The 48,831-nt window shown below is 60.6% G+C and carries 39 protein-coding genes and 1 tRNA gene; 25 read left to right on the top strand and 15 right to left on the bottom strand.

What is annotated here, in order from left to right; all coding sequences use genetic code 11:
• Window positions 1–82: 82 nt before the first annotated feature.
• The 6 genes from B0W55_RS15160 to B0W55_RS15135 form a co-directional block, all read right to left on the bottom strand.
• Entirely contained in the window at window positions 83–907 is an 825-nt protein-coding gene (locus tag B0W55_RS15160; protein ID WP_077046786.1) for an ABC transporter permease, read from the bottom strand.
• 12 nt (window positions 908–919) lie between these two features.
• Complete coding sequence (locus B0W55_RS15155) at window positions 920–2,167, bottom strand: ABC transporter permease (RefSeq protein WP_077046785.1); 1,248 nt, start codon at window positions 2,165–2,167, stop codon at window positions 920–922.
• Between the two features lie 194 nt (window positions 2,168–2,361).
• Window positions 2,362–3,405 (bottom strand): ABC transporter substrate-binding protein, encoded by a 1,044-nt coding sequence (locus B0W55_RS15150; protein ID WP_077046784.1) that lies wholly within the window; start codon window positions 3,403–3,405, stop codon window positions 2,362–2,364.
• A gap of 44 nt (window positions 3,406–3,449) precedes the next feature.
• Window positions 3,450–4,574: an ABC transporter ATP-binding protein gene (locus tag B0W55_RS15145; protein WP_077046783.1), complete on the bottom strand. Its 1,125-nt coding sequence runs from the start codon at window positions 4,572–4,574 to the stop codon at window positions 3,450–3,452.
• 326 nt (window positions 4,575–4,900) lie between these two features.
• Complete coding sequence (locus B0W55_RS15140; protein WP_077046782.1) at window positions 4,901–5,530, bottom strand: response regulator transcription factor; 630 nt, start codon at window positions 5,528–5,530, stop codon at window positions 4,901–4,903.
• Between the two features lie 141 nt (window positions 5,531–5,671).
• Window positions 5,672–8,068: a PAS domain S-box protein gene (locus B0W55_RS15135; protein WP_077046781.1), complete on the bottom strand. Its 2,397-nt coding sequence runs from the start codon at window positions 8,066–8,068 to the stop codon at window positions 5,672–5,674.
• A 73-nt stretch (window positions 8,069–8,141) separates the two neighbouring features.
• On the opposite strand from B0W55_RS15135, the gene B0W55_RS15130 reads away from it, so the two are divergent.
• Window positions 8,142–9,134 carry an alpha/beta hydrolase family protein gene (locus tag B0W55_RS15130; protein ID WP_077046780.1) on the top strand — a complete coding sequence of 331 codons (993 nt, stop codon included), beginning with the start codon at window positions 8,142–8,144 and terminating at the stop codon, window positions 9,132–9,134.
• 123 nt (window positions 9,135–9,257) lie between these two features.
• Here B0W55_RS15130 and B0W55_RS15125 read toward each other — a convergent pair whose 3' ends face one another.
• Genes B0W55_RS15125 through B0W55_RS15115 form a run of 3 tightly spaced genes read right to left on the bottom strand, consistent with a single transcriptional unit; the run spans window position 9,258 to window position 11,714 of the window.
• Window positions 9,258–10,025, bottom strand: a complete 768-nt coding sequence (locus tag B0W55_RS15125) for a TerB family tellurite resistance protein (RefSeq protein ID WP_077046779.1) — start codon at window positions 10,023–10,025, stop codon at window positions 9,258–9,260.
• A gap of 1 nt (window position 10,026) precedes the next feature.
• Window positions 10,027–10,698 carry an N-acetylmuramate alpha-1-phosphate uridylyltransferase MurU gene (gene murU, locus B0W55_RS15120; RefSeq protein ID WP_077046778.1) on the bottom strand — a complete coding sequence of 224 codons (672 nt, stop codon included), beginning with the start codon at window positions 10,696–10,698 and terminating at the stop codon, window positions 10,027–10,029.
• Window positions 10,695–11,714, bottom strand: coding sequence for an aminoglycoside phosphotransferase family protein (locus B0W55_RS15115; protein WP_077046777.1), 1,020 nt, complete (start codon window positions 11,712–11,714; stop codon window positions 10,695–10,697). Before B0W55_RS15115 ends, murU begins: the two co-directional genes overlap by 4 nt.
• A 130-nt stretch (window positions 11,715–11,844) precedes the next feature.
• Between B0W55_RS15115 and B0W55_RS15110 the strand changes: the two genes are divergently transcribed.
• The 11 genes from B0W55_RS15110 (at window position 11,845) to B0W55_RS15060 (ending at window position 25,949) form a co-directional block, all read left to right on the top strand.
• Window positions 11,845–14,643, top strand: a complete 2,799-nt coding sequence (locus tag B0W55_RS15110) for an LPS-assembly protein LptD (protein WP_077046776.1) — start codon at window positions 11,845–11,847, stop codon at window positions 14,641–14,643.
• Window positions 14,618–15,940 carry a peptidylprolyl isomerase SurA gene (surA, locus tag B0W55_RS15105; RefSeq protein WP_175645513.1) on the top strand — a complete coding sequence of 441 codons (1,323 nt, stop codon included), beginning with the start codon at window positions 14,618–14,620 and terminating at the stop codon, window positions 15,938–15,940. The genes B0W55_RS15110 and surA overlap by 26 nt, the downstream gene beginning before the upstream one ends.
• Window positions 15,937–16,926: a 4-hydroxythreonine-4-phosphate dehydrogenase PdxA gene (gene pdxA, locus B0W55_RS15100; RefSeq protein WP_077046774.1), complete on the top strand. Its 990-nt coding sequence runs from the start codon at window positions 15,937–15,939 to the stop codon at window positions 16,924–16,926. Before surA ends, pdxA begins: the two co-directional genes overlap by 4 nt.
• Entirely contained in the window at window positions 16,923–17,732 is an 810-nt protein-coding gene (gene rsmA / locus B0W55_RS15095; RefSeq protein ID WP_077046773.1) for a 16S rRNA (adenine(1518)-N(6)/adenine(1519)-N(6))-dimethyltransferase RsmA, read from the top strand. The genes pdxA and rsmA overlap by 4 nt, the downstream gene beginning before the upstream one ends.
• A 123-nt stretch (window positions 17,733–17,855) precedes the next feature.
• On the top strand, window positions 17,856–18,236 hold the full coding sequence (gene apaG, locus B0W55_RS15090; protein WP_077046772.1) for a Co2+/Mg2+ efflux protein ApaG: 381 nt from the start codon (window positions 17,856–17,858) through the stop codon (window positions 18,234–18,236).
• Window positions 18,236–19,120, top strand: a complete 885-nt coding sequence (locus B0W55_RS15085; RefSeq protein ID WP_077046771.1) for a symmetrical bis(5'-nucleosyl)-tetraphosphatase — start codon at window positions 18,236–18,238, stop codon at window positions 19,118–19,120. The genes apaG and B0W55_RS15085 overlap by 1 nt, the downstream gene beginning before the upstream one ends.
• Before the next feature lie 33 nt (window positions 19,121–19,153).
• Window positions 19,154–19,483, top strand: coding sequence for a thiosulfate sulfurtransferase GlpE (gene glpE / locus B0W55_RS15080; protein WP_077046770.1), 330 nt, complete (start codon window positions 19,154–19,156; stop codon window positions 19,481–19,483).
• A 297-nt stretch (window positions 19,484–19,780) separates the two neighbouring features.
• Window positions 19,781–21,703 carry a PrkA family serine protein kinase gene (locus B0W55_RS15075; RefSeq protein WP_028621509.1) on the top strand — a complete coding sequence of 641 codons (1,923 nt, stop codon included), beginning with the start codon at window positions 19,781–19,783 and terminating at the stop codon, window positions 21,701–21,703.
• 122 nt (window positions 21,704–21,825) lie between these two features.
• Window positions 21,826–23,097, top strand: coding sequence for a YeaH/YhbH family protein (locus B0W55_RS15070; protein ID WP_008061553.1), 1,272 nt, complete (start codon window positions 21,826–21,828; stop codon window positions 23,095–23,097).
• Window positions 23,094–24,656, top strand: coding sequence for a SpoVR family protein (locus B0W55_RS15065; protein ID WP_077046769.1), 1,563 nt, complete (start codon window positions 23,094–23,096; stop codon window positions 24,654–24,656). Before B0W55_RS15070 ends, B0W55_RS15065 begins: the two co-directional genes overlap by 4 nt.
• Window positions 24,657–24,719: 63 nt before the next feature.
• On the top strand, window positions 24,720–25,949 hold the full coding sequence (locus B0W55_RS15060; RefSeq protein ID WP_077046768.1) for a multifunctional CCA addition/repair protein: 1,230 nt from the start codon (window positions 24,720–24,722) through the stop codon (window positions 25,947–25,949).
• 74 nt (window positions 25,950–26,023) lie between these two features.
• Here the strand turns inward: B0W55_RS15060 and folK are convergent, their stop codons facing one another.
• Both folK and folB read right to left on the bottom strand, forming a co-directional pair.
• The gene (gene folK / locus B0W55_RS15055) at window positions 26,024–26,551 is read right to left on the bottom strand and encodes a 2-amino-4-hydroxy-6-hydroxymethyldihydropteridine diphosphokinase (RefSeq protein ID WP_077046767.1); all 528 of its coding nucleotides are present in this window, start codon (window positions 26,549–26,551) and stop codon (window positions 26,024–26,026) included.
• A complete protein-coding gene (gene folB, locus B0W55_RS15050) occupies window positions 26,542–26,898 on the bottom strand; it encodes a dihydroneopterin aldolase (protein ID WP_077046766.1) in 357 nt (118 codons plus the stop codon). The genes folK and folB overlap by 10 nt, the downstream gene beginning before the upstream one ends.
• A gap of 74 nt (window positions 26,899–26,972) precedes the next feature.
• Between folB and plsY the strand changes: the two genes are divergently transcribed.
• A complete protein-coding gene (gene plsY, locus B0W55_RS15045; protein WP_077046765.1) occupies window positions 26,973–27,542 on the top strand; it encodes a glycerol-3-phosphate 1-O-acyltransferase PlsY in 570 nt (189 codons plus the stop codon).
• 22 nt (window positions 27,543–27,564) lie between these two features.
• Here the strand turns inward: plsY and tsaD are convergent, their stop codons facing one another.
• On the bottom strand, window positions 27,565–28,590 hold the full coding sequence (gene tsaD / locus B0W55_RS15040) for a tRNA (adenosine(37)-N6)-threonylcarbamoyltransferase complex transferase subunit TsaD (protein WP_077046764.1): 1,026 nt from the start codon (window positions 28,588–28,590) through the stop codon (window positions 27,565–27,567).
• 199 nt (window positions 28,591–28,789) lie between these two features.
• On the opposite strand from tsaD, the gene rpsU reads away from it, so the two are divergent.
• The 5 genes from rpsU to B0W55_RS15015 all read left to right on the top strand — a co-directional run bounded on the left by rpsU (window position 28,790) and on the right by B0W55_RS15015 (window position 37,331).
• Window positions 28,790–29,005: a 30S ribosomal protein S21 gene (gene rpsU, locus B0W55_RS15035; protein WP_002551877.1), complete on the top strand. Its 216-nt coding sequence runs from the start codon at window positions 28,790–28,792 to the stop codon at window positions 29,003–29,005.
• A 478-nt stretch (window positions 29,006–29,483) separates the two neighbouring features.
• The gene (gene dnaG, locus B0W55_RS15030) at window positions 29,484–31,454 is read left to right on the top strand and encodes a DNA primase (protein WP_077046763.1); all 1,971 of its coding nucleotides are present in this window, start codon (window positions 29,484–29,486) and stop codon (window positions 31,452–31,454) included.
• A 67-nt stretch (window positions 31,455–31,521) separates the two neighbouring features.
• A complete protein-coding gene (gene rpoD, locus B0W55_RS15025) occupies window positions 31,522–33,369 on the top strand; it encodes an RNA polymerase sigma factor RpoD (RefSeq protein ID WP_077046762.1) in 1,848 nt (615 codons plus the stop codon).
• A 123-nt stretch (window positions 33,370–33,492) separates the two neighbouring features.
• Window positions 33,493–37,239: a bifunctional diguanylate cyclase/phosphodiesterase gene (locus tag B0W55_RS15020; RefSeq protein WP_077046761.1), complete on the top strand. Its 3,747-nt coding sequence runs from the start codon at window positions 33,493–33,495 to the stop codon at window positions 37,237–37,239.
• Window positions 37,240–37,254: 15 nt separating this feature from the next.
• Window positions 37,255–37,331 (top strand) — tRNA-Ile (locus B0W55_RS15015).
• Window positions 37,332–37,375: 44 nt separating this feature from the next.
• Here the strand turns inward: B0W55_RS15015 and B0W55_RS15010 are convergent.
• Window positions 37,376–37,681 carry an XRE family transcriptional regulator gene (locus tag B0W55_RS15010; protein ID WP_077046787.1) on the bottom strand — a complete coding sequence of 102 codons (306 nt, stop codon included), beginning with the start codon at window positions 37,679–37,681 and terminating at the stop codon, window positions 37,376–37,378.
• A 566-nt stretch (window positions 37,682–38,247) separates the two neighbouring features.
• Here B0W55_RS15010 and B0W55_RS15005 point away from each other — a divergent pair.
• Window positions 38,248–38,544 (top strand): DUF3077 domain-containing protein, encoded by a 297-nt coding sequence (locus B0W55_RS15005; protein WP_077046760.1) that lies wholly within the window; start codon window positions 38,248–38,250, stop codon window positions 38,542–38,544.
• A 97-nt stretch (window positions 38,545–38,641) separates the two neighbouring features.
• Here B0W55_RS15005 and B0W55_RS15000 read toward each other — a convergent pair whose 3' ends face one another.
• Together B0W55_RS15000 and B0W55_RS14995 are read right to left on the bottom strand one after the other, a co-directional pair.
• Window positions 38,642–39,250 (bottom strand): peptidase M41, encoded by a 609-nt coding sequence (locus B0W55_RS15000; RefSeq protein WP_371807271.1) that lies wholly within the window; start codon window positions 39,248–39,250, stop codon window positions 38,642–38,644.
• Window positions 39,251–39,372: 122 nt separating this feature from the next.
• Window positions 39,373–41,727 carry a glucose/quinate/shikimate family membrane-bound PQQ-dependent dehydrogenase gene (locus B0W55_RS14995; protein WP_077046758.1) on the bottom strand — a complete coding sequence of 785 codons (2,355 nt, stop codon included), beginning with the start codon at window positions 41,725–41,727 and terminating at the stop codon, window positions 39,373–39,375.
• A 175-nt stretch (window positions 41,728–41,902) separates the two neighbouring features.
• On the opposite strand from B0W55_RS14995, the gene B0W55_RS14990 reads away from it, so the two are divergent.
• From B0W55_RS14990 to pqqB, 6 genes are all read left to right on the top strand, one after another.
• Window positions 41,903–42,364: an Lrp/AsnC family transcriptional regulator gene (locus B0W55_RS14990; protein ID WP_007980298.1), complete on the top strand. Its 462-nt coding sequence runs from the start codon at window positions 41,903–41,905 to the stop codon at window positions 42,362–42,364.
• 260 nt (window positions 42,365–42,624) lie between these two features.
• Window positions 42,625–44,307, top strand: a complete 1,683-nt coding sequence (locus B0W55_RS14985; RefSeq protein ID WP_077046757.1) for an NAD(P)/FAD-dependent oxidoreductase — start codon at window positions 42,625–42,627, stop codon at window positions 44,305–44,307.
• 12 nt (window positions 44,308–44,319) lie between these two features.
• On the top strand, window positions 44,320–45,114 hold the full coding sequence (locus B0W55_RS14980) for a carbon-nitrogen hydrolase family protein (RefSeq protein ID WP_077046756.1): 795 nt from the start codon (window positions 44,320–44,322) through the stop codon (window positions 45,112–45,114).
• A gap of 48 nt (window positions 45,115–45,162) precedes the next feature.
• On the top strand, window positions 45,163–47,604 hold the full coding sequence (pqqF, locus tag B0W55_RS14975) for a pyrroloquinoline quinone biosynthesis protein PqqF (protein ID WP_077046755.1): 2,442 nt from the start codon (window positions 45,163–45,165) through the stop codon (window positions 47,602–47,604).
• Window positions 47,605–47,736: 132 nt separating this feature from the next.
• The gene (pqqA, locus tag B0W55_RS14970; RefSeq protein ID WP_003444522.1) at window positions 47,737–47,811 is read left to right on the top strand and encodes a pyrroloquinoline quinone precursor peptide PqqA; all 75 of its coding nucleotides are present in this window, start codon (window positions 47,737–47,739) and stop codon (window positions 47,809–47,811) included.
• A 74-nt stretch (window positions 47,812–47,885) separates the two neighbouring features.
• Complete coding sequence (gene pqqB, locus B0W55_RS14965; protein ID WP_077046754.1) at window positions 47,886–48,797, top strand: pyrroloquinoline quinone biosynthesis protein PqqB; 912 nt, start codon at window positions 47,886–47,888, stop codon at window positions 48,795–48,797.
• The last annotated feature ends 34 nt before the right edge of the window (window positions 48,798–48,831 follow it).

The raw sequence follows: 48,831 nt of genomic DNA, 5'->3' as shown, positions 1-48,831 counted from the left end.
TGCGGTGGGACAGTCGAATACTTTTGACTGACCCACCGCTTTCGCGAGCAAGCCCGCTCCCACATTCGAACCGCGCTCAGTTTTAAACCTGGGCGGTACGCAATTTCTCACTGCGCCCACGCAACCATTCCAGGGTCAGCAGCAGGATCACCGAGAAGGCGATCAGCAGCGTCGCTGCGGCAGCAATGGTCGGGCTGAGGTTTTCGCGGATGCCGCTGAACATCTGCCGTGGCAGGGTCGCTTGCTCGGGACCGGCGAGGAACAGCGTCACCACCACTTCATCGAACGAGGTGGCGAACGCGAACAACGCGCCGGAAATCACTCCGGGAGCGATCAGCGGCAAAGTCACCCGTCGGAACGCGGTCAGCGGCGAAGCACCCAGGCTGGCGGCGGCGCGCACCAGGTTCTGATTAAACCCCTGCAAGGTGGCCGACACCGTGATGATCACGAACGGCACGCCCAGCACCGCGTGCACCACGATCAGCGAAAAGAAGCTGTTGCCCAGGCCCAACGGGGCGAAGAACAGGTAACTGGCCACACCGATGATCACCACCGGCACCACCATCGGCGAAATCACCAGCGCCATCACCAGCGCCTTGCCCGGGAAGTCGCCACGGGTCAGGCCGATGGCCGCCAGCGTGCCGAACACCATGGCCAACACCGTCGCCGCCGGAGCGACGATGATGCTGTTCTTCAGGGCCCGCATCCACTCCGCCGAGGCGAAGAAGTCGTGATACCACTGCAACGAGAAGCCCTGCAGCGGGTACACCAGGAAACTGCCGGAGTTGAACGACAGCGGGATGATCACCAGCACCGGCAGGATCAGGAACAACAGGATCAGGCCGCAGAGAATCCGCAAGCTGTAGAACCACACCCGCTCGACGGGCGACATATAAGGACTCAGCATTTCATTCTCCCCTTAGCTCAGGCGCAGGCGGCTGGCGCCCACCAGCCAGCTGTAAATCAGATAAAGCACCACGGTCGCCAGCAGCAGCAGGCCGCCAAGCGCGGTGGCCATGCCCCAGTTGATGCTGGTGTTGGTGTAGAACGCAACGAAGTAGCTGACCATCTGATCGTTCGGGCTGCCCAGCAAGGCCGGGGTGATGTAGTAGCCGATGGCAAGGATGAACACCAACAGGCAACCGGCGCCGACACCGGCATAGGTCTGCGGGAAGTACACCCGCCAGAAACTGGCGAACGGGTGGCAGCCCAGGGAGATCGCCGCACGCATGTAGGTCGGCGAGATGCCTTTCATCACGCTGTAGATCGGCAGGATCATGAACGGCAGCAGGATGTGCACCATGGAGATGTAGACACCGATGCGGTTGAACACCAGTTCCACCGGTTTATCGATGATGCCCATGGCCATCAGGCCGCTGTTGATCAGGCCCCCCGATTGCAACAGAACGATCCACGCCGCGACCCGCACCAGGATCGAAGTCCAGAACGGCAACAGCACCAGAATCATCAGCAGGTTGCTCTGCCGCGATGGCAGGTTCGCCAGCAGGTAAGCCAATGGGTAGGCCAGCACCAGGCAGATCACGGTGATGATCAGGCCCATCCAGAAGGTGCGGGCGAAGATGTCGAGGTAAATCGCCTGATCCGGCGTGGCCGGCGCCAGTTCACCGAGGTCATCGATGCGGTGATCGACCGCGGCCAGCAGGTAGTACGGGGTGATGCTGCTGGTGTTGCGGCGCACCGCTTGCCAGTAGGCCGGGTCGCCCCAACGCTCGTCGAGGCCTTCCAGCGCTTCTTTATAGGAGGTCGGTTCTGTGGCCAGCGGCAACGCCCGGGCAGTCTTGGTCAACAGGCTGCGGTAGCCGGCCAGTTCCATGTTCAGGCGCTTGGACAAATCACCCAGGGTCTGATTCTTGCGGGCTTCGGCGAGGTCTTCGGCAGCCGCTTTGTAAACCGGCTCGGCGGGCAGGCCTCGGCCGTCCCAACTGGCGATGGCCGAGACCGTGCGCGGCATGCCGCCGACCACTTCGGGGTTACCGACGCTTTTGTAGAGCAGCGCCACGATCGGCACCAGGAACACCAGCAGCAGAAACAGCACCAGCGGCGCGATCAGGGCCTGGGCCTTCCAGCGGTTGACCCGCTCGGCATGCTTGAGCCGCTGCTTCAAGGTGGGGTCAGTGCCCGCGTTCACGGGAACGGCGATAGCCATGGCGTACTCCGGAAATCTTTGATCAATCGATAATGTGGGAGCGAACTTGTGGCGAGCGAGCTTGCTCGCGCTGGGCTGCGAAGCGGCCCCAAAACTTTGCTGACAGCCTGAAATTTTGTGAGTGCTGCGCACTCAAGCGGGAGCAAGCTCCCTCGCCACAAAAGCCCGCCCTCACAAGAGGGCGAGCCCTCTGGTTATTTCGCAGCCCAGGCGTTGAAGCGCTGTTCCAGTTGCTCGCCGTTGTCAGCCCAGAAGCTGACGTCGATCTGCACCTGGTTGGCGATGTTTTCCGGGGTGGTCGGCATGTCTTTGAGGACATCCTTGGCCAGCAACGGTACAGCCTGAGTGTTGGCCGGGCCGTAGGCGATGTTTTCCGAGTAGGTCTTCTGCTGCTGCGGCTGCACCGAGAAGGCGATGAATTTCTTCGCCGCTTCAGCCCGCGCCTTGTCCAGGCCTTTTGGAATCGCCCAGGCGTCGAAGTCGTAGATGCCGCCGTTCCACACCACCTTCAGGTTGCTTTCTTTCTGCACGGCAGCGATGCGACCGTTGTAGGCCGAACTCATGACCACGTCACCGGAGGCCAGGTATTGCGGCGGTTGCGCGCCGGCTTCCCACCACTGGATGTTCGGCTTGAGTTCATCGAGCTTCTTGAACGCGCGGTCCTGACCGTCCTTGCCGGCCAGCACCTTGTAGACGTCTTTCGGCGCAACGCCGTCGGCCATCAGGGCGAATTCCAGGGTGTACTTGGCGCCTTTGCGCAGGCCGCGCTTGCCCGGGAATTGCTTGGTGTCCCAGAAATCCTTCCAGCTGGTCGGTGCGGTCTTGAGCTTGTCGGCGTTGTAGGCCAACACCGTCGACCAGACGAAGAAGCCTACGCCGCATGGCTGGATGGCGCCCTTGACGTAGTCTTCGGTCTTGCCGAACAGCGCAGGGTCCAGTTGCTCGAACATGTCTTCATCGCAACCGCGAGACAGCTCTGGCGACTCGACTTCCACCAGGTCCCAGGACACGCTCTTGGTGTCGACCATGGCCTTGACCTTGGCCATTTCACCGTTGTACTCGCCCGCCACGATCTTGCCATTGCCTGCCGCTTCCCAGGGTGCGTAGAAGGCTTTGACCTGCGCGGCCTTGTTCGCCCCGCCAAAGGACACCACGGTCAGGTCCGGGCCCGCTGCCATCGCGTGCGACGCGCCGATCATGCCCATGACCAGAGCTGTGAATTTCAGGGATTTCAACATTGATATTGTTCTCCACGTGCAGGGTTGGTGAAGCAGAAGGGCGATCAGTTCGCCTCTAGAAGTGGATCGAGCGCGCGAACGTGTTCGATCTGCCAGCCAAGCGGTACCACGTCACCGACGGCGAGCGCAGGATCGAGCTCGGCAATCGGTTGTTTCACGAAGAAGTCTGTCTTGCCACAGACTTCCAGGCGAACCCGGACGTGGTCGCCCAGATAGATGAATTCCGCCACCCTTCCCGAGAAGCGGTTGATGCACGACTCGCTCGAGCCATTGAGGCTCACGCGTTCCGGGCGAATGGACAGGGTCACTGGCTCGCCGGTGCGGCCGACGTTCACCGCCAGCGCTTCAACCTTTTCACCACGGGCCAGTTCAACCACGCAGCGATCGCCGGTCTGACTGTGCAGACGCCCGTTGAGGCGGTTGTTTTCGCCGATGAAGTTGGCGACGAAGGTGTTTTTCGGCTCTTCATAGAGTGTGCGCGGTGGCGCGATCTGCTGGATTTCGCCTTGGTGGAATACCGCCACCCGGTCGGACATGGTCAGGGCTTCGCCCTGGTCGTGGGTGACGTAGACCACCGTCACGCCCAGGCGCTGGTGCAGGTGTTTGATTTCCATCTGCATGTGTTCACGCAGTTGTTTGTCGAGTGCTCCGAGGGGTTCGTCCATCAGCACCAGCTGTGGCTCGAACACCAGTGCGCGGGCCAGCGCCACACGCTGCTGCTGACCACCGGACAGTTGCGCCGGGTAACGCTGGGCGAACGTATCGAGCTGCACCATGCTCAGGACTTTTTTGACTTTGTCGCTGACGTCGCTCTTGTTCAGCCCGCGCACGGTCAGCGGGAACGCCAGGTTCTCGGCGACGGTCATGTGCGGGAACAAGGCATAGTTCTGGAACACCATGCCGATGTCGCGCTTGTGCGGCGGGACGTTGTTGATGGCACGACCGGCCAGCAGGATCTCGCCCGCAGTCGGCGTTTCGAAGCCGGCGAGCATCATCAGGCTGGTGGTCTTACCCGAGCCGGACGGCCCGAGCAGGGTGAGGAATTCGCCTTTGCGAATGTCCAGGTTGAGGTCTTTGACGATCAGGTTCTCGCCGTCGTAGCTCTTCTGCACTCCACGAAAGCTGACCAGAACATCATTGGCCCCTGCGCTTGAATCGACCTGGCTCATACCCACACCTTTGTTGTGATGACTGCTGTGGACTAAGCCTAGTGGACGCCGGGGAGCGCGCAAATCGGGGTGCAGGAGAGAATCGCCTCAGCAGGTTGGAAGGCTGGGGGTAGGGATTGCCCTACAAGGATGGCGTGTATGGGCAAGTGCAGCGGCAAGCTGTCAGCAGCAAGCCTCAAGCAGGAGCGAAAGCGGTGGTGCCGCATGTCGCAAATGGACATGCCGCAGCGCGCCCCGCCTCTGTAGGCGCACAGCTTGCTGGCGATGGCGATTTCAAGGACGCCATCGCCGGCAAGCCGTGCTTCTACAAGAGCGGGGCGGTGAATTCAGAGAAGTTTGTGTTCCATCGCGTACTTCACCAACTCGGCCAGGGAGGTGATGTTGAGTTTCTGCATCAACCGCGCCTTGTGGGTGCTGATGGTCTTGCTGCTCAACGCCAGTTGCTGGGCGATGTCGTTGACGTTGGCGCCCTGGGCCAGGCGCTCGAACACGGAAAACTCGCGCTCCGAGAGCAACGAGTGCAGCGGCCGCGAATCCGTCAGGCCGACCTCGAACACCATGCGGTCCGCCAGGTCCGGGTCGATATAACGCCCCCCCGCCGCGACCCGGCGGATGGCCGTCAGCAATAGCGCCGGATCGCTGTCCTTGGTCGCGTAGCCAGCGGCGCCAACCTTCAAGGCCCGGGCCGCCATCTGCGCTTCATCGTGCATCGACAGCACCAGGATCACCGGTGGATTGTTCAGCGCGCGGATCCGTGGAATCGCTTCCAGACCGTTCACACCGGGCATGGAGATATCGAGCAACACCACTTCGCAGGGCACATTGCGCAACGTTTCGAGCAGTTGCTCACCATTGCTCGCCTCCCCCACCACCAGCAAATCCTTGGCCAGGCCGATCAGTTGCTTGATGCCTTCGCGGACGATGGTGTGGTCTTCGGCTACCAGTACACGGATCACGTTCTTCTCCAGATTCAAGCTCTATCGCGGGCAAGCCCGCTCCCACAGCGCAGGGGGAATATCAAAGACAGGTGCCCTGACCCAATTCCCTGTGGGAGCGGGCTTGCCCGCGAAGACATGGTCACTGACACCACAAGAGCATCAGACCCCATCCAACGGCACCCGCACAATCAGCGTCGTCCCCTCCTCCAACTCACTCTCGAGCGACAACTGCCCGCCCATGATCAGCACGCGCTCGCGCATGCCCACCAGCCCGAAGGAGGTCGGCCTGCCATCCGCGACGACAAATCCTACGCCATCATCGCTGACCGTCAGACACAACTCGTCACCTTCGAGTGCCAGTGTCAGTTCAACAGTATGCGCCTGGGCGTGGCGCATGACATTGGTCAATGCCTCCTGAAGGATGCGAAACAGGCCAGTCGCCTTGGCGTCGCTGAGCACCGGTAGATTATCCGGCACCTGCACCAGGCACGGAATCTGCGTGCGCGCCTCGAAACGACGGGCCTGCCATTCGATGGCCGAGGCGATGCCGGCATCGAGAATCGGCGGGCGCAGCGCCGTCGCCACATCACGCACCAACTGGAACAACTGGGCAATCAAGCGCTTCATGCTGTTCAAGCGTTCGTGCAGTCCGGGGTCGAGCTGCGCGTAGGCCAGTTCGCACATGGACGTTTCCAGCTTGAGCACGGTCAACATCTGACCCAATTCATCGTGAACTTCCCGGGCAATGCGTGCCTTTTCCTCTTCGCGCACGCTCTCCAGGTGCGCGGACAGTTCGCGCAGTTGCTCTCGAGAACTGGCCAGTTCCAGCTCGATGCGCTTGCTCTCGCTGATGTCCCAGACAATGCCATCCCAGACGTAGGCACCGTCCTCGAGTCGTCGAGTAATCGCCTTGATTTCCGCCCAGCGTTGTTCGCCATGACGAGTGAGAATTCGCCCTTGCCACGACCAGTCACTGTCGGTGTCCAGCGCATGGTCCTGGGTCTGGTGATAGCTGGCCTTGTCGTCGGGATGCACCAGGCTGCGCAGGCCTTTGTCGCGGTGAGCCAGGGTGGCGGGCGAGTACCCCACCAGGCTTTCACTGCCTTCGCTGATGTAGGCAAAATCGATCTGTCCGGTCACCGGCGCCCGCTCCAGACGAAAGACCAGGCCCGGCACGTTCGCTGCGATCCCCTGCAATCGCGCCTCACTTTCCTGTAGCGCCGCCAGGGCGCGGCGACGTTCGGTGACGTCGGTGAGGTAGACCACCAGGTACTCGCCATCGCGAAAGCGCAGAAAGCTCAGCGAGACATCCGCCGGCAAGACGCTGCCGTCGGCGCGCAGGCAATTGGTTTCGAAACTTTGCGGCGACTCGTCGCTGGCCCGGGCGCCTTTCCACAGGTTCAGCCAGCGATCCATGTGCAGGCCAGGTTCGAAGTCAATCAAGGGCCGGTCGAGGGTGCCGCCCGGCGGATAGCCCAGCATGGACTCGGCAGCGCGGTTGGCATAACGCACGTGACTGTCCCAGTTGACCCAAAGGATGCCGACGGTGCTCTGGTCGATGGAAAACTGGGTGAGCCGTAACGCCTCTTCACTGGCGGCACGCAAGGCAATGTCGTCCTGCGCCGCCGCCAGTCGTTGCTCCAGGCTGCGCTGCTGGCGGCGTTGCCAGAACACGATGGCCACGCTGCTCAGCGTCAGTACCAGCAACAGCAGGCAGAGGTTTTGCCAGAAACCGGGAGACTCAGTGAGCCTCGGATATTTGGGTTGCAGCCATTGGCTGTGCAGGGCTTCCAGATCCTTGGCCGGGATCGCCCGCAGTGCAGTTTCGACGATACCGGCCAGCTCCGGCTCGTCGCGCCGGGTGGCTACCCGCAACAGTTGCGGCAGGCCGATGTCGCCCACCACCACCAGGCCGGCGAATTCCGGCTCCATGGAAAGACGACCCAATTGCGCCTCGTCCACCACCGCATACCCGGCTTGCTGGCTCAACAACAGTTGCAGCGCCTGGCGTTCGATCGGCACGCCCTGCAGGTTCAAGTGAGGAAAGTTACTGCGCAGATAATCGGCCGTGGCGCTGGGCATGCGCACGGCGACGCGGGTCTGGCTGTCGAGTTTTTCCAGCTCCACCGCACCGGTGCTTTTCTGATCGCTGACCACCAGTTGCGGCACCCGCATGTACGGATCGGAAAACTGCCACAGACGCAGGCCGCCAGGGGTTTGCGTCAGCCCCGGGGCGATGTCGATTTCACCGGTACGCGCGGCGGCTTCAAGCTGTTCAAGGTCGGGAAAGTTGCGCCAGCTGAGCTCGACCTTGAGCGCCTTGGCCAGCCATTTCATCAATTCGACGTTGACCCCGGACAGGCGCTGCAAGCGGCGATCGTATTGCGCGTAGGGCGCCTGCAACACCAGCCCGACGCGCAACTCGCCCTGCTGCGCCAGCCATTGCTGCTGTTTGGGCGACAAGGCCGCAACGTGCGCCGGGGGCACGGCCGCCGCCCAGCCCATCAAGGGAAACCACAAGCAGCCGATAACCCACAGGCAGCGAAAACGCATCATCGAAATCTCACATCCTGACAAACACTGATCAACCCATTAGGCTGCCGGAATCACTTCTGGCCTGGAATATCCGATGCCCCCTGTCTACCGCCTGGCACTGCCAGCATTGTGCCTGTCGCTGATCCTTCCCTGCGCCTTTTCCGTGAGGGCTGCCGATCCGGCACCTGCGGCAACGGAAAAACCCGCCGAAGAAAAACCCGCCGAACGTCAGCCCTTGCCTGAGCGTAGTCAGGAGGAGGCGGCAGCACTGGGGCGCAAAGTCCCTGCCTCGGAGCAACAGCAACTGCAAGCGGGCAGCGACACCTTCCTGGCCTTGTGGAAACCGGCCAATACCGCCGACCCAAAGGGCGCGGTCATCATTGTCCCGGGCGCTGGCGAAACCGCTGACTGGCCGCAAGCCGTCGGACCGTTGCGGCGCAATTTGCCCGACGCACAGTGGAGCAGCCTGAGTATCACCTTGCCGGACCTGCAAAGCGATGCCATTGCGCCACGGGTTGCCGAAGTGCCGCCTGCACCCAAGACGCCGGACACCACGAGCAAGGACTCGACCACCGCAGCGCCCATCGAGCAAGTGGCGGGCGGTGAGGCTGAAGTGCCTGACAAACCCTTGACTGAAACCAGCGAAGAGCAGAGCAAGGCGGATGCCGAGCGGATCTTCACGCGCATCGACGCGGCCATCGCCTTTGCCGAACAGCAAAGTGCACGCAGCATTGTCGTAGTGGGGCATGGTACTGGCGCCTACTGGGCGGCGCGCTATCTGAGCGAGAAGCAGCCGCCACAGGTCGAACGATTCGTCATGGTCGCCGCGCAGACACCGACCCAGGCCAAGCCAGAACTGGATGAACTCGCACCGATGCTGAAACTGCCCACCGCAGACATTTTCTACAGGGACAAGCCGGTCGATCGCAACATGGCCCTGGCCCGGTTGCAGGCCAGCAAGCGCCTGAAGGCATCGGTCTTCAGCCAAGTGTCGCTCAAGGCGTTGCCGGGGGATGCCAAGGCGCAGCAAGAGCAATTGGTGCGCCGGGTGCGGGGTTGGTTGAATCCGCAGGGTGCGGCGGACTGAGGGACCGGGCCGCCCCCTTCGCGAGCAAGCCCGCTCCCATATTTGATCGGTGTACGACGCGGATCAAATGTGGGAGCGGGCTTGCTCGCGAAAGCGCCATGACGGACAAAACAATTGTTCCCTCTAACGAAAATCCCGCCGCTGACGAATCAACGCATAGGCGTTGTGCAATTCCCGGGTCTTCTCGGTGGCCTCGCGCACTTGCGATGCCGTCGCCCCGCTGCCCGCGATCTTGTCCGGATGGTGACGGCTGAGCAGCCGTCGGTAAGCACGCTTGATCTGCGCCGGTTCACTGGTGGCGGACACCCCCAGCAGGCGCATCGCGTCCTGATAAGTGACGGTGGCACTGACCTGCGCACGCCTGTGCGGCTCATAATCCGTCGCCAGCGCCTGCACCTGATGCGACGTCCAACCCAGCCACCTGCCCCATTGAGCGATCAACTCGCGCTCACTGCTGCCCGCCTTGCCATCGGCCCAGACCATACGCCAACAGGCACGCAACACCCCTTCGGCGGCATGGGGCTGGTTGCTCAGGCGACGCAGATAACCCCGCAGTGAATCGTTACCCGACTTGCCGCGATTGAACGCAGCAATCGCCCGACGCTGGGCGTGTTCGTTCATGTCCAGCGCTCGCATTTCCTGTCGCGCCTGCTGGATATGGCCGTCCACTACGCGACCGTCGCACTTGGCCAAACGCCCCAGTAACACAAACAGCAGTTCGTCGTTGCGCAGCGCCGCACGACCGCCAAGTTTTTCCAGCAGCTGCGCCCAGCTCTGCACATGCAGGCGTCGATCCAGCGCCTGCCCCAACAAGGCGCCAAGCATGGCCCCCGGAATGCTGGCAATGGCAAAGCCCGCTCCGGCTCCAATCAGAGTCCCTGGCCACAGCATGTCAGCGTCTCGCTTCGATCAAAACTTCAGCCTCGGCCAGGCGTTCGTGGGTGCCGACATCGACCCACTGCCCGTTCAAACGCTCGCCCGAGACCTGCCCGTTTGCCATCGCCGCACGCAACAGAGGCGCCAGTTTGAACGCCCCCGCTGAACAGCCTTCGAACAGTTGCGGATGCAGCACCGCAATGCCGCTGTAGGTCAGATTGGCGGTACCCGGCTGACCGTCGCGGACCCGTCCTTCTATCAGCTGAAAATCCCCGACCGGGTGATGAGCCGGGTTATCGGCCAGCACCAGATGCGCCAGGCCGGCAATGGGCTGATGCAGCATGCTGAAGTCGTAATCGGTCCAGATGTCGCCATTGACCACGACGAAGGCGTCATCGCCCAGCAGTGGCAATGCACGGAAAATCCCGCCGCCGGTTTCCAGCGGCTCGCCCTCCGGGGAGTACTGGATACTCACGCCGTAGCGCGAGCCATCGCCCAGATAGTCTTCGATCTGCTGCCCGAGCCAGGCATGGTTGATGACGATCTCGGTAAAACCGGCAGCGGCCAGCGCGTGCAGGTGATACTCGATCAGCGGCACCCCGCCTGCGCGAACCAGTGGCTTTGGTGTGGTCAGGGTCAGCGGGCGCATGCGCTCGCCTTTGCCTGCGGCCAGGATCATCGCCTTCATGCTTTGACTCCGGCACGCAGACTGGCCAGCAATACCTCCAGTTCCGCCAGTTCGGGACGTCGCGCGATCACTGCTTCTATATAAGCAAAGAAACGTGGCACATCCGCCAGGTAACGCGGTTTGCCATCGCGATGGCAAATGCGGGCGAAGATGCCGATCACCTTCAGGTGACGCTGCACGCCCATGAGGTCACTGGCACGCAGGAAGTCTTCGAAATCCGGCTGCACCGGAATGTTCAGCGCAGCGGCCTGCTGCCAGTAGCTTTGCAGCCAACCGCGTACACGCTCTTCGGGCCAACTGAGGAACGCATCCTTGAACAGACAGGTCACGTCATAGGTTACCGGACCGTATACCGCGTCCTGGAAATCCAGCACGCCGGGATTGGGCTCGCTGAGCATCAGGTTGCGCGGCATGTAGTCGCGGTGCACCAGCACCTTCGGCTGAGCCAGGGCGCTGTCGATCAGCAGGTCACTGACCTGTTGCCAGAGCACTTGCTGGGCCGCGTCGAATTCGATGCCCAGCTCGCGCTTCACGTACCACTGCGGGAACAACTCGAGTTCGCGACGCAGCAGCGCCACGTCATAACTGGGCAGTGGCGCAACCATCGGCAGTTGCTGAAAAGCCAGCAGCGCTTGCAGCGCATCGGCGAACAAATCGTCGGCGTTTTCGCTGTCGATCACGTCCAGATAGGTCTTGTTGCCCAAGTCATTGAGCAAAAGAAAACCGCGCTCGAGGTCCTCGGCATAAATTTTCGGCACATTTATTCCGGATTTCGCCAGCAAAAACGCGATATCCACGAAGGGTTTGCAGTTTTCCTCGGGTGGCGGCGCGTCCATCACGACGAAACTTCTGCCCCCTCCTTCCCAGCGAAAGTAACGCCGGAAACTCGCGTCACTGCTGGCTGCGGTCAATGTGGCCGGGGGTACGGCACCCCAACCCTGCTGCGCAAAAAGGTTCGCCAATTGCTCATCGAGCCAAACTTTCAGGTGTTGCAAACGTACATCTTGGTCAGGCATTGCAAGGGTCTCCGACGGCGCTAGCCGTCAAGCGGGTCATGCTTTATTATCCAGCATCTTTTTCAGACCATCGAGAGGCGTGCGGCCCACACCGCGGGCAGATGGCACGCAGGAAGCCCGGACTAATAAGATGGCATTGAAATCCCCCGCGTTTCGTAAAAAATTTCCGTTGTTGGTAACCGGCAGTCTGCTGGCCTTGCAACCCCTAGCCACTTCCTTCGTGGTCGCTGCGGAACAGTATGACTGCTCCGTGTCGGCTACGGGTGCCTGGGACTGTTCGCCAAAGACGCCGGCGGCTGCATTGCCTCCGCGTCCCGTGCATGACGGCAGCGCAGTCAGCGCCGCTGGCGAAGCGGCGGCACAGGACGGCACCACTGCAGACACCGGCCCCAAGCCAGTACTCGTGACCGAAGCCAAGGGCCGCGGCCTGAAGTCTCGTAGCGAAGACTACAGTCACCTCGACTGGGTTCCACGCGAACAGCTCACTGCCGCACAGCTTGCCGAAACCGGTCCTTACTGCTCTGGTTCCTATATCGAACCGATTCGTCCTGGCATGAATGACAAGACGAATAAAAGTGACGCGCCAACCTTTGTCGGCGCGAAAGCCTCGCGCTACAAGCAGGATGAGCAAGTCGCCAGCCTGGCCGGTGACGTGGTCTTGCGCCAGGGCAGCATGCAGGTCGAAGCCGACGAAGCCAACCTTTACCAGGCCGAGAGCCGTGGCGAACTGGCCGGCAACGTGCGCATCCGCGACAACGGCGCGCTGATCGTCGGCGACCACGCCGATGTGCAGCTCGATACCGGTGAAGCCAAGGTCGACAACGCCGAATACGTGATGCACAAATCCCGCATCCGCGGTAGCGCGCTGTACGCCAAACGTGCCGAGAACGCGATCATTCGCCTCAAGGACGGCACGTACACCACGTGCGAGCCGAACAGCAACGCCTGGCAGCTCAAGGGCAACAACATCACCTTGAACCCGGCCACCGGTTTCGGTACCGCGACCAACGTGACCCTGCGGGTCAAGGACATTCCGGTCCTGTACACGCCGTACATCTATTTCCCGATCGACGACCGTCGTCAATCCGGCTTCCTGCCGCCGACCATCGGCACCGGCAGCGATACCGGCTTCCTGCTCGTTACGCCTTACTATTTCAACCTGGCGCCGAACTACGACGCCACGTTGTATCCGCGCTATATGAGCGATCGCGGCCTGTTGATGGAAGGCGAGTTCCGCTACCTGACCAAGTCGAGCGAAGGTCAGTTCGGTGCCGCGTACCTGAACGACGAGAACGACGACCGCAAGCTGCAGAGCGACTACGATAAAACCCGCTACATGTACAACTGGCAGCACAAGGGTGGTCTCGATTCGCGCGTACTCACGCAGGTCGACTACACCAAGATCAGCGATCCTTATTACTTCCAGGATCTGCAGACTGACCAGATTGGCGTGAAGAGCGACGACTACGTGAACCAGCAGGGTTCCGTGACCTATCGTGGCGACAGTTACACCGCTCGTGTGAACGCCCAGGCTTATCAGCTGGCGACCGTGTCGAACATTACGCCGTATGACCGTTTGCCGCAGATCACCTTCAATGGCGCTCTTCCGGATCATCCGGGTGGTCTGAATTTCACTTATGACACTGAGCTTGTGCGGTTTGATCGCGACCTGAAAACCGGCAACTACAGCGATGAGGACGGCAATCTGTCTCCACGCCTGGATACCAACGTCCAGGGTCTAGCTCGTGCCAACGGTGATCGCCTGAACCTTGCACCAGCGATGAGCCTGCCGATGCAGGCGTCTTATGGCTACATCACTCCGAAGCTCAAGTATCAGTACACGCAGTACCAACTTGATCTGGACAGTATTGGTAAGAGCCAGGTCGCTGCGCAAACCGCCGAACAGAACCGCCTCAACGGCACCTTCGACAGCAACCAAAATCGCGGCGTGCCGATTGCCAGCGTCGACAGCGGGCTGTATTTCGACCGCAACACCCAATGGTTCGGCAAAAACTATCGCCAGACCCTTGAGCCGCGTCTGTTCTACCTCTACGTGCCAGAGAAGGACCAGGAAGACATTCCTGTATTCGATACCAGCGAATACACCTTCAACTACGCGTCTCTGTTCCGTGACAACCGCTTCTCCGGCTCCGACCGTGTCGGCGACGAGAACAAGCTGTCGCTGGGCGTCACCAGCCGCTGGATCGAAGACAATGGCTTCGAGCGTCAACGCGTCAGCGTCGGCCAGGCGTATTACTTCAAGGACCGCAAAGTCCAACTGCCAGGCATCGATGCTCGCACCCGCGAAGACTCGCAATCGAGCGTCTCGCCGTACGCACTGGAATACGAATACCGCTGGAACCGCGATTGGCGCACCACCGCCGATTACAACTGGGACCCGGACAGCCGCAGCCCTCGCTCGGGCAGCGCGATGTTCCACTACCAGCCTGAAGACAACCCGAACAAGGTCATCAACGCCGGTTATCGCTATCGCAATGACCAGGTTCGTTACGACCAGAACAGCGGTACATGGTCGGTGGGTGGCGGTGACTACGGCGTTCCGGGCCAGCCTGGCTACGTGAAGGACTACTACAAGATCGAACAGCACGACTTCTCGGTCATCTGGCCGGTCGTGCCGCAATGGAACGCCATCAGCCGCTGGCAGTATGACTACAACCGCAACCGTACCCTGGAAGCCTTCGGTGGCTTCGAATACGACAACTGCTGCTGGAAACTGCGCCTGATCAACCGTTACTGGGTTTCCTATGACGAATTCAGCCAGGAAGCACCGCAAAACGAAAAAGGCGACCATGGCGTCTTCCTCCAAATTGTTCTGAAGGGACTCGGCGGCCTCACCGGCTCCAAAGTAGAGAGTTTCCTCGACAAAGGCATTCAAGGTTATCGTGAACGTGAAGACCAAGCTTTCTGATTGTCTGCGCCCGCTGATGCTGGGCGCGCTGTTCCTGACGACTGCGGCCAGCGCCGCAGTACAGTCCATCGATAAAGTGGTGGCCATCGTCGACAACGACGTGGTCATGCAGAGTCAACTGGACCAACGGGTACATGAAGTTCAGCAAACCATCGCCAAACGCGGGCAGGCCGTACCGCCAGCCAGCGTGCTGGAACAGCAGGTGCTTGAGCGCCTGATCGTCGAAAACCTGCAACTGCAGATCGGCGAGCGCTCCGGTATCCGCATCACCGACGAAGAACTGAACCAGGCTGTCGGCACCATCGCCCAGCGCAACAACATGACAGTGGATCAATTCCGCGCCGCCCTGACTCACGATGGCCTGTCCTACGACGACGCCCGTGACCAGATTCGTCGCGAAATGGTCATCAGCCGTGTGCGTCAGCGCCGTGTGGCCGAACGCATCCAGGTGTCCGAGCAGGAAGTGAAGAACTTCCTGGCGTCCGACCTGGGCAAGATGCAGTTGTCCGAAGAGTTTCGCCTGTCCAACATCCTGATTCCTACGCCGGAAAGCGCCAACTCCGACGCGATTCAGGCGGCGGCGAAGCAGGCTGACGCGGTTTACCAGCAACTCAAGCAAGGTGCTGACTTCGGTCAGTTGGCCATCGCCAAATCCGCAAGCGAAACTGCGCTGGAAGGCGGCGACATGGGCTGGCGTAAAGCCGCGCAACTGCCACCTCCGTTCGATCGCCTGCTGAGCACCATGACTGTGGGCGACATCACCCAGCCAATGCGCACGCCTGGCGGCTTCATCATTCTGAAAATCACCGACAAGCGTGGCGGCGAAGCTCAGGTGCGTGACGAAGTGCATGTGCGCCACATCCTGGTCAAACCAAGCCCGATCCGTGACGAAGCGAAAACCAAGGCACTGGCCGAATCGCTCTACGCCCGCATCGAAGCCGGTGAAGACTTCGGCGACCTGGCAAAGAGCTTCTCGGAAGACCCGGGCTCAGCGCTTAACGGCGGTGATCTGAACTGGATCGACCCGAACGCACTGGTTCCGGAATTCCGCGAAGTGATGGCCAAGACCCCACAAGGCAAGCTGTCCAAGCCGTTCCAGACCCAATACGGCTGGCACGTCCTGGAAGTGCTTGGCCGTCGCGCCACCGACAGCACCAACCAGGCCCGCGAACAGCAAGCCATGACCGTACTGCGCAACCGCAAATACGACGAAGAGCTGCAAACCTGGCTGCGTCAGATCCGTGACGAAGCGTACGTAGAAATCAAACTCCCTGGCGCCGACCAGGCAGCGCAGTGAAACCCAAACGTTTCGCGCTGACACCCGGCGAACCGGCGGGCATAGGTCCAGACCTGTGCCTGCTGCTCGCCTCGCAAGCCCAGCCATACCCCCTGATTGCCATTACCAGCCGCGACCTGCTCATTGAGCGGGCCGCGCAACTGGGCGTGGCCGTCGACCTGCTGCCGGTCAACCCGGATAACTGGCCGGACGTACCCGCCCCTGCCAACAGCCTGTATGTCTGGGATACGCCACTGAACGCCAGGGTCGTTGCCGGGCAACTGGACAAGGCCAATGCGGCCTTCGTTCTGGAAACGCTGACCCGCGCCGGCCAGGGCTGCCTGGACGGGCATTTTGCCGGGATGATCACCGCCCCCGTGCACAAGGGCGTGATCAATGAGTCAGGAATCGCCTTTTCCGGACACACGGAGTTTCTGGCCGACCTGACCCATACCGCGCAGGTCGTGATGATGCTCGCCACCCGCGGTTTGCGCGTAGCACTGGTCACCACCCACCTGCCCCTGCGCGAGATTGCCGATGCGATCACGCCGCAGCGTCTGGAGCGGGTCACGCGAATCCTGCATACCGATCTGCAAGAAAAATTCGGCATTGCCCAGCCACGCATCCTGGTCTGCGGGCTCAACCCCCATGCCGGTGAAGGCGGACACCTGGGCCATGAAGAAATCGACATTATCGAACCTACATTAGAGCGCCTGCGCGGCGAAGGCATGGACCTGCGCGGTCCCTTGCCCGCCGACACGCTGTTTACCCCCAAATATCTGGAGCACTGCGACGCAGTGCTGGCGATGTACCACGACCAGGGCCTGCCTGTGCTGAAATACAAAGGCTTCGGCGCGGCAGTCAACGTGACCCTCGGCTTGCCGATCATCCGCACTTCGGTCGACCACGGCACCGCCCTGGACCTGGCCGGCAGTGGCAGGATCGACACCGGCAGCCTGCAAGTCGCCCTGGAAACCGCCTACCAGATGGCCGAGACCCGTTTATGACCGAGCAATACCAACACAAGGCGCGCAAACGCTTTGGCCAGAACTTCCTGCACGATGCCGGCGTTATCGATCGCATCCTGCGCTCCATCCATGCAAAAGCCGAAGACCGCCTGCTGGAAATCGGCCCGGGCCAGGGCGCACTCACCCAGGGCCTGCTCAGCAGCGGCGCCCAACTTGATGTGGTGGAGTTGGACAAGGACCTGATCCCGATCCTCAACCAGCAGTTTGCAGGCAAGAGCAACTTCAACCTGCATCAGGGCGATGCGCTGAAGTTCGATTTCAACAGCCTGAACGCCGCCCCTGGCAGCCTGCGGGTGGTGGGCAACCTGCCCTACAACATCTCTACACCGCTGATTTTCCACCTGCTGCACAACTCCCACCTGATTCGCGACATGCACTTCATGCTGCAAAAGGAAGTGGTCGAGCGTCTGGCGGCAGGCCCTGGTGGCGGTGATTGGGGCCGTTTGTCGATCATGGTTCAGTACCACTGCCGGGTCGAACATCTGTTCAACGTCGGCCCTGGCGCGTTCAACCCGCCGCCGAAAGTGGACTCGGCCATCGTGCGCCTGGTGCCTCACGCCGTGCTGCCGCACCCGGCCAAGGACCATCGCCTGCTGGAGCGCGTCGTGCGCGAAGCCTTCAACCAGCGCCGCAAGACCCTGCGCAACACCCTCAAGCTGCTGCTGAGCAACGCTGAAATCGAAGCCGCCGGCGTCGACGGCAGCCTGCGTCCCGAGCAACTCGACCTGGCCGCCTTCGTGCGCCTGGCGGACAAGCTCAGCGAACAGAAGCCCGCAGACATCTGACAGCGCTCAAGCGTTATCGGGTAGGACACCAGCGCCCATGTCTGGTTTACTACCCGATACTTGGCCTAGACTGATCTGCATCAGCTACGCCCCGCGTCCCGCTTCGTTTTTAAGGCCTCTTGCATGTCCGATCCTCGTTATCAGGTCGACGTCAGCGTCGTCACCCGCTATCTGGCAGAACAATCGCAACCCGATCAAGACCGCTTTGCCTTCGCCTACACCATCACCGTGCAGAACAATGGCCTGATACCGGCCAAACTGCTGTCACGGCACTGGGTCATCACCGACGGCGACGGGCATGTCGAAGAGGTTCGCGGTGCGGGCGTTGTCGGCCAGCAGCCGCTGATCGAGGCCGGCGAGAGCCACACCTACAGCAGCGGCACGGTGATGACCACCAAGGTCGGCACCATGCAGGGCAGCTATCAGATGATTGCCGACGACGGTAAGCACTTCGACGCCATCATCGCGCCATTCCGCCTGGCGGTGCCCGGAGCCCTGCACTGATGGCAACCTACGCGGTCGGTGATCTGCAGGGCTGCCTTGAAGCGCTGCAATGCCTGCTCAAGCAAGTCGCGTTCGATCCACAGCGCGATCGTCTCTGGCTGGTGGGCGACCTGGTCAACCGTGGTCCACAGTCGCTGCAAACCCTGCGCTTCCTCTATAGCATCCGGGAATCGCTGGTGTGCGTGCTGGGCAACCACGACCTGCACCTGCTGGCCGCCGGGCAGAACATCGAACGCCTGAAGAAAACCGACACCCTGCGCGAAATCATCGAAGCACCTGATTGCGCGGAGCTGCTGGACTGGCTGCGTCAGCAAAAGCTGATGCATTACGACGAACAACGTCATGTGGCGCTGGTCCATGCTGGCATCCCGCCCCAGTGGTCGCTGCGCAAGGCCTTGAAGTGCGCCGCCGAAGTCGAGACTGCCCTGCGCGATGACAACCTGTTTCCTGCTTACCTGGATGGCATGTACGGCAATGACCCGGCGAAATGGGACAGTGACCTCAAGGGCGTGACCCGCCTGCGGGTGATCACCAACTATTTCACCCGGATGCGTTTCTGTACGGCCGAAGGCAAGCTCGACCTCAAGAGCAAGGAAGGTCTGGACAGCGCGCCGCCGGGCTACAAGCCCTGGTTCCAACACAAGGATCGCAAAACCAAGGATCTGAAGATCATCTTTGGCCACTGGGCGGCCCTGGAGGGCAAAGTCCTCGAGCCAGGTATCTCGGCCCTCGACACGGGCTGTGTCTGGGGCGGTGCCCTGACCCTGATGAACGTCGACAGCGGTCAGCGCCTGTCCTGCAAATGCGATGAGCACGGCCACGCCGCCAAACCACCAGTCGCCCCACTCATTCCCGAACCATCGTCAGCCAGCGCCCCGCGCTAGACTGCGCTTTCAGCCGAGCCACAGGAGCCCGCCATGAGCGAATTCAAACGTATTCCCCCGGAACAGGCACAAGCCCTGCGCGAACAAGGCGCAGTGGTCGTCGACGTCCGCGACCCGGCCACCTATGCCGCCCTGCACATCAGCGGCTCAAAGCATCTGGACAATCATTCGATCTCCGACTTCATCCGCGCCGCCGACCTGGACGCCCCGACGGTGGTGGTCTGCTACCACGGCAACTCCAGCCAGAGCGCGGCCGCCTACCTGATCAGCCAGGGCTTCTCCGACGTCTACAGCATGGATGGTGGTTTCGAACTGTGGCGTACGACTTTTCCTTCAGAAACAGCGCAAGGCACTTCTGAATAATTTTTTTGTAACGCGCAAGCCCCCGGCTTGCGCGGGTTCGCGCGGTGGCAGACGAACGGTCACCCGCACTTAATTGTGTATCTCTCCTTTACCTCGCGAATTCCCAACTATCCTTAAGCGCAGGCCATCCAAAACAGGGGAGAGCCGGTACACCGGCGCGCGGATCATCGGGAGTAGCTTTTGCAGTTGTCAGCTGCGAAGGGTTTCTGGGGGGTAAACAGCGACTGCCTGTTCGGTTGCTGCCAGCATCGACTGAATGATCCGGCGTCGGCTCCACGTATCGAGCGAGGTGACGTCATGAGTATCTTTAGCCACTTCCAACAACGTTTCGAGTCCACACGCCAGGAAGAACTCTCGCTGCAAGAGTATCTGGAACTGTGCAAACAGGACCGTAGCGCCTACGTTTCCGCCGCCGAGCGTCTGCTCCTGGCCATCGGTGAACCGGAGCTGCTCGACACCTCGACCAACTCGAGGCTGTCGCGAATCTTCTCCAACAAGGTGATCCGTCGTTATCCGGCCTTTGAAGACTTCCACGGGATGGAAGAGTGCATCGACCAGATCGTGTCGTATTTCCGCCACGCCGCTCAGGGCCTGGAAGAGAAGAAACAAATCCTCTACCTGCTCGGCCCCGTCGGTGGCGGTAAATCGTCCCTGGCCGAAAAGCTCAAACAACTGATCGAGAAGGTGCCCTTCTACGCGATCAAGGGCTCGCCGGTTTTCGAATCACCTCTGGGCTTGTTCAACGCCACTGAAGATGGCGCCATCCTCGAGGAAGACTTCGGCATTCCACGGCGCTACCTCAACACCATCATGTCGCCCTGGGCGACCAAGCGCCTGGCCGAGTTCGGTGGTGACATCAGCCAGTTCCGCGTGGTGAAACTCTACCCGTCGATCCTCAACCAGATCGCGGTGGCCAAAACCGAGCCGGGCGATGAAAACAACCAGGACATCTCGGCACTGGTGGGCAAGGTCGATATTCGCAAGCTGGAGGAATACCCACAAAACGACGCCGACGCCTACAGCTACTCGGGCGCTCTGTGCCGGGCCAACCAGGGCCTGATGGAATTCGTCGAAATGTTCAAGGCGCCGATCAAGGTGCTGCACCCATTGCTGACCGCCACTCAGGAAGGCAACTACAACAGCACCGAAGGCCTGGGGGCGATTCCGTTTACCGGGATCCTGCTGGCCCACTCCAACGAATCGGAATGGCACACCTTCCGTAACAACAAAAACAACGAAGCCTTCATCGACCGGATCTACATCGTCAAAGTGCCGTATTGCCTGCGGGTAAGCGACGAGGTGAAGATCTACGACAAGCTGCTGTTCAACAGCTCGCTGGCCAAGGCCCATTGCGCGCCCGACACCTTGAAGATGCTGGCCCAGTTCACTGTGCTCTCTCGCCTCAAAGAGCCGGAAAACTCCAACATCTACTCGAAAATGCGGGTGTATGACGGCGAAAACCTCAAGGACACCGATCCGAAGGCCAAGTCGATCCAGGAATACCGCGACAACGCCGGTGTCGACGAAGGCATGAACGGTCTGTCGACGCGCTTCGCGTTCAAGATCCTGTCCAAAGTCTTCAACTTCGATCCGCACGAAATCGCCGCCAACCCGGTACACCTGCTCTACGTGCTCGAACAACAGATCGAACAGGAACAATTCCAGGCTGAAACCCGCGAACGCTACCTGCGCTTCCTCAAGGAATACCTGGCGCCGCGCTATATCGAATTCATCGGCAAGGAGATCCAGACCGCCTACCTCGAGTCTTACAGCGAATACGGCCAGAACATCTTCGATCGTTACGTGCTGTACGCCGACTTCTGGATTCAGGACCAGGAATACCGCGATCCGGAAACCGGCGAAATCCTCAATCGCGTGGCCTTGAACGAGGAACTGGAAAAAATCGAAAAACCGGCCGGCATCAGCAATCCGAAGGATTTCCGCAACGAAATCGTCAACTTCGTACTGCGCGCCCGCGCCAACAACAACGGCAAGAACCCGACCTGGCTCAGCTACGAAAAACTGCGGGTGGTCATCGAGAAGAAAATGTTCTCCAACACCGAGGACCTGCTGCCGGTCATCAGCTTCAATGCCAAGGCCAGCAAAGAAGACCAACAGAAACACAACGACTTCGTTACGCGAATGGTTGAGCGGGGCTACACCGACAAACAGGTACGGCTTCTGTCCGAATGGTACCTACGGGTCCGTAAGTCGCAGTGAAGCAGCGGCAAGCTTCTAGCTGAAAGCTGCAAGTGCAAGGCGCTTGAATCCCGTATTCGGGACTTGATGACGCGTTCGCTTGCAGCTTGAGGCTTACGACTTGAAGCTCCCCGGAGGGGCCTATGAGCTATGTGATCGACCGACGTCTCAATGGCAAGAACAAGAGCACGGTGAACCGTCAGCGGTTTCTGCGGCGTTACCGTGACCACATCAAAAAGGCAGTCGAGGAGGCGGTCAGCCGGCGCTCCATCACGGACATGGAACACGGCGAGCAAATCAGCATTCCCGGTCGCGACATCGATGAACCGGTACTTCACCACGGCCGCGGGGGCAAGCAGACGGTGGTGCACCCGGGCAACAAGGAATTCACCAGCGGCGAGCACATTGCCCGGCCGCCGGGAGGTGGCGGTGGTCGAGGCCCCGGCAAGGCCGGTAATTCGGGTGAAGGGATGGACGAGTTCGTCTTCCAGATCACCCAGGAAGAATTCCTCGAGTTCATGTTCGAGGATCTTGAGCTGCCGAACCTGGTCAAGCGCAACCTGACCGGTACCGATACGTTCAAGACCGTGCGCGCCGGGATCAGCAACGAAGGCAACCCGTCGCGGATCAACATCATCCGTACCCTGCGTTCAGCCCATGCCCGGCGCATTGCCCTGTCGGGCAGCAGCCGCGCCAAACTGCGCGAGGCAAAAGAGGAACTTCTGCGACTGAAGCAGGAAGAACCGGACAACTTCGGCGATATTCAGGAACTGGAAGCGGAGATTGAAAAACTCAGCGCGCGCATACACCGCGTACCGTTTCTCGACACCTTTGACCTCAAGTACAACCTGCTCATCAAGCAGCCCAACCCCAGCTCCAAGGCGGTGATGTTCTGCCTGATGGACGTGTCCGGCTCCATGACTCAGGCGACCAAGGACATCGCCAAGCGCTTCTTCATCCTGCTGTACCTGTTTCTCAAGCGTAACTACGACAAGATCGACGTCGTGTTCATCCGCCACCACACCAGTGCCCGTGAGGTGGACGAAGAGGAGTTTTTCTATTCCCGGGAAACCGGCGGCACCATCGTATCCAGCGCCCTGAAACTGATGCAGGAGATCATGGCCGAGCGCTACCCGGCCAACGAGTGGAACATCTACGCCGCCCAGGCTTCCGACGGCGACAACTGGAACGATGACTCGCCGATCTGCCGCGACATCCTGATCAATCAGATCATGCCGTTCGTGCAGTACTACACTTACGTCGAGATCACCCCACGCGAACACCAGGCCCTGTGGTTCGAATACGAGCGCATTGCCGAAGCCTTCTCTGACACTTTTGCCCAGCAACAACTGGTCTCGGCCGGCGATATCTACCCGGTCTTCCGTGAACTCTTCCAGCGCAGGTTAGTGACATGACCGCCAAAGAGCAGAAGCGCCAACCCATTTCCACCGGCTCCGAGTGGACGTTCGAGCTGATCCAGGCCTACGACCGTGAAATCAGTCGTATCGCGGCTCGCTACGCCCTCGATACCTACCCTAACCAGATCGAAGTCATCACCGCTGAGCAGATGATGGACGCCTATGCGTCCGTGGGCATGCCGCTGGGTTATCACCACTGGTCCTACGGCAAGCATTTCCTCAGCACGGAAAAATCCTACTCCCGCGGCCAGATGGGGCTGGCCTACGAAATCGTCATCAACTCAGACCCATGCATTGCCTACCTGATGGAGGAAAACACCATCTGCATGCAGGCGCTTGTGGTGGCGCATGCCTGCTATGGGCACAACAGTTTCTTCAAGGGAAACTACCTGTTCCGCACCTGGACCGATGCCAGCTCGATCATTGATTACCTGGTGTTCGCCAAGCAGTACATCATGCAGTGTGAAGAGCGCCACGGCATCGACGCGGTAGAGGATCTGCTGGACTCCTGCCACGCCCTGATGAACTACGGCGTCGACCGCTACAAACGGCCGTATCCGATTTCCGCCGAAGAAGAACGCCGTCGGCAAAAGGATCGGGAAGAACACCTGCAGAAACAGATCAATGACCTCTGGCGCACCATTCCCAAAGGCGCGGACAAGTACAGCGAGCGGGACAACGCACGCTTTCCTGCTGAACCCCAGGAAAACATCCTTTACTTCATCGAAAAACACGCCCCCCTGCTCGAACCTTGGCAGCGGGAAATCGTGCGGATCGTGCGCAAGATCGCCCAGTATTTTTATCCACAACGCCAGACTCAGGTGATGAACGAGGGTTGGGCCACGTTCTGGCACTACACCCTGATGAATGATTTGTACGACGAGGGCCTGGTCACCGACGGCTTCATGATGGAGTTCCTGACCTCCCACACCAGCGTGGTGTTCCAGCCCGGTTTTGACAGCCCTTACTACAGCGGCATCAACCCCTACGCCCTGGGTTTTGCCATGTACCGCGACATCCGCCGCATGTGTGAAGAGCCGACCGAGGAAGATCGCCGCTGGTTCCCCGACATTGCCGGCACCGACTGGCTGGCGGCCATCAAGTTCGCCATGAGCAGCTTCAAGGATGAAAGCTTCATCCTGCAGTACCTGTCACCGAAAGTGATCCGCGACCTGAAGCTGTTCAGCATCCTCGACGACGACCAGAAGGACGACCTGCTGGTCCCGGCGATTCACGACGAGGGCGGCTATCGGATCATCCGTGAAACCCTGGCTGCCCAGTACAACCTGGGCAATCGCGAACCCAATGTGCAGATCTACAGCATCGACCGTCGGGGCGACCGTTCCCTGACCCTGCGCCATCAGCAACACGACCGCAAACCGTTGGGCGAGTCCACCGAGGAAGTGCTCAAACACTTGCACCGCTTGTGGGGCTTCGATATTCACCTGGAGACCCTGCAAGGGGATCAGGTGATGAAAACCCATCATGTTCCGCCCAGAAGCGAACACAGTGAAGGCGACTACGGTCGGCTGGACCTGGCCGTCATTCATCTTTGATCCCTTTTGTGCCTCCGAAAGCTCGATGCAACGGTTATCCTGTCGAGCTAACGGAGGTTTTTTATGCGGATCTATAAAGTCGGCGGTGCGGTACGTGATCGTCTGCTGGGCATACCGGTCACCGACATCGACCGGGTCGTTGTCGGCGCCACTACCGAAGAAATGCTTGCCAAGGGTTTTCGCCCGGTCGGTGCGGACTTCCCGGTTTTTCTCCACCCCAAAACCGGTGAGGAGTACGCCCTGGCGCGGACCGAACGCAAGAGCGGGCGCGGTTATGGCGGCTTTACCTTTCACGCCAGCCCTGAAGTGACCCTCGAAGAGGACCTGATTCGCCGCGACCTGACGATCAACGCCATGGCCGAGGACGATCAACAGAACCTGACCGACCCCTACCACGGCCAGCGCGATCTGAAAGCGCGCCTCTTGCGTCACGTTTCCCCCGCGTTTGCCGAAGATCCGCTCAGGGTTTTGCGCGTTGCACGTTTTGCCGCCCGGTATGCCGAGATTGGGTTTACCGTGGCTCCGGAAACCCTAGAGCTGATGCGCCAACTCAGTGAATCAGGAGAACTGGAGGCCCTGACAGCGGAACGCAGCTGGAAAGAAATATCCCGCGCCTTGATGGAAAACCAGCCACAGGTATTCGTCGAGGTGCTGCGTGCCTGCGGCGCGCTCAAGGTGCTGATGCCAGAAATCGATGCGCTGTTCGGGGTGCCGCAACCCGAAGCACATCACCCGGAAATCGACACCGGCGCCCACACCCTCAGCGTGCTGGAACAGGCCGCGCGCCATCAGCAACCGCTGACGGTACGCTGGGCCTGCCTGCTGCATGACCTGGGCAAAGGGCTGACACCGGAAGAGGAATGGCCGCGGCACATTGCCCATGAGTTCAAGGGGCTAAAGCTGATCAAAGCGGTCAACGAACGCTTCAAGGCGCCCAGGGATTGTCAGGAACTGGCACTGCTGGTGGGCGAGTATCACACCCATGGTCACCGCGCCCTGGAGTTGAAACCCTCGACCTTGCTGGAGCTGCTGCAAAGCTTCGACGTTTATCGCCGGCCGCAACGGTTCGAGGAGTTTATCGCCGCTTGCGAGATGGATGCCCGTGGGCGCAAAGGGTTGGAAGACAGACATTATCCACAGGCGGATTATCTGCGCGGCGCGGCGACGGCAGCCCGTGGCGTGGCGGTTCAGCCGCTGCTGGAGAAGGGGTTCAAGGGGCCGGCGCTGGGCGAGGCGATCAAGCGCGAGCGGCTCAAGGCATTGAAGGCTTACAAAGAAGCGGCGTCAGCCTGAAAAGCTTCGCGGGCAAGCCTCGCTCCTACAGGGATCGTGTCTATCTGTAGGAGCGAGGCTAGCCCGCGATGGCGTCATGACTGGCGCAACAAATCGGCAGGCGTCAACTGATTCCCCCGCCACTGAAACGCTACTGGCGCCAACTCCTGATCGATCTGCGCTTCACGCCACAACGCCGCAAAGCTTTTGCCTACGCCTGGATGCACCCGATCCGGTGCAATCAGCGACAACGGCCACAACACAAAGGCATTTTTCAGGATCTCGGCCCGCGGCAGGATCAAACCATCGAAATTGCCCACCAGATCGCCAAACAGCAGCACGTCGATGTCCAGCGGCAAACCCTTGCGGTCCGGCGCATAGCGGCCATTGTCCGCCTCGATGAATTTCAGCCGGCGGTCCAGCTCCATCAGTGGCAGGTCAGTGTAGGCCGACACCACGAAATTGAAGAATGGCCCGCTCTTGATCCCCACTGGCTGGCTTTCGAAGACCGGCGAGCAGTGGATATCCACCAGGAAACCGGCCAGCGCGTCGAGGCCGGCCTGCAAGTGGGCTTCGCGCTCGATATTGCTACCGAGCCCCAGATACACCTGAGTCAGCGACATCCGCGCTCGATCTCCACGCCCACGCCACCGATGGCGGCAGGAACAGCACCGGGCTTGGTCAGCTTGAGGCGCATCCAGGTGATCTTGAACTCGCTCATCAGCACTTCAACCAGACGCTCGGCAAAGGTCTCGACCAGCTGATACTGGGAATGCTCGGCAAAGGCCTGGATGCGCGACGAAACACTGGCGTAATCGAGCGCCAGGCTCAGGTCGTCGCCGGCCGCTGCCGGACGATTATCCCAGGCGAAACTCAGGTCCAGGCGCAAGCACTGTCGGATGCCTCGCTCCCAGTCGTAGGCACCGATCACGGTGTCGACTTCCAGGCCCTCGATAAACACTCTGTCCAAGCACTTTTCTCCGCTACACGACAAGGGCGCATTGCGCCGTTAGAATCAGGGCGTCCTCGCCCGGAATAGTTAGCATGTTTTGGTTATTGGCGATCCTCGCCTACCTGCTCGGCTCTCTGTCCTTCGCCATTTTGCTCAGCCGCCTGACGGGCAATCCCGACCCGCGAATGAGTGGCTCGGGCAATGCCGGCGCCACCAACATGCTGCGCCTGGCCGGCAAGAAGCTCGCCGTCCTGACCTTGCTGGGCGACCTCTGCAAAGGTTTGCTGCCCGTACTGATTGCCGCCATTGCCGGCCTTTCGCTGCAGGATCAGGCCTGGATCGGCGTGTGTGCCGTCATCGGTCACCTGTTCCCACTGTATTTTCGCTTTCGCGGCGGCAAGGGTGTCGCCACCGCTGCCGGAATGTTGCTGGGTCTGTATCCGCCAGCGGCCCTGCTGGCGGTCTGCACCTGGATGCTGACCTTCTATCTGACCCGCACCAGCTCACTGGCCGCACTGATCGCCACACCGCTGACCCTGCCACTGCTGGCCTGGCAGGCGCCAGCGGCGCTGTTGCCCATGAGCGCGCTCACCGGGCTTATCGTGTGGCGCCATCGCGGCAATCTACGCGACCTGTTCGCCGGGCGCGAACGGCATTTTTAGAGGCCGGATACGAGGCCAATCATCACAACGCCGACAACTGCTCCATTGGCCAACGCGCCTGCACGCTGATCGCCAGGCTTTCCTGCTGACCGGCCTGCAGGCGCTGGCAGCCGGCGAATGCGATCATGGCGCCGTTATCGGTGCAGAACTGTGGACGGGCATAAAAAACATCGCCCTTCATCTCGCCGAGCATTTTCTCGAGCGAAGTGCGCAACGCTTTGTTAGCGCTCACGCCGCCGGCGATCACCAGACGTTTCATGCCAGCGGCCTTGAGGGCACGCTTGCACTTGATGGTCAAAGTCTCCACCACGGCCTGCTGGAACGCCAGCGCGATGTCGCAACGGGCTTGTTCGCTGTCGTCCCCGGCGCTGACACACTGTTGCCAAGTGTTCAACGCGAAGGTTTTCAGGCCGCTGAAGCTGAAATCCAGACCCGGGCGGTCGCACATCGGGCGCGGGAAGACGAAACGTCCTGCAACGCCCTGCTCTGCCAGGCGAGCGATTTCCGGACCGCCCGGGTAATTGAGGCCCATCATTTTCGCGGTCTTGTCGAACGCCTCGCCGGCCGCGTCATCGAGACTCTCGCCCATGAGCGTGTACTGGCCGATCCCGTCGACCTGTACCAGCTGTGTATGCCCACCCGAGACCAACAAAGCGACGAACGGAAATTCCGGTGGTTGCGCTTCCAGCATGGGGGCCAGCAAGTGCCCTTCCATGTGATGTACGCCCAGCGCCGGAATACCCCAGGCAAAGGCCAGTGCCTGAGCGCAGGAAGCGCCGACCAAAAGCGCCCCGACAAGGCCGGGGCCGGCGGTAAAGGCGATGGCGTCGATCTCGGTCGGCACACAGCCGGCCTCGGCCAACACCTGACGAATCAAGGGCAGCATGCGCTTGACGTGATCGCGCGAGGCCAGTTCTGGCACCACGCCACCATAGGCACGGTGCAGGTCGATCTGGCTGAACAGTGCGTCGGCCAGCAGACCGCGCTCACTGTCGTACAATGCGACACCGGTTTCGTCGCAGGAGGTTTCTAATCCCAGTACTAGCATGGGTTTGCGCCTTGTTTAGGCTGAATTCGAAGGCGCGCATAATAGTCGCCGCGGGATGCCCCGACCAGCGGTTTTCGATCAGAGGCTTTGCATTCCGAGCGATGAGGGGTTAACATCCGCAACCCTTAAAAACCGACGTCTTCAAGTGCTCTTTTGCCGCGAGGATGTTGACCCCGGTAATGAATGAAGGTAGCTCTGGATGCCAGCCGTCAAAGTAAAAGAGAACGAACCCTTCGACGTAGCTCTGCGTCGTTTCAAGCGCTCCTGCGAAAAAGCCGGTGTACTGGCTGAAGTTCGTAGCCGCGAATTTTACGAGAAGCCAACTTCTGAGCGTAAGCGCAAGGCAGCAGCTGCTGTTAAGCGTCACGCCAAGAAAGTTCAGCGCGAACAGCGCCGCGCCGTTCGTCTGTACTAATACACAGACGATCGTAGCAAGCTTCTGCCAAGCCCGGCCCTCAGCCGGGCTTATGGCATTTGCGTAAAACGCTTGATGCTTCACTGTCGACGCCGCAGATGCGACCGAGACGAACTGCTTCACCACGTCAGACCTGGCTCTTTTGCCAGCGGTGCACGTCTTTTCTGACGAGCCTTTCAAGGCTACTGACGAGCACACCCACTGATTCCTCTCACGACGATCAGCCCAAGGCACCGCTTGCGTGCAAAATGATGAGCTATCCGAGACCCTCGATGGGTCGCAGCCGGATTCAGCGCAACACTTTCATACAGTCGAATACTGATCGCGTTAATGTCAGTGAAATTTCGGCAGATACACTTCCCGATAGCGATTACGCAGACAACACTGGTCGAGCCGCAAGACGTGCGCGCCTCAACAACGACCCGCGTTCGGCCGCCCTTCGTTACGGGCCTCCTTCAGCGCAGACGACGAGAACGCCATGGCCGGGCTGATTCCCCAGAGCTTCATTGACGACCTTCTGAACCGTACCGACATCGTCGACGTGGTCAGCTCGCGCCTGCAACTGAAAAAAGCCGGCAAGAACCACACCGCCTGCTGCCCATTCCACAAAGAAAAAACCCCGTCTTTCAGCGTCAGCCCCGACAAACAGTTCTACTACTGCTTTGGCTGCGGCGCTGGCGGCAACGCCCTCGGCTTCATCATGGACCACGACAACCTGGACTTTCCCCAGGCTGTCGAAGAACTGGCCAAAGCCGCCGGCATGGAAATACCCCGCGAAGAAAGCGGCCGCTCGCACAAACCCCGGCAGCCGACCGATTCGCCGTTGTACCCGCTACTCACCGCCGCCGCCGACTTTTATCGCCAGGCCTTGAAAAGCCACCCGGCGCGCAAGGCCGCAGTGGACTACCTGAAAGGGCGCGGGCTGACCGGTGAGATCGCCCGGGACTTCGGCCTCGGCTTTGCACCGCCGGGCTGGGACAACCTGTTCAAGCACTTGAGCAGCGATACTCTGCAGCAAAAAGCCATGATCGATGCCGGCCTGCTGATCGAAAACGCCGAGACGGGCAAGCGCTATGATCGCTTCCGCGATCGTGTGATGTTTCCGATCCGCGACAGCCGCGGGCGCATCATCGCTTTTGGCGGCCGGGTATTGGGGGACGACAAGCCTAAATACCTGAACTCTCCCGAGACTCCGGTATTTCATAAAGGCCAGGAACTGTACGGCCTGTACGAGGCGCGCAAGAACAACCGCAACCTCGACGAAATCATCGTCGTCGAGGGCTACATGGACGTTATCGCCCTGGCCCAGCAAGGCTTGCGCAATGCTGTCGCGACCCTTGGTACCGCCACCAGCGAAGAACACATGAAACGACTGTTTCGCGTCGTGCCCAGCGTGCTGTTCTGCTTCGACGGCGACCAGGCCGGCCGCAACGCCGCCTGGCGGGCGCTGGAGGCGACACTGTCGAGCCTGCAGGATGGTCGCCGCGCACGCTTTCTGTTCCTCCCCGAAGGCGAAGACCCGGACACCCTGATCCGCTCCGAAGGCACCGACGCCTTCCGCGCACGCATCAACCAGCATGCACAACCGCTGGCGGATTATTTCTTCCAGCAACTGACAGAAGAAGCCGATCCGCGCTCCCTCGAAGGCAAGGCCCACATGGCCACCCTCGCCGCGCCGTTGATCGACAAAGTACCGGGCGCCAACCTGCGCACCCTGATGCGCCACCGCCTGCTGGAGATCACAGGCCTGAGCGGAGAAGCGGTCAGCCAGTTGGTCCACAGCGCGCCCCAGGATGCGCCGCCGGTCTATGACCCGGGCATGGATTACGACGCCATGCCGGACTACGCCGACTTCCACCAGCCCCAGGAAGCCTATGCGCCGCAGCAGGAATGGACGCCAAAGAAACCCGGCGCCGGCGGCAAGAAATGGGACAAGAAACCCTGGAGCAAAAACGGCAAGCGCGGCGATCGCGATGAATCTTATGCCCCGCGCACGCCAGTCGCCGTAGAAGCGCCGACGCTGATTGCGTTGCGCACGCTCATCCACTACCCGCAACTGGCGGGCAAGGTCGAGAGTGCGGATCACTTTGCCAACGAGAGCAACACCTACGCTCAGGTACTGATTGCCCTGATCGAGGCGGTGCAGAAAAATCCTAAGCTAAACTCTATTCAGTTGATGGCCCGCTGGCACGGCACCGAGCAAGGCCGCCTGCTGCGGGCACTCGCAGAGAAGGAGTGGTTAATTGCTGGAGACAACCTTGAACAGCAGTTTTTAGACACCATTACTAGGTTATCGGCGGGCCAGCACACGCAAACCCTCGACGAACTCATCAAGAAAGCACGGCAGCCGGGATTGACGGCTGAAGAGCAAACCCAGATAGCGAAACAGATGCGCGACCTCTTAAAACAGAATGTTTCCGCATCAAACCCGACCTCAACTGGCGCGTGAGGTCATAGCTCAGGTATAATCCTCGGCTTGTTTTTTGCCCGCCAAGACCTTCAGTGGATAGGGTGTTATGTCCGGAAAAGCGCAACAGCAGTCTCGTATTATTGAGTTGATCAAACTGGGTCGTGAGCAGAAGTATCTGACTTACGCCGAGGTCAACGACCACCTGCCCGAGGATATTTCAGATCCAGAGCAGGTGGAAGACATCATCCGCATGATCAACGACATGGGGATCCCCGTACACGAGAGTGCTCCGGATGCGGACGCCCTTATGTTGGCCGACGCCGATACCGACGAGGCCGCTGCGGAAGAAGCCGCCGCCGCGTTGGCTGCGGTGGAAACCGATATCGGTCGCACCACTGACCCGGTGCGCATGTACATGCGCGAAATGGGTACGGTAGAGCTTCTGACCCGTGAAGGCGAAATCGAAATCGCCAAGCGTATCGAAGAAGGCATCCGTGAAGTGATGAGCGCAATCGCGCACTTCCCTGGCACGGTCGACCACATTCTCTCCGAGTACACCCGCGTCACCACCGAAGGTGGCCGCCTGTCCGACGTCCTGAGCGGTTATATCGACCCGGACGACGGCATTGCGCCGCCTGCGGCAGAAGTGCCACCGCCGATCGACGCGAAGGCCGCCAAAGCGGACGACGACTCCGACGACGAAGACGCCGAAGCCTCGGATGACGAAGAAGAAGCCGAAAGCGGTCCGGATCCGATCATCGCCGCACAGCGCTTCGGTGCTGTGGCCGATCAGATGGAAATCACCCGCAAGGCCCTGAAAAAGCACGGTCGTCACAACAAGGCGGCGATTGCCGAACTGTTGGCCCTGGCCGAGCTGTTCATGCCGATCAAACTGGTGCCGAAGCAATTCGAAGGCCTGGTCGAGCGTGTTCGCAGTGCCCTGGACCGCCTGCGTCAGCAAGAACGCGCCATCATGCAATTGTGCGTTCGTGACGCACGCATGCCGCGTGCCGATTTCCTGCGCCAGTTCCCGGGCAATGAAATCGACGAAAGCTGGACCGACGCCCTGGCCAAAGGCAAAAGCAAATACGCTGAAGCCATCGGCCGTGTGCAACCGGACATCATTCGTTGCCAGCAGAAGCTGACCGCGCTGGAAGCCGAAACTGGCTTGACCATCGCGGAGATCAAGGACATCAACCGTCGCATGTCGATCGGTGAGGCCAAGGCCCGCCGCGCGAAGAAAGAGATGGTGGAAGCGAACTTGCGTCTGGTGATCTCCATCGCCAAGAAGTACACCAACCGTGGCCTGCAATTCCTCGACCTGATCCAGGAAGGCAACATCGGTCTGATGAAAGCGGTAGACAAGTTCGAATACCGTCGCGGCTACAAATTCTCGACTTATGCCACCTGGTGGATCCGTCAGGCGATCACTCGCTCGATCGCCGACCAGGCTCGCACCATCCGTATTCCGGTGCACATGATCGAGACGATCAACAAGCTCAACCGCATTTCCCGCCAGATGTTGCAGGAAATGGGTCGCGAACCGACTCCGGAAGAGCTGGGCGAACGCATGGAAATGCCTGAGGACAAGATCCGCAAGGTATTGAAGATCGCTAAAGAGCCGATCTCCATGGAAACCCCGATCGGTGATGACGAAGACTCCCATCTGGGTGACTTCATCGAAGACTCGACCATGCAGTCGCCAATCGATGTCGCCACCGTTGAGAGCCTTAAGGAAGCGACTCGCGAAGTGCTGTCCGGCCTCACTGCCCGTGAAGCCAAGGTACTGCGCATGCGCTTCGGTATCGACATGAATACCGACCACACCCTCGAGGAGGTTGGTAAGCAGTTCGACGTGACCCGTGAGCGGATTCGTCAGATCGAAGCCAAGGCACTGCGCAAGCTGCGCCACCCGACGAGAAGCGAGCATCTGCGCTCCTTCCTCGACGAGTGATCAAACAAACCCCCGGCCCAGGCCGGGGGTTTTGTTTTACGAAGATTAAATCCCCCGCACCACCCCTCCCGCTGATTTGCCCGTCTACACTCGAAACATTCCCCGAGCCATAACGAGACCGTTATGCCCAGACTGCCGACCGTGCTTTTTTTGCTGTCGCTGATGACCTGGACCGCAACGGCTGGCGCGCTGACTCTGACCGACGAAGAACGTAGCTGGCTGGCGGCCCACCCGGACTTGCGCCTGGGTGTCGATGCGTCCTGGCCGCCCTTCGAGTTTCGCGACGACCAGGGACGTTACCAGGGCCTTGCGGCGGACTATATCGACCTGATCCGCCAGCGATTGGCGATCAAGCTGACGCCGATCGAGCCCGTAAGCTGGACGGTGGTGTTGGAACAGGCCAAACAAGGCAGGCTCGACCTGTTGCCAGGCATCATGTCGACCCCGGAACGCCAGGCATTCCTTTCGTTCACCCGGCCTTACCTGGACTTCCCGATTGTCATCCTGGCCCATGTCGGCGGCCCTCAACCGCGCAAAATACAGGACCTGTATGGCCTGAAAATCGCTGTGGTGGAAAACTACGCCCCCCATGAACTGCTGCGCACCCATAACCCCGACCTGAACCTGGTGGCCATGCCCAACGTCAGTTCGGCCTTGCAGGCGCTGGCCACCGATGAAGTGGATGCGGTGGTGAGCGACCTGGCTTCCAGCGTCTGGAGCCTGCGCCAACTCAAGCTCGATGGCCTGTATGTGAGTGGCGAGACGCCCTATCGCTATCAACTGGCGATGGGCGTACCACGGGATAACAAGGTCCTGGTCGGTATTCTCGATAAAGTCCTCGCCGACATGTCACCGGCAGAAATAAGCTCCATTCAAGAGCATTGGGTGGGCAGCGTTCTCGATCATCGGACATTCTGGTCCGATCTATTGGTCTATGGCCTGCCAGGACTTCTATTGCTGATCGCCGTGCTGGCCGCCGTCATCCGCGTCAATCGCCGGCTGAGTTCGGAAATCGCCCGCCGCGTCGATCTGGAGCAGGAACTGCGCAGCAGCGAATATCACTACCGCGGCCTGGTGGAGAGCCTGTCGGCCATCGCCTGGGAAGCGCGGATGAGCGACTTCACCTACAGCTATGTGTCGCCCCACGCCGAGGACCTGCTCGGCTACCCCCTCTCTCACTGGCTGATCCCGGGCTTCTGGCGCAACATCATTCACCCCGCCGACCTCACTCGCGCCCAAAGCTTTTGCGATCACGAAGTGTTGGCCGGCCGCGACCACAGCCTCGATTACCGGGTGATCACCGCCGACGGCCGGTGCCTGTGGGTGCGCGACATCGTCAGCCTGATCGAACACGGCCATGAACCGGTCATGCGCGGGCTGATGATCGACATCAGCGAGGCCAAGCGCACCGAAGAAGCACTGCGGTTGTCGGAACAGAAATTCGCATCGGTATTCCAGCAATGCCCGGACATCCTGGTCATCGCCCGGCTCTGCGACGGCTGTTTGCTGGAGGTTAACGAAGCGTTCGAAGAACAGATCGGGCTCAAGGCAGAGGACGTCATCGGCCAGACTGCCACCAACCTCAATATCTGGGGCATTCCCGGCGTCGGACCGGGCCTGTTGCAGCGTTTGCAGGCCGGCAGTATCCGCAACCTGGAGATGCCTTTTCGCCGCAGCAATGGGCAGGTGTTCACCGGCCTGATTTCGGCTGAGCCTTTCGACCTTGATACCACCCCGGCGCTGGTTGTCGTGGTGCGCGACATCACCCAGCTCAAGGAAACCCAGCAACAGCTGCAAACCTCCGAAGAGAAATTCGCCAAGGCCTTCCACGCCTCGCCGGACGGCCTGCTGCTGTCGCGCCAGAGCGATGGCTTGCTGCTGGAGGTCAACGAAGGTTTCAGCCGCATCACCGGGTTCAACAGTGCGATGTCGGTGGATCGCTCGGCCCTGGACCTGGGGATCTGGGTCAACCTCAACGAACGCAAGCAGATGCTCGACCTGCTGCACCGCGACGGTTTCGTGCGTGACTTCAGCTGCCACATCCGCCGCAGCGACGGGCAGATCCGGCTCTGCGAGGTGTCCAGTCGTCCACTGCCGATCGGCGACGAAGACTGCATGCTGACCATCGCCCGGGACATCACCGAGCGCCACCTGATGCAGGAAAAGCTGCAACAGGCCGCGACAGTTTTCGAGAGCACTGCCGAGGGCGTGCTGATTACCGACACCCAACAGCACATCAGCGCGGTCAACCGCGCTTTCACTGAAATCACCGGTTACAGCGAAAGCGAAGCGTTGGGCCACACCCCGCGCCTGCTTGCCTCAGGCTTGCATGACAGCGCGTTCTACGCCGCCATGTGGCATCAACTGACTGCCGAAGGCCACTGGCAGGGTGAGATTTCCAACCGGCGCAAGAACGGCGAGCTCTACCCCAGCTGGCTGACCATCAGCGCCGTGCGCAACCGGGACAAGTTCATCACCCACTTCGTGGCGGTCTTCGCTGACATTTCCAGCCTCAAGCATGCCCAGGCCAAGCTCGACTACCAGGCGCACCACGACCCTTTGACCGGCCTGCCCAACCGCACGCTGTTCGAAAGCCGTTTGCTGACCGCACTCAATACACAAAAGGAAAACGGTGGCCAGGGCGCGGTGCTGTTCCTCGATCTGGACCGTTTCAAACACATCAACGACAGCCTCGGGCACCCAGTAGGCGATTTGCTGCTCAAGGGCATTGCCGTGCGCCTCAAAGAGCAACTGCGCGACATCGACACCGTGGCTCGCCTGGGAGGTGACGAGTTCATCATCCTGCTCCCCGGCCTGCAGCAGCCCAGCGATGCCGACAACATTGCCAACAAGCTGCTCAATTGTTTCACCGCGCCATTCCAGGCCGGCGAGCACGAGTTTTTCATCAGTTCCAGCATCGGCACCAGCCTTTACCCACAGGACGGCTGTGACGTCGCCACCCTGATCAAAAACGCCGACGCCGCGATGTACCGCTCCAAAGCCAAGGGGCGTAACCGGGTCGAAAGCTACACCTGCGACCTCACCGCCCAGGCCAGTGAACGCGTCGCACTGGAGCATGAACTGCGGCGTGCCATCGAGCGCAACGAACTGCACCTGTACTACCAACCCAAGATCAGCCTCGACGACTATCGTTTGGTAGGCGCCGAAGCGCTGATTCGCTGGCGTCATCCGACCTTCGGCGACGTACCGCCGGAACACTTCATTTCCCTGGCTGAAGAAAACGGCATGATCCTTCAGATCGGCGACTGGGTGCTGGAAACCGCCTGCCGGCAACTGCACGAGTGGAACCAGAACTGCGTGGGCTTCGGTCCGCTGTCGGTCAACCTCGCAGGCGCGCAACTGCGCCAGCCGAACCTGCTCGGCCGGATTGAACAACTGCTCAAGGACTACCGCCTCGAACCCGGTTTACTGCAACTGGAAATCACCGAAAACTTCATCATGAGCCAGGCCGAAGAAGCGCTGGCGGTGCTGCATCAACTCAAGCACCTGGGCGTGCAACTGGCGATCGACGACTTCGGCACCGGCTACTCGTCATTGAGCTACCTCAAGCGCCTGCCGCTGGACATCCTCAAGATCGACCAATCCTTCGTACGAGGTTTGCCGGATGACCCTCACGACGTCGCCATCGTCCGCGCCATCATCGCCCTGGGCCGCAGCATGCAATTCACGGTGATAGCCGAAGGCGTCGAAACCCAGGCGCAACAACAATTCCTGGCCTTGGAGGGTTGCGAGCAGATCCAGGGCTACATCGTCAGCCTGCCCCTGCCCCCCGACGAATTCGCCGCGACCTTTCTTCGTGCAGCCGTAATGGATTTTTCGGATAGCACAGCCGCGAAACCGTCGTTATAATCCGGCGCCTACTGAGGGCCTATAGCTCAGTTGGTTAGAGCAGAGGACTCATAATCCTTTGGTCCACGGTTCAAGTCCGTGTGGGCCCACCAAACAAGAAAGCCGCGCAATGCGCGGCTTTTTCGTGTCTGAATGTTCAGTTGGCAAAGTTCTCGATCTTCACCTGTCCTTCGGGAAAGGTTGCGATGATTTCCAACTCGCCGCCCATCGCGCGTATGTAGTTGCGCAGCGTGCTGATGTACATGTCGGTGCGCCGCTCCATCTTCGATATTGCCGCCTGGTTGACATGCAGTGTCTTGGCCAGTGCGTCCTGGCTCAGCGCCTGAGCCTGACGTAGCTCGTGCAGCGGCATTTGCGCTCGCAGCTTCTGGTGCAACGCATCGACGCGCGCCTGCGACTCAGGAGAGCGTCGCGCCACTAAATCAGCAAATTTTTTAGCCATGGCCATTGCCCACTTCATACATGTTTGTCGCCCGAGAGACATAACCTCAAAGGAATAAATGTATGAGCTTCAATGGGTGGCCGACTACCCTGATCTCCATCGCAATTGTCAGCGGTGATTGCCGTCACATGAGAACGGCAATGCGGACTTCATGCAGTTGGATGATTGCTCAGGCACTCAGCCGCCCTGGAAAAGGATCGATACGTTTAGTTTTGTTTACTCAAGTTCTCGCATTATCGGATGACTCCGTAGGACCTTGTAGGCAAACTCCGAATCTTGCTTTTGGGCACTTTGCCGCCTTGTTGCGCTTTTCTTTGACGGGATAGTCTCTGGACGTCGCTGACCCATTCAGCGATCGGGCTTGGAAACCCGTCGAACCGCAACGCAGCAGCGCCCAATCATGACAGCAGACGTTTTTACGACTGCGACCGTGTGTCATGGCGGCTGTGCGTGGGACGCCTTCGGGCGTGCCGGTTCCTCGGTTCCCGGTTTTCCAACCTGCGTACAGCTGCCACCCATTCGATTGGAAACGAACGTGGCAGCTCCTTGAACCTTGGAGCAGCACAATGGCTAAGACAGATCCATCCGCAATTTCAGAGCTAAAAACCGCAGGCTTCACCCCTTTCCTTTATCTCTCAGACCAACCCCTGTTCCACGTCTGCCGCGACGTCCCCATCGCCGACGCCCTGGCCCAAGCCTCCGACCTGCTTTACCTCGCCAAGTCCCTGACCGTCGATGCGGCGTACGCCCAGCACTCCGACCGCCACGCCTGGGCCGCGCATTACCTGACGACCCTGAGCAAAGCGGTGGTTGATGATGTAGTGAAGGTATTGACGCGACGGCCTGCAAAGACAAGCAAGTAAACCTGTAGGAGCGAGCTTGCTCGCGAAGAAGCCACAGCCGACGCTGGCTATCCGGTTTTCGCGTTTTCGTTCACGACCTTGGCGAGCGAGCTCGCTCCTACAATGAACATGGCCACATCCGCTCAAGCATCTCCCCCGTCAAACCCACCTCATAGGTATCCGCCGGCCTCCCCCACTGCTCCACCAACACCATGCGTTCGACCAGCGCCGAACCCAGTTCAGTAATGGTCAGGGCCGAAGCCTCCACCATTTCCTGAGCCCGCAACCACAGCCGATCATTGATCGTTTTCAGTTCGGTCGTGATGCTATCGGACGACGAAGGGTCGGTGTCGGGAAAGCTGATGTTGCGCAACAAATGCCGCAGTTCCCTGATTTTTGCGTCGTCCCGCTCGGCCCCGAACGCACCGTTGAGGATGGCGACCGCTTTCGATAGATCGACACGTTTTCCGATACTCGCCGAAGGTAATGTCTGTGCCATCGCACCCGCGAACAGAACCATGATCCGGGCCTCAAGATAGGCTTTCATGGACTCCATCGAAGAAATGGGCTGCACCAGATTGATGGTCGCCCCGCCTTTATGCCGCAAGTCCATCGTCACGCTCAGGGTCACGCCACCGGTTTCAAACCCCAAGGCCCGGGCCACGACGTAATGGCCCATCTCATGGCAGGCGATCTGCAAGGCATGCTCCCGCACAGCGGCAGGCATGTTCGTTCTATCCATCGCGTCGGCTCTCCCCGTTCGACTACGAGTGACTGTAGCCTCGCCGAATTTTCCCACAGAAAAAAGCCGCGCAATGGCGCGGCTTTTTCGTACCCATGAATCAGCCCTTACTTGGGCAACGCATAGGCAATCACATAATCCCCACGATCGGTCGACTGACGCGCACCGCCCACCGTCAGCAGGATGTACTGCCTGCCGGTTTTCGGCGAAACGTAAGTCATCGGCCCGGACTGGCTGCCCACTGGCAGACGTGATTTCCAGATCTCATTGCCGTTGCCAGTGTCGAAGGCGCGCAGGTAGAAGTCCTGGGTGCCGGCGAAGAACAGCAGGCCCGACTGGGTGGCGAGCGAGGCGCCGAGGGTCGGCATGCCGATCGGGATCGGCAGGTGCATGCGGATGCCCAGTGGGCCGGTGTCCTGCACGGTGCCGACCGGGACTTGCCACATCAATTTGTGGGTCTTGAGGTCGATGGCGGACATGGTGCCGAACGGTGGTTTCTGGCACGGAATGCCGACCGCCGAGAGGAAGCGTTCGCGCATGGCGCCGAACGGTGTGCCTTCCTGGGGTACCACGCCCATTTCAATGCCGCTGGCGCCGGCGCCGATCTTGTCCCGCGGGATCATGTAGTTGGCCAGACCCAGGCGCATGTCGTTGACGAACATGTAATGGGTATTTGGATCGACCGAGACGCTGCCCCAGTTCATACCGCCCAGCGAGCCCGGGAATTGCAGGGCGCGGTCCATGCCCGGCGGGGTGTAGACGCCTTCGTGGCGCATGCCCTTGAACTGGATGCGGCACAGCAACTGGTCGAACGGCGTGGCGCCCCACATGTCGGATTCGGTCAGGGTTTTATTGCCGATCGACGGCATGTCCACCGAGAACGGCTGGGTCGGCGAGTAGCGTTCGCCAGGCACATGGCCTTGCGGCACCGGGCGTTCTTCAACCCGTGCGATCGGCACGCCCGTTTCACGGTTGAGCAGGAAAATCTCGCCCTGCTTGGTGACTTGCGCCAGGGCCGGCTGCAGGCCGCCCTTGTCGTCCGGCACGTCGTACAGCAGCGGTTGGGCCGGCAGGTCGAAGTCCCAGAGGTCGTGGTGAGTGGTCTGGAAGTGCCAGCGCACCTGACCGGTTTTCACGTCGATGGCGACGATGGACGAGTTCCATTTGTCATCGAATTCAGTGCGCTGACCACCGAAGAAATCCGGGGTGGCGTTGCCGGTCGGCAGGTAGACCAGGCCGAGTTTGGCGTCGTAGGACATCGCCGACCACACGTTCGGCGTACCACGGGTGTAGGTCTCGCCGGCCGGTGGACGCTGGGTAGTGTTCGGGTTGCCCGGATCCCAGGCCCATACCAGTTCCCCGCTGCGCACATCAAAGGCACGGACCACGCCCGGCGGCTCGCCGGTGGAATAGTTATCCGCCACGCGGCCGCCCACGATCACGACGTCCCCTGCCACCAGAGGCGTCGAGGTTTGCTGGTAGTAACCGGGCTTCACTTCGCCCATGTCGGTGGTCAGGTCGACGGTGCCCTTGTTGCCGAACTCCTCACAGGGCTTGCCGGTTTCGGCGTTGATGGCGATCAGTCGCGCATCGCCGGTCGGCAGAAACAGACGTTTCGTACAGGCTGTTGGTTGATTGTCCGACGCCACCGGCGTCTCGGAGTAGCCTAGGCCACGGCAACGCTGCCAGTTGGGTGCGGTGCCCTGCGGGTCGAATTTCCAGCGCTGGGCGCCGGTGTCCGCGTCGAGGGCGAAGACTTTGCCGTAGGCGGTGCAGGTGTAGACCGTGTCGCCGATTTGCAGCGGGGTGTTCTGGTCCTCGGCACCAGCGCCGGTGCTCTGCGGGATGTCGCCGGTGCGGAAGGTCCAGGCCACCTGCAATTGGTCGATATTGCCTTTATTGATCTGGTCCAGGGCGGCGAAGCGGTTGCCTGCTGTGGTGTTGCCCCAGTGCGCCCAGTCTTTCTGCTCGGTGCCGGGTGCGACCGGTGTTACCGCAGGTTCGGTGGTTGCCTTGACCACATGGGTCGGCACGAACATGTAGGCCATGGTCGCGACCACGCCGACGCCGAGCATGCCGGCCAGACCGTAGGCACCACGACCCGTCGTCGCGCCCGAAGCGCGTACCAGCGTCGGGTAGATCAACGCCACGACCAGGCCAATCACCGCGAACGTCAGCACGCGGGAAACCAGCGGCCAGTACTCGAGCCCGGCATCCCAAACCGCCCAGATCGCCGTCAGGATCAACGCCAGGCCATAGAGCCACGCGCCCACAGGCTTGCGGCGAGCAATCAACAGCCCGGCCGCCAGCATCGCCAGGCCCATCAACAGGAAATACCCACTGCCGCCCAGCGTGATCAGGTAACCACCGCCACCGGCAAGGCCCAGTCCGATCAATGCGATCAGGATACCCAGCCCCGCCAACAACCATTTGCTGCCGGCGGCAGCCCCAGAATTATTCATGTCGGAAAATATCCCCATTTGTGACAAGCGCGAAATAATGTACTACCTAGTTACTTATGGCAAATTGTCGCAGGCAAAAAGGGCATGAACGGTCATGAATTCAGATCAAGCCTCCGTTGCGTGGGATGTGCCTGTAACATGCTCACACATCGCTTTGTGCCGCTGGAGACGCCCCTTGCCTGACACTCGCCCGCCCGTTCTAGACGAAATAGATCGCCAACTCATCGCCGCCCTGCAGATCAATGCGCGTGAAAGCGTGGCCATGCTCGCCCGGCAGTTGGGCATCGCCCGCACCACGGTGACGTCGCGCCTGGCGCGCCTGGAAAAAGCCAAAGTGATCACCGGTTACGGCGTGCGTCTGGGTCAGCGAGTGGTGGACGGCGGGCTGCAGGCTTATGTGGGGATCACCGTGCAACCGCGCTCGGGCAAGGAGGTTTTACGCAGGCTCAGTGCCATGGCGCAGGTCCAGCAGTTATGTGCGGTCAGTGGCGAGTTTGATTATGTGGCGTGGCTGCGCACGGACTCGCCCGAGCAACTGGATCAGTTGCTGGATCAGATCGGCAGCGTGGATGGCGTGGAGAAGACCACCACCTCGATCATCCTGAGCAGCAAGATCGATCGCGGACAGCCAGTCTGAACGCGGTCCCCTGTGGGAGCGGGCTTGCTCGCGAAGGCGTCGCGTCAGTCGACTTCCATGGCGACTGATACACCGCCTTCGCGAGCAAGCCCGCTCCCACATTCAACAGATTGCACACATAGATCGTCATAGTGACCAAGCAATCATCAAAACGACGACACTTTGCGTCTTATTAACGTGTTTAACGCTCTCTAGAATGGCTGCCATCTTTTCCTATACTCAGACGCGCCCCCCGCGTCCGGTCGCCAGTAAGGTCAGCCATGAACAAGCACAATCGCCACCCTGCAGACGGTAAGAAACCAGTCACCATTTTCGGCCCGGACTTCCCGTTCGCCTTCGACGACTGGATCGAACACCCGGCTGGCCTGGGCAGCATTCCCGAGCACCATCACGGTGCCGAAGTGGCGATTGTCGGCGCCGGGATCGCCGGGCTGGTGGCCGCTTACGAACTGATGAAGCTGGGCCTCAAACCCGTCGTCTATGAAGCCTCGAAAATGGGCGGCCGCCTGCGCTCCCAAGCGTTCAATGGCACCGATGGCATTGTCGCCGAGTTGGGTGGCATGCGGTTTCCGGTTTCGTCCACCGCGTTCTATCACTACGTCGACAAACTCGGTCTGGAGACCAAGCCCTTCCCAAACCCGCTGACACCGGCCTCTGGCAGTACCGTCATCGACCTGGAAGGCAAGACTCATTACGCACAGAAACTGGCGGATCTTCCTGCACTGTTCCAGGAAGTGGCTGACGCCTGGGCCGACGCCCTCGAAGCCGGTTCGCAGTTTTCCGATATTCAGCAAGCCATTCGCGACCGCGACGTACCGCGTTTGAAAGCATTGTGGAACACCCTGGTGCCACTGTGGGACGACCGCACCTTCTACGACTTCGTCGCCACCTCCAAAGCCTTCGCCAAGCTGTCGTTCCATCACCGCGAAGTGTTCGGTCAGGTCGGTTTCGGCACCGGCGGCTGGGACTCTGACTTCCCCAACTCGATGCTGGAAATCTTCCGCGTGGTCATGACCAACTGCGACGATCACCAACATTTGGTGGTCGGCGGCGTCGAGCAAGTGCCCCAGGGCATCTGGCGCCATGTACCGGAACGCTGCGTGCACTGGCCGCAAGGCACCAGCCTCAAGTCGCTGCACCGCGGCGCACCGCGCTCAGGGGTGAAGAAAATCGCCCATGCACCGGACGGCCGCTTTGCGGTCACCGACAACAATGGCGATACCCGTGAATACGCCGCCGTGCTGACCACCTGCCAGAGCTGGCTGCTGACCACCCAGATCGAATGCGATGAAACCCTGTTCTCGCAAAAAATGTGGATGGCCCTCGACCGCACCCGTTACATGCAGTCATCGAAAACTTTCGTGATGGTCGACCGCCCGTTCTGGAAGGACAAGGACCCGGAAACCGGCCGCGACCTGATGAGCATGACCCTCACCGATCGCCTGACCCGCGGCACCTATCTGTTCGATAACGGCGACGACAAGCCAGGGGTGATCTGCCTGTCGTACTCGTGGATGAGCGACGCGCTGAAAATGCTGCCGCACCCGGTGGAAAAACGCGTGAAACTGGCGCTGGATGCATTGAAAAAGATCTACCCGAAGGTCGACATCGCCGCGCGCATCATCGGCGACCCGATCACCGTGTCCTGGGAAGCCGACCCGCACTTCCTCGGTGCCTTCAAGGGCGCCCTGCCCGGCCACTACCGTTATAACCAGCGCATGTACGCGCACTTCATGCAGGACGACATGCCGGCCGAGCAACGCGGGATTTTCATTGCCGGCGACGACGTGTCCTGGACCCCAGCCTGGGTCGAAGGCGCGGTGCAGACCTCGCTCAACGCGGTGTGGGGCATCATGAAGCATTTCGGCGGATCGACACATAAAGAGAACCCAGGCCCGGGTGATGTGTTCAAAGACATCGGCCCTATCGCCCTGCCCGAGTAAGAGGAATCCCCGATGCGTGTAGCCCTTTACCAATGCCCACCGCTGCCTTTGGACGTCGCCGGCAACCTGCAACGCCTGCAGCAACTGGCGCACGAAGCCAAAGGCGCCGATTTGCTGGTGCTGCCCGAAATGTTCCTGACCGGGTACAACATCGGCGTGGATGCGGTCAGTGTGCTGGCGGAAGTGCACAACGGTGAGTCGGCGCAGCAGATTGCCCGCATCGCTCGCACCACTGGCATCGCCATTTTGTACGGTTATCCCGAACGCACCGAGAATGGGCAGATCTACAACGCGGTGCAGTTGATCGATGCCCAGGGCGAGCGCGTCTGCAATTACCGCAAGACGCACCTGTTCGGCGACCTCGACCGTTCGATGTTCAGCCCCGGCACCAACGAGTTTCCGGTGGTTGAACTCAACGGCTGGAAGCTCGGGTTCCTGATCTGCTACGACCTGGAATTCCCGGAAAACGCCCGGCGCCTGGCCATCGAAGGCGCCGAGCTGATCCTGGTGCCGACGGCGAACATGATTCCCTTCGATTTCATCGCTGACGTCACCGTTCGCTCCCGCGCCTTCGAAAACCAGTGCTACGTGGCCTATGCCAACTACTGTGGGCACGAAGGCGATATCCAGTACTGCGGCCAGAGCAGCATCGCCGCCCCGGACGGCAGCCGCATTGCCCAGGCCGGCCTGGATGAAGCGTTGATTGTCGGGGAGTTGGATCGTCAACTGATGGACCAATCCCGCGCCGCCAATCGCTACCTCATCGATCGCCGCCCGGAGCTTTACGGCACGCTGAACAAGCGCTGATCCCGGGTTATCCGCTAGCATGGGCACTTCACTGTTCTGGAAGTGCCCATGCCCGCGCTGAATCACCCCCGCCCCCACACTGAAACCCTGGCCAACGGTCTGCGGGTGACGCTGCGTCACGCGCCTGAGCTCAAGCGCGCCGCTGCCGCGTTGCGTGTCGCCGCCGGCAGCCATGACGTGCCGCTGGCGTGGCCGGGGCTGGCGCATTTTCTCGAGCATCTGCTGTTTCTCGGTACCGAGCGTTTTCCCGCAAGCCAAGGGCTGATGGCCTATGTGCAGCGTCACGGCGGGCAGGTGAATGCGCGGACCAGCGAACGCACCACCGACTACTTTTTCGAGCTGCCGCCTGGGGCGTTCAGCGGCGGGCTGGAGCGTCTGTCAGACATGCTGGCCCATCCGTGCATGAATCTGGAAGACCAGCAGCGGGAAAGAGAAGTGCTGCACGCGGAGTTCGTCGCCTGGTCGCAGGATGCGGCAGCCCAACGGCACATGGCGCTGTTCGAGGGCCTGGCCGACGCCCATCCGTTGAAGGGCTTTCATGCCGGCAACCGTGACAGCCTGCCGATATCAGAGCCCGAATTTCAGCAGGCCTTGAAGGATTTCCATCAGCGGTTTTATCAAACCGGGCAGATGACCCTGAGCCTGGCCGGCCCGCAATCGCTCGACGCATTGAAGGCGCTGGCCCAGTCATTCGCCGATGCCATTCCCCAAGGCAATGCGGTCGCCCAACAGCCGACCATGCCCTTGATGGGCGCTTCGGACAGCCGTTATCAACAGCTGAGCGAGCATCGGCTGGACCTGGTGTTCGCCCTTGAAGCACTCCCTGATTCATCCCCCGAAGCCTTGGCGTTTTTGTGCCATTGGTTGAACGCTGCGAAACCTGGCGGATTGATCGCCCAATTGCGTCAGCGCAAGTGGGCCGACAGCCTGAAAGCAGCGGTGCTGTACGAGTTTTCCGGACAAGCCTTGTTGCACGTCGAATTGTCCTTGAGCGCCCCCGGGCAGCCGGCAGCGATTCGCGAACAGTTGCTGGACTGGCTGGGTTTCTTCGCCCGGCAGGACTGGCGCGGGTTGCGCGACGACTATGACGTGATGCTCCAGCGCCAGCAGCAGGTCAGCGGCGCGCTGCAACTGGCACGGCAGGACAGTGAACAACGAGCGATCGGGTTGACCGAACAAGGCGCGACGGCCCTGAAGGCGATCCTGAAACAACTCGGCGCTGTGGATAATTTCACCGGCCAGTGGCACCTGCCGACGCCCAACCCATTTTTGCGAACCGAAGCGCCGGCAGCCAGCGCCGGGCTGATTCGCGGCCAGACCAGCGCCCACCGTGGCCTGCGCACCTTCGCCCAGGATCGTTCTCGCGGTCGCCGCGAACGCTCGCCCATGCAATTCAGCCAAGCCCTACCCGATAACAGTGCAGAAGGTGCGTTGTACCTGCGCTGGCGCCTGGAGGCCGCACCTTGCCGCACGCTCCAGTCTCGGCTGGAAAACAGCCTGCAAACGTTGCGCGAAGAAGCCCGCCAGGCCGGGGTGGACTTTTCCTTCAGCGCATCCGGTAACGAATGGCTGCTGAAGATGACCGGCCTTCAGGCACCCATGCCCACAGTTCTGGAGCATGCACTCAAAACCCTGGCCCATCCCGACAGCGCCTCCACCCAGGATGAGCCAGCCTTGATGCCGATTCGACAGCTGCTCCAGGCGTTGCCCGCGCACATTCTAGAGCGAGCCGTTGAGTCGGATGACCTGCAGCAACTCTGGTCGAGTGCACGCTGGGATGGCCTGGGTATTGGCCTGTCGGCTCAAACCCAGGCGGCGCTGGGCCTGGCACTGAGCCGCATACCCGGCACGCCGGACCACCAACTGACACCTGCGCCCTCCATCCACGGGCAACGCCTGTGGAGCACGCTAAAGACGGGATCAACCGAGCACGCGTTGCTGTTGTATTGCCCGTCGGCTTCCACAGACATCACCGACGAAGCCGCATGGCGCCTGCTGGCCCACCTGTGCCAGACGCCGCTGTACCAGCGCTTGCGGGTGCAATTGCAACTCGGCTACGCGGTGTTCAGTACATTGCGCCAACTGCACGGGCAGACCGGGGTGCTGTTCGGCGTGCAATCGCCTGGCGTCGTGCCGCAGGATCTGCTGCGACACATCGAGCAGTTCCTGAGTGAGTTGCCGCAGACCCTCCACGCTATCGATGACGCGCATTTCATCCCCCTGCGCCAGGCTTTGGCTGATCAGTTCGCCAGCACCGAATTACCCTTTGCCCAAGCGGCTGAATGGCTCTGGCAAAGCAAACTGGCCGGCCGTTCGTCGGTTGATCTGAAGCGCCTGCCCGGGTTGATTCTGGCGCTGGATCGACCTGCGCTCATCACCGCTGCGCAGCGCCTGATCCAGGCCGAGGGTGGTTGGCGCTGCCTGTCCAGCGGGCCATGCCCAGGGTCACCCTGGCAGCCAACCCCTGATCGCTTTCGACGAGACAATTAACCTTCCAGTACATTTTCAGCCAACTATTTTGAAATTTTGAGTAACATAGCTGCCTAACTATCTGAACATCTCTGTCTGGAGGTGGACTATATGTATAGGTCTCAACTGTCTCATCACCCAAAGGAGTCTCCCATGGCCTGGACCAAACCTGCTTACACCGACCTGCGTATCGGCTTTGAAGTCACCATGTACTTCGCCAGCCGCTGATTCATATCGCGTGGTTTCAGCGCCTCGGTGACCCCGGGGCGTTTTATTTTCAGCGTTCAAATGATGGAGCCGTCATGTACGTCCAGATTCTAGGTTCCGCCGCCGGCGGCGGTTTCCCCCAGTGGAACTGCAACTGCGGGAACTGCGCCGGCTTTCGCAACGGCAGCCTGCGGGCCAAGGCGCGGACCCAGTCGTCCATCGCGATTTCCGATGACGGCGTGAACTGGGTGCTGTGCAACACCTCCCCGGACATCCGCGCCCAACTCCAGAGCTTCGCCCCGATGCAACCGGGCCGGGCCCTGCGCGACACCGGTATCGGCGCGATCATCCTGATGGACAGCCAGATCGACCACACCACCGGCCTGCTGATGCTGCGCGAAGGCTGCCCGCATCAGGTCTGGTGCACCGACATGGTCCATGAAGACCTGAGCACCGGTTTCCCGCTGTTCAACATGCTCAACCACTGGAATGGTGGCCTGACCTGGAACCGTATCGAACTGGACCGCAGCTTCAGCATTTCTGCCTGCCCGAACCTGCGCTTCACCCCGTTGCCCCTGCGCAGCGCTGCACCGCCCTATTCGCCGCACCGCTTCGATCCTCACCCGGGCGACAACATCGGCCTGATCGTCGAGGACCTCAATACTGGCGGCAAGCTGTTCTATGCGCCGGGCCTGGGCAAGGTCGATGCGTCTTTGCTGCAAATGATGGCCGGCAGCGATTGCCTGCTGGTGGACGGCACACTGTGGGACGACGACGAAATGCAGCGCCGCGGCGTCGGCACCCGCACGGGCCGGGAGATGGGCCACCTGGCGCAGAACGGCCCGGGCGGCATGCTCGACGTGCTGGAGCAACTGCCCAAACAGCGCAAGGTGCTTATCCACATCAACAACACCAACCCGATTCTCGATGAGGATTCGCCGGAACGGGCGGAGCTGGTTAGGCGTAACGTTGAAGTGGCGTATGACGGCATGAGTATTGTGCTGTAGCGGCTGACCTCTTCGCGAGCAAGCCCGCTCCCAC

This window comes from Pseudomonas sp. KK4 (genome assembly GCF_001984065.1).
Taxonomy (GTDB): domain Bacteria; phylum Pseudomonadota; class Gammaproteobacteria; order Pseudomonadales; family Pseudomonadaceae; genus Aquipseudomonas.
The sequence above is the reverse complement of the archived record's forward strand: the minus strand, read 5'-3'. Positions and strand labels throughout refer to the sequence as shown.

Excerpts from the sequence above, each read along its gene's own strand:
- pqqB (WP_077046754.1), top strand. The coding sequence starts at position 47,886 with ATGTACGTCCAGATTCTAGGTTCCGCCGCCGGCGGCGGTTTCCCCCAG.
- B0W55_RS15000 (WP_371807271.1), bottom strand. The coding sequence starts at position 39,250 with ATGCCTGCCGCTGTGCGGGAGCATGCCTTGCAGATCGCCTGCCATGAG.
- B0W55_RS15110 (WP_077046776.1), top strand. The coding sequence starts at position 11,845 with ATGGCATTGAAATCCCCCGCGTTTCGTAAAAAATTTCCGTTGTTGGTA.
- plsY (WP_077046765.1), top strand. The coding sequence starts at position 26,973 with ATGTTTTGGTTATTGGCGATCCTCGCCTACCTGCTCGGCTCTCTGTCC.
- rpoD (WP_077046762.1), top strand. The coding sequence starts at position 31,522 with ATGTCCGGAAAAGCGCAACAGCAGTCTCGTATTATTGAGTTGATCAAA.
- B0W55_RS15125 (WP_077046779.1), bottom strand. The coding sequence starts at position 10,025 with ATGCTGTGGCCAGGGACTCTGATTGGAGCCGGAGCGGGCTTTGCCATT.
- B0W55_RS15160 (WP_077046786.1), bottom strand. The coding sequence starts at position 907 with ATGCTGAGTCCTTATATGTCGCCCGTCGAGCGGGTGTGGTTCTACAGC.
- B0W55_RS15020 (WP_077046761.1), top strand. The coding sequence starts at position 33,493 with ATGCCCAGACTGCCGACCGTGCTTTTTTTGCTGTCGCTGATGACCTGG.
- B0W55_RS15145 (WP_077046783.1), bottom strand. The coding sequence starts at position 4,574 with ATGAGCCAGGTCGATTCAAGCGCAGGGGCCAATGATGTTCTGGTCAGC.
- B0W55_RS15115 (WP_077046777.1), bottom strand. The coding sequence starts at position 11,714 with ATGCCTGACCAAGATGTACGTTTGCAACACCTGAAAGTTTGGCTCGAT.
- B0W55_RS15075 (WP_028621509.1), top strand. The coding sequence starts at position 19,781 with ATGAGTATCTTTAGCCACTTCCAACAACGTTTCGAGTCCACACGCCAG.
- B0W55_RS15010 (WP_077046787.1), bottom strand. The coding sequence starts at position 37,681 with ATGGCTAAAAAATTTGCTGATTTAGTGGCGCGACGCTCTCCTGAGTCG.
- B0W55_RS15130 (WP_077046780.1), top strand. The coding sequence starts at position 8,142 with ATGCCCCCTGTCTACCGCCTGGCACTGCCAGCATTGTGCCTGTCGCTG.
- B0W55_RS15135 (WP_077046781.1), bottom strand. The coding sequence starts at position 8,068 with ATGATGCGTTTTCGCTGCCTGTGGGTTATCGGCTGCTTGTGGTTTCCC.
- B0W55_RS15155 (WP_077046785.1), bottom strand. The coding sequence starts at position 2,167 with ATGGCTATCGCCGTTCCCGTGAACGCGGGCACTGACCCCACCTTGAAG.
- B0W55_RS15070 (WP_008061553.1), top strand. The coding sequence starts at position 21,826 with ATGAGCTATGTGATCGACCGACGTCTCAATGGCAAGAACAAGAGCACG.
- glpE (WP_077046770.1), top strand. The coding sequence starts at position 19,154 with ATGAGCGAATTCAAACGTATTCCCCCGGAACAGGCACAAGCCCTGCGC.
- dnaG (WP_077046763.1), top strand. The coding sequence starts at position 29,484 with ATGGCCGGGCTGATTCCCCAGAGCTTCATTGACGACCTTCTGAACCGT.
- B0W55_RS15005 (WP_077046760.1), top strand. The coding sequence starts at position 38,248 with ATGGCTAAGACAGATCCATCCGCAATTTCAGAGCTAAAAACCGCAGGC.
- B0W55_RS15150 (WP_077046784.1), bottom strand. The coding sequence starts at position 3,405 with ATGTTGAAATCCCTGAAATTCACAGCTCTGGTCATGGGCATGATCGGC.
- rpsU (WP_002551877.1), top strand. The coding sequence starts at position 28,790 with ATGCCAGCCGTCAAAGTAAAAGAGAACGAACCCTTCGACGTAGCTCTG.
- tsaD (WP_077046764.1), bottom strand. The coding sequence starts at position 28,590 with ATGCTAGTACTGGGATTAGAAACCTCCTGCGACGAAACCGGTGTCGCA.
- B0W55_RS15065 (WP_077046769.1), top strand. The coding sequence starts at position 23,094 with ATGACCGCCAAAGAGCAGAAGCGCCAACCCATTTCCACCGGCTCCGAG.
- murU (WP_077046778.1), bottom strand. The coding sequence starts at position 10,698 with ATGAAGGCGATGATCCTGGCCGCAGGCAAAGGCGAGCGCATGCGCCCG.
- B0W55_RS14985 (WP_077046757.1), top strand. The coding sequence starts at position 42,625 with ATGAACAAGCACAATCGCCACCCTGCAGACGGTAAGAAACCAGTCACC.
- B0W55_RS15085 (WP_077046771.1), top strand. The coding sequence starts at position 18,236 with ATGGCAACCTACGCGGTCGGTGATCTGCAGGGCTGCCTTGAAGCGCTG.
- folK (WP_077046767.1), bottom strand. The coding sequence starts at position 26,551 with ATGTCGCTGACTCAGGTGTATCTGGGGCTCGGTAGCAATATCGAGCGC.
- B0W55_RS14980 (WP_077046756.1), top strand. The coding sequence starts at position 44,320 with ATGCGTGTAGCCCTTTACCAATGCCCACCGCTGCCTTTGGACGTCGCC.
- B0W55_RS14995 (WP_077046758.1), bottom strand. The coding sequence starts at position 41,727 with ATGAATAATTCTGGGGCTGCCGCCGGCAGCAAATGGTTGTTGGCGGGG.
- pqqF (WP_077046755.1), top strand. The coding sequence starts at position 45,163 with ATGCCCGCGCTGAATCACCCCCGCCCCCACACTGAAACCCTGGCCAAC.
- rsmA (WP_077046773.1), top strand. The coding sequence starts at position 16,923 with ATGACCGAGCAATACCAACACAAGGCGCGCAAACGCTTTGGCCAGAAC.
- B0W55_RS15060 (WP_077046768.1), top strand. The coding sequence starts at position 24,720 with ATGCGGATCTATAAAGTCGGCGGTGCGGTACGTGATCGTCTGCTGGGC.
- apaG (WP_077046772.1), top strand. The coding sequence starts at position 17,856 with ATGTCCGATCCTCGTTATCAGGTCGACGTCAGCGTCGTCACCCGCTAT.